The following is a 57,671-nucleotide window of genomic DNA, read 5'->3' on the forward strand; positions in this document are numbered from 1 at the left end:
GTCTTTATGCGTTTTATACGAAACCTAGATTTTCTGCTCAATGATTAAAAATATAGCCCCAAATAAGTTTCAATCAATAAATCTGCTTAAAGCATCAGAGCAGAACGAGAAGTAATATCATAATTTTCATAAATATCTGTTGGCATAGAAGAGCTGAGCGTAACATCTGTTAACTTAGCTAGCGTGCTGTTGCCATTATTTGTAATAGAAAATAGATTAACCGATTCAACGTAGTTCATTTTTTTACGGTTTGGATAATCGTTTTTGTTTCACCACTCATCGATAAAAAGAGAACAATATCATCTTTTTTGGTAAACGTTGGCATCAATTCAATAAGATGTGATTCATACGTATAAAGTTTGGACTTATTCAGTTACAAAAATCGCTTGACAATGTACTCTGCAATCGGCTTTGTTATGCCAACGCCGGCGACATAGAGTGTGGAAGCCCCATGAATTTTTGCGCAATGTCTGTTAATTTATCTAAATCAGTGCCAGTTATCACCGCATCCAAATAAGATCGGTAACGTTCAGCCTGGTGGAGAGATGATGGTCTAACTGATTTGATTGGTGATTCTTGTGGTATCATAAAGAAAAACAAACATTCATAAGGAGAAATAATGGTTACTATTAAACAGATTGCTAAAGAATCCGGAGTCTCGAAGAGTACGGTTTCTCGTTATTTGAATAAAGGATACGTGAGTGAAGCAACGGCAGAAAAAATCGAAAAAATTATCAACAAATATAATTATTCGCCTAATGAGTTTGCTCGTAATCTAAAGAGCCAAAAAAGCAATTTCATCGGAGTGATTTCTCCCCGACTAACTTCGCCATCCATCATGGCAATTTTAAATGGAATTGATGAAGTTGCAAGAAAAAATGGGTTTCAAATGTTGATTTCTAATACCGAATTGGAAATCAAACGTGAGATTGAGAATATCTACAGTTTAGTGCAAAACAAAGTAGCTGGTATTATTTTATTGGCAACGGAAATTACGGAAGAACATATCAAAGTAGCGAATTCAATCGATGTGCCAATCTTGTTTGTCGGGCAATCGAATGAAGCAGTCTATTCCGTAGATCATGATAATTATCAAGCAGGTGTGAATCTTGCGCAAACTTTGCTGGAATATGGGCATAAAGAAGTAGTATATATTGGTGTGCCAGAAAATGATTTATCAGTTGGAATCAATCGAAAACAAGGGGTTGTGACCACTTTTCTTGATAAGGGGATCACACCACAGATTGTTTCTTCAACTTTTTATCCAGAAGATAATTATCAGTTAGGATTAGAATTACTACCTCAAAGTAATGCTAGTTTGGTTATCTGCGCGACAGATAGTATGGCGATGGGGGTAATTAAAGCTGCAAACCAATTGAATATTGCTATTGGTACCGAACTTTCGATTGCTGGATTTGGTGGTTATTCTTTTGGTGAGTATCTCTATCCACCGTTAACGACAGTTGACTTTCACCATCAATTTGTCGGTGAGAAGGCAGCGTACTTGATGACTGAGCTTTTAAAAGGAAATGAGATTGATCGACGAACAATCATTGATACGACAATGATTATCAGAAATAGTATATGTGCTGTCAAAAAATAGTTGACAGCGCATACATTTGCGTGTTACGCTGACCTTGTCAATAGGGGAACGGTTCCACAAGGCTATGAGGTTTTATTTTATTATTTTTTTAAGTAAAAATGGGAACGGTTCCACAAAAAATGAGGAGGAAGAACAAAATGGAAAATCGAGAGATTGCAACAGAAGTAATTAATGCCGTTGGTGGTACAGAAAACATTCGAAGCGTTGCGCATTGCGCGACTCGACTACGATTGATGGTCAACGATGAAAGTAAGATTGATAAAAAAAAGGTAGAAGATATTCCTAAAGTGAAAGGTGCATTTTTTAACTCTGGTCAATATCAGATTATTTTTGGAACGGGGACTGTGAATAAAATTTATGACGAAGTTGTTGGCTTAGGTGCTAACGAGTCTTCCACAACTGAAATGAAATCAGAGGCAGCTAAAAATGCGAATCCTTTTCAACGAATAGTGCGTACGTTTGGGGATGTCTTCGTGCCGATTATTCCAGTCTTAGTTGCAACGGGTCTGTTTATGGGGCTTCGCGGATTGATTACTCAACCACAAATTTTGCAACTGTTTGGTATGACACCTGATGCAATCAATTCGGACTTTCTTTTATACACGCAAGTTTTAACCGATACAGCGTTTGCCTTTCTCCCAGCTTTAGTCGCTTGGTCAACATTTAAAGTTTTTGGAGGTAGTCCAATTATCGGGATTGTTTTAGGATTAATGTTAGTTAATCCTGCTTTACCAAACGCTTATGCAGTAGCTTCCGGCGATGCTACACCAATTATGTTGTTGAATTTTATTCCGATTGTAGGCTATCAGGGAACTGTTTTACCAGCGTTTATTGCCGGTATCTTGGGTTCAAAATTGGAAAAAAGATTGCATAAGTCAGTACCAGATACGTTTGATTTATTAGTTACACCTTTTGTTACATTGTTAGTCATGAGCTTACTATCCTTGATGGTGATTGGACCAATTTTCCACTCTTTTGAAACAGTGGTCTTGAATGGAACAGAATTTGTCTTAGCTTTACCATTTGGTTTAGCTGGTTTGATTATTGGCTTTTTGAATCAGCTAGTCGTCGTAACTGGTGTACATCACATCTTTAATTTCTTAGAAGTTCAGCTTTTGGCAAATACTGGTGTGAACCCGTTTAATGCAATTATTACTTGTTCTATTGCAGCACAAGGTGGCGCCACTTTAGCTGTTGGCTTCAAAACGAAATCGAAAAAATTAAAGGCATTATGTTTTCCATCTGCCTTATCAGCTTTCTTAGGCATAACAGAACCAGCAATCTTCGGGGTAAACTTACGTTATGTAAAACCATTTATCATGGGGTTGATTGGTGGTGCTGTGGGTGGATTTGCAGCTAGTTTGCTACAATTAGCTGGAACTGGAATGGCAATTACAGTTATTCCTGGAACGTTGCTTTATTTAAACGGTCAATTATTACCTTATTTATTTGTAAATATCTTAGCAATCGGTGTAGCTTTTGTCTTGACGTACTTGTTCGGCTACCAAGAAAAAATGGAAGAAGAGCTGGGACAAGCATAGACAATTGGCTTTAGTAAGGAAGTGAAAGTTAGATGTTAGATGGTAAAGGAAAAGACAGTCGTTACCCATTGAGTTTTCATTGTACACCAGAAGAAGGGTTACTAAATGATCCAAATGGATTGATTGAATACCAAGGAGCGTATCATCTCTTTTATCAATGGAATTCCAAAGACTGCACTCATGATTATAAATCCTGGGGACATGTCGTTTCTCAGGACATGGTTCACTGGAAACGTTTGCCGGCAGCGTTGATTCCTAGTGAGTCTTATGACAAAGACGGAATTTATTCTGGATCAGCAATTGAAAAGGATGGCAAATTGTACTTGTTCTATACTGGAAATGTAATTAATCCTGATGAAAGTCGAAGTAGTTTTCAGTGTTGGGCAGTTTCAGAAAACGGTGTCGATTTTAAGAAATTAGGCCCACTTTTTGAACATCCTCAGGGGTATACACGCCATGTGCGTGATCCAAAAGTCTGGTTTGATAAAAAAACACATCAATGGCGTTTAGTGCTTGGAGCACAAACCTTAGCAGAACAAGGCACAATTCTCTGTTACTCGTCCACTGACTTTAAACAATGGCAGTTTGATGGTGAGCTTTTTGATCCAAGTGAAATGGACAAAATCTCTCAGCGAGGCTATATGTGGGAATGTCCCGATCTTTTCCAGGTGGATGGTCAAGATCTCTTGCTTTATTCGCCACAAGGATTAACCCCAGAGAGAGAACAGTATCAAAATATTTATCAAACGGTCTATTTGCCACTGACGAAAGAATGGCAGATTGTATCAGAACATGGATTGACAGAAATGGATTGGGGATTTGAATTTTATGCGCCTCAAACGTTTGAAACGACTGATGGGCGACGCATACTCTATGGTTGGATGGGTGTAATGCCACCTGAAAAGGAACAAGCACAACCAACAGTTGCAGAAAAGTGGGTGCATTGTTTAACGATTCCTCGTGAAGTAAACTTCCATGAGGGGCGACTTTGTCAAAAGCCTGTCCGAGAATTACAGCAGTTGCGTGGAGAACAGTCTTCTTTTGAGTTGATGGAAGACTGGGAATCTCCCTTGGCGGAATTTGGTTCAGAAATATGTCTAATATTTGATTCTCCGGTCAAAGAATTTCAATTTGAAGTCACAACAGGTTTCTCGTTAAAGTTTGATGCTCAGACAGCGAGGCTCGTATTGAGTCGAATAAATTGGGAGGATGGTAAAAAGGAATCTCGATGCTACCATTTAACTGAACCATTGAGAGAAATTCAGCTGATGATTGATGGGTCAGCCGTAGAAATTTTTGTAAACCATGGAGTAGCAGTAGCCTCGGCAAGGTTTTTCGCATCTGCGAAACCACAGCTTAAATATAATGGTAAGAATCAAGGACGGGGCGTACATTTCAGCTTGCGTGATTGTCGTTAAAAGAAAAACCACCATTTTTTTGGTGGTTTTTTGTGTGGATTTGGGACATTCTTTGAAAAGTAGTAAATAATACAAGATAAAAATCCTATGATTCTTATAAATAAGAATCATTTTTATTTAAAAAAAGTAGTCTAAGTACTCGTCAACTTTTTTATAGAGAATAGACATATTTTCAACTCTAGATTTTTTTAGTAAGTTAAAATTCTAGCTCAAGAAAATGGAACAGAGGAAGTTAGATTTGTAAACGTCTACTTAATTAAATAAATGATAAACTTTTGCTAGTAATAGACATGTCCTGAACGTTTTCTTGTTGCCAAATTCTATTCCGTGCTACAATTTCTTTAGTATTTTTTTGATAAAGGGGTCATGGAAGATGTTCGGGAAAAAGAGTAAACAAAAAGAGAAGCAGTTTAACCTACTAAGTGAAAAGAAATTCGATGAAATAGATGAGCTAGAGACACCGGAAGAACGAGAAGAATTTCAGTCGTTCTTTGCTGACGTGTTGAAACAATTTCCAAGTAAAACCTCCACTGCTATCATGAAATCCCTTGATAGTACAAAGGATAAAGCATTACAGTTGACGGCTGCTAGTCGGAGTCGCTTCGATAGCATTTTTGATGAATTTCTAGCAGATGTAGATCAAGAAACTCGTAAAAAATGTCATACAACAGTTCATGTGGCATCCTTAACAGCTGCAATCATTGGTTTATCACCAATTCCGTTTTCCGATGCGTTTTTATTAGTGCCAGTACAGTTGACGATGATGGCACGTTTACACAAAATATTTGGACAGTCTTGGTCGGAAAGTCTGGGTAAAAGTTTGACTAAAGAACTGGTAGTTGTTAGCCTGGGTCGTAGTGCAGTAGGTAATATTTTAAAATTTATTCCAGTAGTTGGAACAATCAGTGGCGGTGCGGTCAACGCCGTGGTTGCCATGGCAATTACGGAATCTCTTGGGTGGGTGACGGTCAAAATGTTGAATGATGGGGAAGATATCTTTGATCAGGTAATGTCGTTTAAGGGTCAATTTGATACGTTGTTCAAGGCAATTCAAGGAGTTAGTAAGAAAAAATAGCTAAAAGTTGACTATCTGATAGGTGGTCAGCTTTTTTTGATCTTTTTATGAAAATAAATTAAATAAACAAGTTTATTAGACTGATTGATAAATGGTCTAAAATATTTTTCGTTGAAGAGCCTATAAGCATAGTCATAGTCTTTTATTTTGACCTTACGGAATAGAAACAAGCTGAAAACAGTGATCTGCTTTCAGCTTGTTTGTTCTTTTTTGTGAGAAGTGTTTTTACATAGTGAAGTTTAGTCTTGAACAATAAAGAACTTTAGCTCAAAAAAATTTAATTTTTTAAGGAGCCTGCCTGTTTCACAAAATCATCCACTTCAAAACGTCGCTTTTGCTCGAGCGCATGGATACAGCGTTCAACCCAATTAAGTTTATCTGCATCATTTGTTAGCCGGTCATAATAGTTACTTACTTCTTGGTTATAGTTTTGGTTAAGTCTGGATAAGTGTTTGTTCCGACAACAAATGATTGAGGTAAACATGGTTTAACTGGCAGTTGTTCTGCTGGATAACCTAAGCACAAGACAAACAATGGCATCACTCGTTCTGGTAGATGAAATAAATCTGCTAATTGATCCATTTCATTTCGAACACCACCGATAATGACACCATCCAAGCCTAAAGTTTGCACTGCAATGAACGCTTTTTGTGTAGCTAAAGCTGCATCAACAACAGCGACTGTAAACAATTCTTTATTTTGGTATACTTTCGGATCAGTAACAGTTAAAAATTTTTCACTTCGATGTAAGTCTGCACAAAAAAGTAGAGTTAAGGGAGCTTTTTTCAGCCATTCTTGTCCACCAGAAATAGTAGCCAATTCCTCTCGTTTCAGGATCAGTCACTTCGATAATTGTATAGGCTTGAAGATAACTTGATGTTGGTGCCATTTGACTGCGTGCAAGTATGGTTTATTTAGTTTTTTCATCAATTGGTTGATCGGTATATTCACGTGTGGAACTGTGTTGCATCAAAAGATTGATTAGGTCCCTTTTCATATTCATTTTGTGAAGAAAATAAAGCAGTTTTTATTGACTTACCGGCCTGTGTGCCTATTTCACTATGGCTGTTATTTTTTACATATACTTTTTAGTATTTAGCAGACAAGTTTTTCTGTTTTATTTGAAATAGATGGACAGCACTTTCGATGATCAGTGCGATCGTTACAAGAAAGCTAAGTGAGAACAAGATGAAGGTAGTGGGCAAGGTAGCAGTTGCCAAAAAAGTTGCCATGGAAATGACAATCATTAGTTTCCAAAACACCCCAGTATGGTAAGCGAGTTCTTTCGCAAAACGAGAAACATCTAGTTGGCTGTCAGTCTGTTGATGAAAAACTGTGAGTCGTTTGCCTAACGAGCGGATACCAAGTACACCACTTAAAAACATCAATAACCAAATAAGCAAGACAATTCCATTAGTAAAAGAAAAGTTAACTCGTCGAAAACTGAGCCAAATAAGTAAAGCAGCTAGATAACTCAAAGACGAAGTGGCTAGCATTTCTAAAAATAGAGTCAAGGAAGACAATTTCTTTGTTGTAAGTTTGCGAATGAGCATGAAAGCAATCAATGATAAAAGAAAAAGGATCATTGTGCCTGTCATACGCGCACCTCTTTTTCAGAATCATTGGTCATTTGCAAAATGATTTTTCCAGTAGCATGACCAGATTGTGAATAAGTAAGGGCTTCTTCTATTTTGCTCAGTGGAACAATTCGATCAATCACCGGTTTAATTATTTCGGCTTCAATCAGTTGTCCTAAGATATCTAACTGTGTACCACTTGGTTTCATGAAAAGAAAAGTATAAGAGGCCTTTGTTTGTTTTTCTAATTTTGTTAGATTACGTGTCACGATTCCGAAAGCAAGTCGTTTCCAAAGAGGGACACCATATTCTTTACCAAATCGATAATTAGGTAACCCAGCAATGCTGACCACTTTTCCGCCAGGTTTGATGATTTTGAAGGCATCTTCTAATGTCGCACCACCACGTGTATCAAATACATAATCGTAGTCTTTTAAAACTTCTGCAAAGTTTGTTGTTTGATAATTAATTGGGTAATCAGCTCCTAATGATTTTACGAGATCAAAATTAGTTACAGAAGTAGTTGTGGCAACATAAGCACCTAAGTATTTTGCAATTTGGATCCCTATCGTTCCAATTCCTCCAGAACCGCCTTGAATCAAGACTTTCTCACCGGGTTGAATCTGCATAATATCATGTAAAGCTTGATAACTTGTTAGTCCAACTAAGGGGATCGAAGCAGCTTCTTCAAAGTTGATATTTTTGGGCTTGAGTGCGATATCTCCTTGATCGACAGAGATGTATTCGGCAAAGGTCCCAATTCGATTCTTTTGAACTCGTCCATAGACCGCATCTCCAACTGAATAGTTTGTTACTTTTTCGCCAACTGCCGTGACGATTCCAGCAAAGTCACTTCCCATAATCATGGGCATATCATAGCTAAGCAACATTTTAAGCCCGCCATCTTTGGTTTTTATATCGATCGGATTGATACTTGCAGCAACGATTTTCACTAATACATCATTCGAACGAATGTTCGGAATAGGAACCTCCTTGATTTTAGGCATCGGTTGTTTGTAAGTATCAATGACAGCCGCTTGCATTGTGTTTTTCATGATTGTTTCCTCCAATTTATACGTGTTTGATTTAATCGTTTAATATTTTGAACGAATCACTTTCACGAGTTTAGTTCATTGGTTTAAAAATGTCAACCAATAATCTCTGAGGAATCGAAAAACGACTTTCCTTCAGTACGAAAGTCGTTTTTGGTTTATCCAACGTAAAAACATGTACAATGTTTCGACTAATTGTATCAAGTTTATCAGACTGTCAGAGAGCGAGAGAACGATGTTTTTCTATTTATTGCATATTGACAAAAACGATTGTTAAAACGGGTATATACATGTATGAATATTCATTTGAATAAAATTTCATGTTATTTTTATGTTGACAAAGTAAAACTTACTTGATAAAGTGTCGTTGTTAAATCGTAAAGATTACGTTTTGCGATGAGCAAATCGAAAAAAAGGAGTGTTCCCATCAATGGCTAAAAAATCAAAAATAGCACACACAAGAAAACAGCAGGAGTTGATTGAGCAGTATGCAGAAATTCGAATTTCCGTTAAAAGCTGTCAACGGCTATGAAGGTTTGGCAATACTAACCAAAAATGCGAATCCTAATCGTTTGAAACGACGCGATCCAATAGATGGCAGTCCTCGAGGCTACGTGCAAAAATTTGGGATATCCCGAATCAGGTTCCGAGAATTAGCGCTTCAAGGTTTGATACCAGGGGTAAAAAAAGCAAGTTGATAAAAAAGAAAGAAAATCTGGAGGAATAAAGAATGGCAGTTCCAGCAAGAAAGACATCAAAAGCAAAAAAGAGATTACGTAGAGCACATTTAAAAATAGCGAAACCTGAAATTTCATTAGATGAAGAAATAGGTGATTATCGTCGCAGTCATCATGTTTCACTTAAAGGGTATTATAAAGGACGCAACGTAACTGGCAAAGAATGAGGGAGGATTAGGATTAAAATGAACATCATTTATCCACCACTAGTTGAACAAAGTTTTCAATTTTATCAGAAAAATAGTAACGAAGACTTCAGTAAAACGGCTCTTTATCGTTCAATGGTTGCTAATAAACTCATTACTGAGAACGGCCATCCAACAGCTGAAGCAATTGAAAGAGGACTTGTACGGGATTTTTATGAGGAAGAGGATCTTTTATTTGAAGAATTTTTAGCAATTTATCCAATTTTTACTGTGTATGAAACAGAACTTTTCCAAAAAATTGATGGGTTTTGGGAGATACCAGTTTCATTGAAAAATGAATTGATGATCCGACTTGATCACGGAAAATTTAGTTATGATGAACAAGTTCAAGTTGAAGCGTTTTTGTCAGAAAGATAAATCAGAAATGAAGGTGAAACGATTGAGACAAACAATTATTTTAGCGTGCGAAGAAACAGCTGAACGAATTTATTTAACAAGTAAAAATAAACGAAATACGCCAGAACGTTTAGTTTTGAAAAAATATTCGCCTAAATTACGTCGACGTGTAATTTTTAAAGAGGTGAAGTAAGCATTTTTGAAGAAGAAAGGTGATTTCGTTGGGGATACCGATAACAATCGTATCTGGCTTTTTAGGAGCTGGAAAAACAACCTTGATCAACCAGGCGTTAAACGCATCCGAGCTGCCAAGAGAAGAAATAATTATTATTGAAAATGAGGTCGGACAAACAGGAATCGACCACGAACTCTTACTGCACACAAAGGAGCGTGTTTTACAATTGAACAACGGCTGCATGTGTTGTAGCTTGAGAGAAGATTTGATAACAACTTTAGCAAGCATTGAAGAAGTGACCAAAGAATGGCAAGTTCCTTTGTCTCAAATTATTATTGAAACAACAGGAATTGCTGATCCTCAGCCAATTATCCAAACGATTTTAACTACGCCTATCCTGCGAAATACTTATTATATTGATAGTCTTTTGACTGTCGTGGATAGGCAAAATTGTTCGATATATCAAAATGAGCCAGTCAGCCTGAAACAAATTGCGCTGGCAGATCGAATTGTTTTTGCGTTAAAAGAAGGAGATACCGTCAGCAATTGCTCAGAAATAGTAGCAACATTGACTGAAATCAATCCATTAGCCGATTTTATTTATTTTTCGGAAACAGCCCCGATTACTGCAACCGACTTTTTTCACTTAGACAAATTTCAGGCAACGGAAGGGTTAAACGAATCTCTGGCAACCCAAACTGAGGTTGAAAGGACAAATGAGCCTCACTCTAGAGATCATCATCACAAAGACCTACATGGTCACTCACACAGGTCAGCCGTTCATCAACATGACGAGCATGGTTTCCAAACCGTCTTACTGACTACAGAATGTGAATTAAATGAAGCTGCATTAATACGCTGGATTGATTGGTTATTATTTGCCAATCAAGAATTGTATCGTTTTAAAGGAATCATTGCACTAGAAAACCGTGAATTAGCAGTTGCTGTCCAAGGTGTCAATCAGCAAGTGAGCTTTCAACTGACTCCGCTAGAAAAAACGACAACGAAAATCGTACTTATTGGAAAAAATTTAGCATCGAAAAAAATAGAAGAAACATTTAATCAATTGTGCATTACTTATAAGCAATAAGAAGGAGAAATCAATGGAGAAAACAGACCTTTCAAGTGCGTATCGACGATTAAAAAGTCCGAATATCAAGACAAGAAAACGAGCATTAAAGATTATCAAAGAATATAAGCAAAATAAAAAGCGAGCTAGTTGAACGAAAAGGAGAAATCAAATGAACAAGTGGAAAATTGGTTTGTTTAGTCTACTATTAGCAAGCGTATTAGGCGCGTGCAGTACGAATAGTCCAACAAGTAAAGAAACCGAAAAAGAAAAACTGTCAGTTATCACAACTTTTTATCCTATGTATGAATTCACGAAGAATATTGTCGGAGATGAAGGCGAGGTCAAGTTGTTGATTCCAGCTGGAACGGAGCCACATGATTATGAACCATCTGCTAAGGAAATCGCAAGTATTCATGATGCAGATGTCTTTGTTTATCATAATGAAAATATGGAAACTTGGGTGCCACAAGCTGAGAAGAGTTGGAAAAAAGGTGCACCTAATGTAATCAAAGGAACCAATGGGATGGTGTTGTTACCTGGAAGTGAGGAAGAACATGATCATGACCACGGGGAAGAAGGACATCATCATGAGTTAGATCCCCATACATGGGTCTCACCTAAGATGGCGATTAAAGAAGTGACATCTATCAAGGAACAATTAGAACAACTTTATCCGAAGAAAAAGAAAACTTTTGAAACAAATGCAGAAACGTATCTAACAAAATTAAAAAAATTAGATGAAGAGTACACAGAAAAATTAAGTACAGCTAAGCAAAAAAACTTTGTGACACAACATGCTGCTTTTGGATACCTGGCTTTAGATTATGGATTGAATCAAGTTCCGATTGCAGGTTTGTCTCCAGATCAAGAGCCTTCACCAAGTCGCCTAGCAGAGCTAAAAGAATATGTTCAAGAAAATGAGATCAAATACATCTATTTTGAAGAAAATGCCGAAGATAAAATTGCAAAAACGTTAGCTGATGAGGCAAAAGTTAAACTCGAAGTATTAAATCCTGTCGAAAGTTTAACAAAAGAGCAGATGGCAAATGGGGAAGATTATCTTTCGGTGATGAAAGATAATCTAACTGCTTTGGAAAAAACAACAAGTGTTGCAGGTAAAGAAATCAAACAAGAAAACGCAGCGAAATCGACTAAGACTGTTGCTAATGGCTACTTTGAAGACGATGCAGTCAAAGACCGAACATTAGCTGATTATGCAGGTGAGTGGCAATCCCTTTATCCTCTGCTAAAAGAAGGCGATTTAGATCAAGTTTTCGACTATAAAGCAAAATTGAATAAAGACAAAACAGCACAGGAATATAAATCTTATTACGCAACTGGTTATAAAACAACTGTCGATAAAATGACAATCACAGATCATACGATTGACTTTGTTGTCGATGGCCAGCATCACCAATATGAATACAACTATGCTGGTTACAAGATTTTAAATTATGAAAAGGGAAATCGTGGCGTACGTTTTCTTTTTGAAACAGCTGATAAGGATGCCGGAGAATTCAAATATGTGCAATTTAGCGATCACAATATTGCACCAGTTAAAGCAGAACATTTTCATGTCTTTTTTGGAGGAGAGAGCCAACAGAAACTTTTCAACGAGTTAACTAACTGGCCCACTTTTTATCCAGCTGATTTGACTTCACAAGAAATTGCACAGGAAATGATTGCACATTAAGACTTATGTATGATAGCAAAAAACGAGGACTTTTGAAGTCCTCGTTTTTAGTTTAGTGTGCGTATAAGAAAGCAGATAGGAGGTGCAAATAATCAACATGACCAATAAACATTCAGACAATCCCCAACATTTTCAAGTCAACTATTGATCGCCATCTTTCAGATGGAACAATAATCAAAAATAATTCCTCCCAAATAATAATTGTATTTTAACAATATAATTGCTTGGAAAACCAGTAAAGTAATATGTAACGAGTGAACAATTTAGTTATAAAAAAATAGCAATCGGTAGTTGGGTTAGTAAAATAATGATATACTGAGAAAAAGAACCTTGAAATCTAAATAAGTGAAGACCAATAGAAGCATCCAAACTGAAGCCTTGCTATGGGTGAATAGTGCGATTACGGAACCTCAAAAATTTTTATCCGAGGTTTTAGAGCTATGCTGTTTTGAATGCTTCCAAAACTAATCAGTGGGAAGAATTTCAACTGGAATTGTTTTAGAGCTATGCTGTTTTGAATGCTTCCAAAACTAACTGTCATCTTAGACCTACCCTTTTAGTGTTTTAGAGCTATGCTGTTTTGAATGCTTCCAAAACTTTGGAAAAATTTAAATGCTTTGGTTGATAGTTTTAGAGCTATGCTGTTTTGAATGCTTCCAAAACAACAGTATCAGATGAGTTTGTTCGAGGAATGTTTTAGAGCTATGCTGTTTTGAATGCTTCCAAAACATCTCGAACGAAAAAGACACTCAATAGAATGTTTTAGAGCTATGCTGTTTTGAATGCTTCCCAATTAAGAATAGCTGTGTTTATCAATAGTAGAATAAGCAAAAGAGGATTTCCAACTGAGCCATTTGAAGGAAACGCGTTTGCAGTAACTAGCCATATTCGTCAGAAAAATAGCAAATAATTTTTTGATAGTGATTCCAAAAAAACCACCAACTAGTTGGTGGTTTTTTTATTGGGTAAATATTTGGGAATAACAAACATGAGAAAATATCGTACTAATAAATTAAGTTGGAAGATAGGGATAATTTATTAGTATAGATATTATTATAACGTATTTAAAACACGTTTATGATTTGTTTTTTTTATAGTTATTATTATCTTTTTTACCTAAATCAGGTTGCCTGAAATTGACTATTGTAAAGTGAACGATAGAGTGTTGGACGTTTCAACAGTTGTTTATGCGTTCCTTTTTCAATGATATCGCCCTTATCCATTACTAAAATTAAATCAGCATTTTCAATGGTAGATAGGCGGTGGGCAATGACGAAACTCGTCCGATTTTGTGTTAACGAGTTCATTGCTTCTTGGATTTGTAATTCTGTTCGAGTATCTACACTTGAAGTCGCTTCATCTAAAATAACCACTGGTGGATTTGCCAAAATGACACGAGCAATGGTCAACAGTTGTTGCTGACCTTGCGATAGGCCTCCGCCATTGTCACTAGTTACGATGGAATCATAGCCATTAGGAAGTGTCAGAATAAAGTGATGACACTGAGCAATTTTAGCTGCTTGGATAATTTCTTCTCGCGTAGCATCCATTTTTCCATATGCGATATTTTCAGCAATCGTACCTTCAAATAACCAAGTATTTTGTAAGACCATTCCAAATAGGGAACGAAGATTTTCTCTTGGAAGATCAGTCGTTGGAATTCCATCGAATTCGATTTGACCGGATTCGATGTCATAAAAGCGCATAAGCAGATTGACGAGTGTTGTTTTACCGGCGCCGGTTGGCCCAACAATGGCGATTTTCTGATTTGCTTTCGCATCAAAATCAACTTTCTTCATCAATGTTTTGTCAGGTGAATAACCGAAGCGAACATCTTTGAATCGGATATTTCCAGCAGGCTGTTGAATGGTTCTTCGACTTGTATCTGCTTGTTCTTCTTCATGATCTAAGATATAGAAGATTCGTTCAATCGAAGCCATAGCAGCTTGAATCGAGTTAATGACATAAGAGGCTGTTGAAATTGGTTCAGAAATTTGATTGATATATTGCAGATAAGCTTGCAAGAACCCAATCGTTATTCCACCACTCAGTACGGTCATTGCACCAAAAATTGCACTAAAAATGAATGCAGATTGGTTAATGAAACGTGACAAAGGATAGATGGCAAAGTTTAAGAATTGCGCACGTTTAAATACAGTGTAGTGCTCCTCAATTGTCTGACTGATAGCAGCCATTTGTTGATTCTCTTGGTTAAAGGATTTTGACACGATGACGCCAGAAAGATATTCTTCCATCTCGTTGTTGATACTACCCAGCTTCACTTGCGCTTTGTCTGCGACTTCTTTATTTATCATTGAAAATTTGTGCGTTACCAGTCCACTAAGAACCAGTAAACCGATCACTAAGATTGACATCTTACTGTCGATATAAATCAACATGATTCCTGCAAAAAGAATAGTTACTATAGATGTGAATAGTTGGTTGACACCAGTCAATAACACTTGAGAAAGCTGATTCAACCCAGTAGTCGTTCGACTAATCAGATCGCCCACCTGATGATTATCAAAAAAAGACATCGGTAATTTTTTGATTTTTTTCGTAATCAGTTTTCGAGTATTCAAAGTAAGTCGTTCGCTCAATGTCGCCATTGCTCGTTCTTGAACGTAAGAAAGTCCACTGCTGATTAGCGAAAACAGGACTAAAAGTAAGACCGTTGGAAGTAATTGCTCTGTAAGTAAACCAAGAGTCACTGACAATGGTTCTTTCAGTTGGATGATTGCAACGATTTTATCAATACCTAATGCCATCAGGAAGGTCATTGCAACCACTAAAATATTTCCAAGCAAACTACAAAACATCAATAGATAAAAATATTTATGTTCAGAACGATGTAATTTCCAAAAGCGATACATCACATGTTTTTTATTCGCCACCATGTTGTTTTGTTTCATCTTATCACTCCTTCATTCCTTGCGAGGCTGCAATTTCTTGATAAATTTTGTTGGTGCCTAACAATTCTTGATGTGTTCCTTCACCAGCTACCTTGCCATTGTCCATGAGGATGATGTGATCAGCATGGGCGATTGTACTCAAACGCTGAGCAATGATTACTAGTGTTTTGTTCGAAAATTCTTTGGTGAGTGCTTTTCGCAAAGCAGCATCTGTTTGATAATCCAAAGCCGAGAAGCTGTCATCAAATACATACATTGAAGCAGGTTTGATTAGTGCTCGTGCAATACAGATCCGTTGTTTCTGTCCGCCAGAATAGTTACTGCCTCCTTGTGCCGTGACTGATTCATATTTATCAGGTAAAGTATCTACAAATGGTTTTAGCTGAGAAATTGTTGCTGCTTGATCAATTTCAGCTGGCGTGGCATCCGCTTTTCCCATTAAAAGATTTGATTTAATTGTTCCTTTGAATAAAAATGCTTTTTGGGGAACATAAGCAACCTGTTCACGAATACTATTTTGTGTTAAAGCGGTTGTTGGGATATCATTCAATCTAATTTCACCACTTGTAGGGTCGTTGATTCGTAAAAGAAGCTTCATCAACGTACTTTTTCCAGAACCAGTTGCGCCAACAATTGCTGTTGTTTTTCCAGCTAGGATGGTCAATGAAATTTTTTCAATCACTGGATTGCTTTCTTCTCCGTAGGCAAAAGAAACATTTTGATAGCTAGCAGCGCTCGCATCTCTGATTTGAAAAGAAGACGATTCTTTGGGGTCAATGATTGACGGTTCAAAATTGATTACTTCTTCTAGTCGTTTCAATGAAGCAACGGAGCGAGGGATGACCACAAAAACCATTGCTGCAAGCATAAGATATGAGAGTGCTAAAAGCGCATATTCAGTAATTGCTGCGATATTCCCGATTTGGGTGGTCTGATTGCCAACTAGGTAGCCACCGACCCAAAGAATGGATGCGTAGACAACGCCCATAATCAAAAAAGCGGTAGGAGTGATGAAAGCGAAAATTTTATTCACTTGAATCATCTGATTTGCATAATTAGTAAAGGATTCATTGGTTTTTGCTTCTTCGTGGTCTTGATTATTGAATGCACGAATCATATTGATCCCAGTAAAAAACTCTCTTAGTTTGGTAGTAATACGGTCCATTTTGGGCTGAATACTTAATGCAATAGGCGTTCCTTTTTTCAGCAAAAATAATAATACAACCGAATAAAAGACGATGGCTACCAGTGGAATCCACAATAAGTTTGGAGCATTGAGATATGTCATGGTCAAAGCAAAAACAGCAATGATTGGAGCAGGTAAGATCAGTTGACAAAACATCACAATCATTTGTTGAACATTGTCCACATCATTTGTCATACGAGTGAGCAAGGTGCTAGAGCCAATTTTATCAATATCAGAAATGCTTAGTTCTTGAAATTTTTGGAAAAACGATTTTCTGATTTGGCGACCAAAACGTCCGCCAAGAATTGCTGATAGATAGCTACCAATCACGGCAGCAATTGTGCCTAAAATCGTAATGACAATCATTTGAACAGCGATGTGCTTGATTGCATCAAGATCATTTTTTAAAATAGCAAGATTGATTAGTTGTGCTACTAACATAGGCACTCCTAAGATTCCGATGATTTGTAGAACAATGAAACTGCTGGTCAGAGCAACGATGCCCTTATTTTGTAACAAAAAATTTTTTAGTACTTTCATAAGTCATGCCTCCTTAGTTTTGACAATAATGGAGTATACAGGTTAAAGTAGCTTTAAGGTCAAGGAGGTTTTTTCAAATGACTAAAACTTTTTCTATTGGTGAAGCTGCAAAATTTTTGAACTTGCCAACATCTACGATTCGCTATTGGGATTCGATTGGTTTGCTAACGAATTCCCGAAACGAAGCCAATGATTATCGGACATTTACATATGATGATTTGTTTGCATTGTACGATGTCAAATTCATTCGAAGTCTAGGTTTATCAATCAAAGACGTTCAGGGAATTTATCGAAAATCAGAAAAAGAAGTTTATGACGTACTGGAGCAGACAGAAAAACGTTTGGCAGAAGAAATTAAAAAATTAAAGGAAGAAATGGCACAAATTGAGCAACGAAAACGACATCTTTCATCAACTGGGTTTGATTTAACTGGAACACACGATTTGAAAATTGATTTTACGAAAATGGTTCGTGCCGATTTAGATGAAAACTTTACCGCACGAAAATATTTAGAAAAAAACTGCAACTCTGGGATTATTTGGCAAGAAAAAAATCAATCGTTAGAATATGTTTTTTGTATCGATGCAACATTTGAAGGTGAAATAGAAGAAGAAATCCTTTGGGAATACAATCCAGCGTTTGATTACCAACCAGTAATCATTGAAATAGATCCTGCCGATAATGATCGAAATAATCTGCAAGAGGCCGTCGCTTTGTTAACAGCCGAAGGTTATGAGATTCAGCAAATTATTGGCGAGTTTCTCGTAAGAAAACAATATGAGCAGACATCTGATAAGGAATATTATTTGTCATGGATTGAAATCAAAAATAAAAACAAACAATAGACGGTCGAGTGAATCTGTCTAAAAGTACGATTTGGAAATTTATCTTGTTCGTTGTAAGATAAAAGAAACCAACAAGTCATGATGAAGAGAAGGGAGAAGATGGTTAAAATAGAAGTAATCACCTTTGATCTTCAGGTCAAGATAAATTCCTTTGTTTCTAATTCAACTATTGATCCTAGATTCATCAATTTAATGTGAACGTTATTGCCGGAATTTGGAATGATAAGAAATAGTCACTAATTTTATAGATGAGGAGTATGTTTATAATGAAAAAGAGAATTTGTTTTGTCTTAGCGGTAGACGGTGGATTGGCCTATTCCACACTTCCTATAGGTTTAAGAAATCAGGAACGCTTAAAAGAGTTTTTCTCCAAAGAATATGAGGTTTCATTGAATTATCTTCGAGACAAAGAGCAGGTAGATTACCTGATCGTACCAAGACAATTGGCGCCATTCATCAATGAAAAAAAGTTGCCGATCATTGAAGTGCCATCCAATCTATTTGTTATCAAAGATTATCAAGGAATCAAAGAAATCATCGACCACTATTTTGAGCAGGAAACCAATTGATGTAGAAATAGGCTGAGGGACAGTCTTTAAAAATAGAAATATGAAGTGAAAAAACGTTTGACAGCGCTTTCTATAAATGATAATTTATTTGTATAGTAAATTGAATAGGGAAAGACAATAGGATTGTGATTATTAAGTTAAGCAAGACCTGACTAGTTTCGGCTGGTTAGGTCTTTTTTTGTGTCATTCTATCTAAGGGTAGTTGGCAATAGAATTACATGTTACTAAAATGAAATTTTTAGTAACAAGAAGCTTAAAGAAAGGAGGAGTTAGATTAGTATGGCAACTTGCCATCACTAAAAAAGAATGTGCTAAAAAGTACGTTGTTGTAGCATTCAATGAAATTTTTTACAAGTGCTTAAAAAAGAAAGGGGATAGAAATGAAAAAATGGTTGAAGGTAGTGGGAATAATTGGATTAATGTTTTCTTTATCAGCTTGTCAAGAAACAAATTCAGCAACAAGCAATGAAAAAGAGGCAAATAAAGAATCAGACCGAGTAGAAATTTATTTAGCGAGACATGGCAAAACCATGCTGAACACGACGGATCGCTCACAAGGCTGGATCGACGCACCGTTGACACCAGCAGGCATCGCTGTTGCAGAGGATTTAGGGAGAGGATTAGCAGATGTAGACTTTGATGCAGTTTACTCTAGTGATAGTGGGCGAGCAGTCGAAACTGCAACATTAGTATTGAAAAATAATGGACAAGAAAAGCTTTTAGATACATTACACACCGATAAACGATTACGTGAATTTAACTTTGGCACCTACGAAGGAATCCCCAATCCTGAAATGTGGAGTGAAATTGCTAAAGAGCAGGACAAAACATTAGAAGAGTGGCAAAATGAAATGGGTGAAGAAGGATTTGTCAAAACCATTCAAGGGTTTGCCGACACCTTGCATGAATTAGATGAAAAGAAACTTGAAGAATTAGGAAAAGAACATGACGTCGCTGCTGATGAAGTGAGTTGGCAAGCGGAGGATTACCAAACCGTCATTGACCGTGTTTCGAGTGCAGTAAACGATATTGTCAAAATAGCAGAAGAAAAAGGTCAAGATAAAATATTAGTTACTTCACACGGCATGACAATTGCTTCATTTGTCGCATCAATCGATGAGTCAGCAGAAGTTCCATCAACTGGGTTAAAAAATGCTAGTATTTGTAAAATTATCTATCAAGATGGCAAATACACAGTAGAATCAGTTAATGATTTATCTTACTTAGAAAAAGGCGCAAAAGATAAATAGACTAAATTTTTAAGTAATTAGCAATTTTTTGAAAGTTCATACACAAAAATTTATAAAAAAATTTTTTATAAGATAACTAATCAATAGAAAAAACCTTGGCTTTTTTAGGATAGCCAAGGTCTTTTCTATTTTACTTTCAATAAAGTATTCATTCTGTTCATGCAAATAATCAGTAAGTTGTCTAAATTACTCTTCGATTAGTTCTTTGAGCGCATTGGGGCGACTAGTTAAAGGTTTTCCAAGTACCTTCTGTAGATCATCAGAGACTACATCTAACTGACCTGTTTCAATATCCATTTGAAATGAGAGAAACATTTCGGCAATAGGTTGAGGAAGACCGCCCTCTACTAAGTTGTCGATAAATCCCGTTTCATCTGCAACAACGGCTTCGATTTCCTTACCACTTGCTTCCTTTAGTGCACTTGCTAATTCTGAATAGGTGATTGGTGTATTCGATAGTTCAAGAATTTCTGGATAGTCATTGTTAAACAAAACTTTTGCAGCAGCCTCAGCATATTCTCTTTTGAGAGCCCAACCAGTTTTTCCATTTTTTGCCACATATACAAATTTTCCAGTTGCTAATGCGCGCTGAATAATCGGCATTTCGTTTTCCAAATACCAATTATTTCTTAAAAAGGTATGTTTGATCTCTGCTTGTTTTATTTCTTTTTCAGTGAAAGAATGATCGGCAGCTAGTAGACTTGTTGATTGATCTGTCTTAGGAAAACTTGTGTAAACAATATATGAAACACCAGCTTTTTTTGCTGCTCTAACAACATTCGCATGTTCTGCTTGTCGATTTCCCGGAGCACCTGACACAAAAAGCAAACGATCGATTCCTTGCAGAGCTTCAACCATGGAATCCTCATCCGCATAATCACCTATTCGAACATTAAATCCCGCCTCTTGCAATTTTGCTCCTTTTTCATTATCTCGAGCTAAAGCATAGATACTTTTTTTATCAACTAGCTTGCTTAGATATTCTAATGCGTAGCCTCCAAATCCACCAGTTGCTCCAGTTACTAAATAGTTCATAATAAACACTCCTTTAAATTTTCGTCTGATAGCTGTACAAATATGATTTACACCTTTATCATAAAGAGTATGTTAAAATAAGTCAAGAAATAAATGTAAAGGAGCTTTAAAAATGAAATACTCCATACAAATGAGTGATGCAGTCCACATTCTTGCTTACATCGAGCTTTTCAAAGATACAAATCAACTTTCTAGCGAAATGATTGCTAGCAGTGTTGAAACAAATGCTGCTAATATCCGAAAAATTATGGCGAGCTTAAAAAAAGCTGGTTTGATACACACAAAAGTAGGTAAGCCAACTCCTGTTCTTGCAAAAGATCCTAGTGAAATAACTTTTTTAGATATTTATAAAAGTATTGAGGGAAATACGAATCTAATCCAAGTCGATCCCAAAACAAATCCTAATTGTGTGGTTGGTGCAAATATCCAAGATGTTCTTCTAAAAGAGTATGATTTTCTCCAAAAAAAAGTGGAAGAACAGATGGAACAAATCACATTGGATACCATTCTTCACGATATCTCTTTATTGGAAGTTCAACGAAGACCAGAAAATAAAAAAATTATAGAAAAATATCTTTAAGCTAGCTAGAATGCAGGAGTACAAAGGAATAGTGAACTTAAATATAAAATCTTTAAAGAAAACTAGAAAGTGCGAAAAAAAGCTGTCAAGGAAAAAATGACCTACTGGGGAACCTTGGTAGCTTTATTTGTATACATAAGATAATTTTATTCCTCCTTTTGTTGATGTTTCTATAACAATGTTAGTTGTAGAAACCACGACGCTCCCATAAGTAAAACAAATAATTATTTAGATCTGCTACTAGCATGTAAATGTTTACATCTAAAAGGATGACTGCATTAAATTTCTACGCATCAAAAAGATGAAAAAACTAGATGAGGTAAATGGTACGAATCAGCACGACAATGATTAGAATTTTGTAGTGGGTACAATAAAGTTCCTGAATAAATTTTTTTTTAAAGGTTTCTTGAAAAATTTGATTAAAATCAGATGATAATTTTCTGTTTTTCGTGATAATTGCATCAAATCTTTTGAAATTCTTGGCATTTAGTCAGAAAATAGCATCAGGAGGCAGTAAAATGTTAGACAAAGAAGTATACAATCAATTATTTAAACCATCTTTTTCAAAAAAAACACAAGTCACGTTTTGGGACGGTTCTACTAAAGAATATGGGGAGACTGAAGGCGAAGTCGCTTTTCACATTGTTTTTAATGAAAAAATTCCAGTGAAAGAACTAATCAACAATGCTTCATTAGCACTAGGTGAAGCGTACATGAACAAAAAAATTGAGATTGAAGGCGACTTACAAGAACTAATTTATGACGTGTATAATCAAGCACATGGTTTTTTTCACAATAATAACTTTAAAAAGTGGATACCAAAAGAAAAACATACAAAAAAACAGTCTGCTCATGATATCCATAGCCATTATGATTTAGGAAATGATTTTTACGAAATGTGGCTAGACCACACCTTAACTTATTCTTGTGCATATTTTGAAACACCAGAGGATACCTTGGAACAAGCACAAATCAATAAAGTCCATCACATCCTCGATAAACTATTTATCAAGCCGGGAGAAACACTCTTAGATATCGGGTGTGGTTGGGGGACTTTAATCTTAACAGCAGCCAAAGAGTATCATGTCAAAGCTAGTGGAATCACTTTGAGTGAGGAACAGTACCATCATATTCAAAAAATCATTAAAGAAGAAAACTTAGAAGAACTAGTTACGGTTGAGTTAAAGGATTATCGAGACTTAACTGAAACTTTTGATCATATAACTAGTGTTGGAATGTTTGAACATGTAGGAGCAGAAAATCTAAAAGAATATTTTGCAGTGATCAATAAACTTTTGGCAAAAAATGGAACAGCACTAATCCATGGCATCAGTCGTCAGCAAGGTGGTGCAAAAAATGCATGGATCAATAAATATATTTTTCCAGGGGGCTATATACCCGGTGTAACAGAATTAGTAGAACATATGACTGAAAATGATTTGCAGATAATTGACCTTGAAAGTCTACGTCGTGATTATCAATTAACTTTGGAACATTGGACGACTAATTTCCACCAAGTTGCTGATAAAGTGATTGAACAAAAAGATGAAGTCTTTTATCGAATGTGGGATCTATATTTACAGGCTTGTGCTGCATCATTTCAAGCTAGCAATATTGATGTTATCCAGTATTTATTAGTTCACCCAAATAACAATATGATTCCAATGCATCGAAATGTTTAAGGAGCGAATATCTCGCTTCTTTTTTTTTTTTTTCGGTAAACAGATGATTAGATAAGAAATAATAAATAACTTTTGATTTTTCACAAGCATATGGTATGACAGATTAATTCGTTCGTACTATTCTGGAGTTGTGAGGGGAGAAATTAATTTTATAATAAGGAAGGAGATTTATCGTGAGTAAAAGTAAAGTTATTATTGTAGGTGCATCACATGGCGGACATCAATCTATTTTAGAGTTATTATCTAGATATGGTGAAGATGTGGAGATTACGTTATTTGAGGCTGGAGACTATATTTCGTTTATGTCGTGTGGCATGGAACTTTATTTAGAGGACCAAGTAACAGACGTAAATGATGTCAGAAACTTCCGACCAGAAAACTTTCCAGAAGAAAATGTCCACATTTTGAATAATCATTTAGTAAAAGCAATCAATGCGGATCAAAAGACAGTGACTGTCACTAATACACTGGAAGATCAAACTACTGATTATGCATATGACAAATTGATTTTAAGTTCTGGTGTTACACCCAATTCTCTTCCAGTTCCAGGTACTGATTTAGAAAATGTTTATTTGATGCGTGGATATAACTGGGCAACGAAAATCAAAGAAAAGCTCAACAACCCTGATGTTAAACAAGTAGCAGTTATTGGTGCCGGATACATCGGTATCGAGGCAGCAGAAGCTTTTTGTAAAGCCGGAAAAGAAGTAATACTTTTAGATATGATTGATCGCCCATTGGGAACTTATCTAGACCAAGAAATGACAGATATTTTAGAAAAACATCTAACAGAAAAAGGAATCCAAGTAATGACTGGCGCAAAAATTGAAGCATTTTTAGGAGATGGGAAAGTTTCAGCTATTCAAGTAAACGGCGAAGAAATTCCAACTGATTTAATCATTCAAGCAGCAGGAGTGAAAGCCAATACTGAATGGTTGGAAGGAACGGTTGACTTAGACAAACGTGGTTGGATCGTAACCAATGAATACTTACAAACAAATCTCCCAGACGTATACGCTGTTGGTGATGCAACACTTGCTTATTCGATTCCAGCACGTACAAAAATGCCGATTGCTTTGGCAACAGTGGCTAGAAGAGAAGCACGTTATGTTGTTCAACATTTATTTGAAAGTATCCCAAATAAACCTTTTGGCGGAGTGGTCGGCTCATCAGCTTTGAGTGTGTTTGATTATCATTTTGCTGCAAGTGGTTTGAATAGTTTTACTGCAGATAAAGCAGGTGTATCGATCGCTTCAGCTTATTTTGAAGATACATTACGACCTAAATATGTACCAGAAAAATTCGGAAATACAAGCGTTTCTGTTCAATTGTTCTTCGATCCAATGACCCATCAAATTTTGGGTGGAGCTGTGTTATCAACCTATGATATTACTGCTCAAGGAAATGTGTTAGCTTTGGCAATTCAACAAAAATTGACCCTAGAAGATTTAGCTGAGGCAGACCTTTTCTTCCAACCAGGATTTGACCGCCAATGGAGCTTAGTGAATTTGGCAGCCCAACATGCATTAGCTGAAAAAGAATTTATTGAATAATTTTCGTATATTTATACGATGATTTCTAGCTAATTAAAAATAAAAAACACCTTCCAGATGTTTGTTTAACTTTTGGAAGGTGTTTTTTTCGTTTCAGAAGGAATTAGGTGATGAAATGAATGAAAGAATTTTAAATAGATAAATCGGTGTGTACGAATGACAATGACAAAAAAGCAGAAGCATTCATATTCAAAATAGAGATGCTTTGTCACTTCAATTGATTTGGATAACTTTAACACCAGTGTTTCGAATGTCGGTCAAAACTTTTTCAGAGCAAAAGCGATCCGTAATCAGATAGTCAAAGGCAGAAACATCCGCAATTTTAAATTTTGATGTTAAACCAATTTTTCGATGATCAGCAACAAGAATTTTACACTTGAAAGTTTGCCGAATCATCATTTCGTTAATGGTAGACTCATTCAAAATTTTTGTTGTTACACCGTTGTCAAGGCTTACTCCGCTACATCCAATAATGCAAACATCAGCATTCATAGAAGAAATTGTATTTAAAGCGATGTCACCAACTAAAGCTTCCTTTGGAAAACGCATCTCGCCTCCAGTTAAAATGTAATTACAGTTTTCTTTATGGTAAGAATAGTTGATTTTTACATTATTTGTCACAACTGTTAGATGATTTGCATGAACAAATTCAATCGTTTTTAAAGCAGTTGAACTTGAATTTATAAAGACAGTGTCATAATCATTAATATATTTACTTGCCTCGCGAGCGATTGCTTGTTTCAATCGTTCTGGTCCAGATTGATCGAAATCAGTGTTGTTCTCATAATTATAAGAACAAGAACCATACGTTCGAATAATCTCATTTTTTTCCTCTAGTAAGTTTAGATCTCTGCGAATCGTGCTGATTGAAACCTTTAAGTTCTCAGACAACTCAAGAGCAGTCATTTGCTCTTGTTGTTGAAGTAAGTCCAAAATATTTTTTTGTCGTTCCTCAATATTTGCCAGTGAGTTTTTCATCTTTAACCTCCTATATAATTTTCTTTTTAAATTAAATGATTTTTTATCTCCGAAGAATCATATAAAGTTCTTTAACTGCATCTATCATACTAAAAAAATCATTAAAACTGTCAATAACGTCATATAAATTTCAAACAATCATATAAAAGGGTTCTCAGATTCTTTTTGACACATTATGATTTAAATGTAATTAAGAAAGGAGCAATGAAAATGACTAAACAGATCACCGATGTGACAAAAGAAAGCTGGATTCTAGAGACATTCCCAGAATGGGGCACTTATTTAAATGAAGAAATTGAAAGAGAAGAAGTAAAACAAGGAACGTTTGCAATGTGGTGGCTAGGCTGTACAGGTATTTGGCTAAAGAGTGATGCAGGTACCAATATCTTATGTGATTTATGGTGCGGGACGGGGAAACGCAGTCATGGAAACAGTAAGATGAAAAAAGGCCATCAAATGATGCGAATGAGTGGTGTGCAAAAAATGCAGCCCAACTTACGGACACAACCATTCGTAATCGATCCATTTGAAATCAAAAATGTAAACGCTTTAGTTGTTACGCATATCCATTCCGATCATTTGGATATCAATACAGCGGCAGCAGTCCATCAAAACTGTCCCACAGCAAAATTTATTGGACCTAAGGAAGTAGTGCATACTTGGTTGAAGTGGGGAATTCCAAAAGAAAAAACGATGATTGTTAAGCCTGGGGATGAAGTGAAAATCAATGATATCACGATTGTTGCGTTAGAGGCTTTCGATCGTACGGCATTAGTTACCTGTGAAGATCCAGAAGTAACATTAAAAGGAACGATGCCACAAGACATGGATGAGATCGCTGTGAATTATTTATTTGAAACATCAGGAGGTAATCTTTATCACGCAGGAGATTCACATTATTCAAATTTATTCGCCAAGCATGGGAATGAACATGAAATTGATGTTTGCCTGGGAGCATATGGAGAAAATCCTCGTGGTATCACTGATAAAGTAACCTCTGTTGATATGTTACGAATGGCAGAGTCTTTAAATGCGAAAGTAGTTATTCCAGTTCACTATGATATCTGGGCAAACTTTATGGCTGATCCAAAAGAAATTACTGAGATTTGGAAATTTAAAAAAGATCGTTTGAAATATGCGTTCAAACCTTACATCTGGCAAGTTGGAGGTAAGTTTACTTATCCAACAAATAAGGATGATTTGGAATTTAATTTTTACCGCGGCTTTGACGATGTATTTACTGTAGAAAACGATACACCATTTCCATCATTCCTATAGAAAAGAGGTAAAACAGCATGCTGAACTATTTTTTCGATAATGACTTGGTAAAATATTCCGATAAAAAAATCACTGATTGGAAAGAAGCAATTAATGAAAGCTGCCAACTATTATTAGATAAACAACTAATTGATCAAACCTATATTGATGAAATCATTCATTGTGTCGAAGAATATGGTCCTTACATCGTCATTGTTCCACAAGTTGCTATGCCACATTCTTCTGAAAAAAGTCGAGGCGTGTTTGGTACAGCTATCTCATTTACAAAGATGCAGGATCCCATTCAGTTTGAAAGTGACGGTGAAGAGAAATCAGCAATTTTATTTTTTACTTTAGCAGCTAAAAACCCAAAAGAACACGTGGAAAACATTCAACGTTTATCTGAGTTATTGATGACAGATGGTTTGATTGACCGGTTAGCAGCAACTCATTCGCTTGAGGAATATCAAATGGTGATGCAAGAGTACAAGTTATAGGAGGAAAAGTGATGGCGGACTTTTTATTAAATATTTGGACATATTTTGCAACAAACATCTTAACTCAGCCAGCATATCTCATTGGTTTTATTGTTCTGCTGGGCTATCTTTTATTAAAACGACCATTATATGAGTGCCTTGCGGGTTTCCTTAAAGCTACGGTTGGTTACTTCATTTTGACGGTTGGTTCTGGAGGATTAGTCAACAACTTTCGACCAATTTTAGTTGGTTTAAAAGAGCGATTTAACTTGGATGCAATGGTTACCGATCCATATTTTGGTCAAAATGCAGTAGATGCAGGGTTAATGGAAACTTTTGGTCGAACGTTTGGCGATGTGATGATCTTGTTATTGATTGCTTTTGTCATGAATATTTTACTTGTACGTTTTCAAAAATATACGAAGTTGCGCTCAGTCTTTACCACTGGAAATGTCCAGATTCAACAGTCTGCAACAGCATTCTGGATTTTGCTGTTCTGTTTTCCAGATTTAGGCAGAATCCAAGTCTTGATTTTTATGGGCCTGATTCTAGGGTGTTACTGGGCCGTTGCCTCTAATTTAACAGTTGGAATTACGCAAGAATTGACAGAAGGTGCTGGTTTTGCCGTGGCGCATCAACAAATGTTTGGGATTTTTATCTTTGCCAAGTTAGCTGAATGGATGAAAAAGCATGATAAGAGAAAAAATAAATCCAAAAAAGTTGATAAAAAAATAGAAGATATGGAATTACCAGGATTCTTGTCAATTTTCAATGAAAACATGGTAGCAACTTCTTTATTAATGCTTTTCTTCTTTGGCATTATCTTATTGGTCTTAGGGCAAGATTATTTAATCCAAGCTGAGTTTATGCAAGAGGGTCAAAGCTTCTTATTCTATATTATGACAACATCACTAAACTTCGCAGTTTATCTTGCTATTTTACAATTAGGTGTCCGGACATTCGTTGATGAGCTGACACAATCCTTCCAAGGAATTTCAAATACAATTTTACCGGGAGCAGTACCGGGAATTGATGTCGCTGCTACGTTTGGTTTTGGTTCACCAAATGCTGTAACGATTGGCTTTTTATTCGGCGCTTTAGGTCAATTCTTGATGATTGCTTTACTCATTTTGTTTAAGTCACCAACCATTGTGATTGCAGGATTTATCCCACTGTTCTTTGACAATGCAGTAATCGCTGTTTTTGCTAACAATCGTGGAGGGTTTAAAGCCGCTTGTCTTTTCCCATTCATTTCTGGAATTATTCAAGTTGGTGGATCTGCCATTTTTGCCACATGGATTGGTATGTCCAAATTTGGTGGGTATATTGGAATGTTTGACTGGGCTACAGCATGGCCGCTCTTTACAATTATCATGAAGGTTTTAGGATATGTTGGAATTGCCATAGTTGTGATTGGTTTGTTGATTATTCCGCAATTGCAATACCGTAAAAATCCAGATGGGTACTTTATGATTGTCGATGATTACGAACAATATGCAGAAAAATATCAAGAACAAAACTAAGTAAATAAGGAAAACAAAGTGAACATTTAGGAGGAAATCAAAATGAGAATTTTAGTATCTTGCGCAAATGGATCAGGAACAAGTTTGATGATGATGAGAAGTGTGGAAAAGGCGATGAAAGAATTAAGTATACCGATCACTAAAATTCATCATTGTTCCATTTCAGAAGGAAAAAGTTCTGCGACACAATATGATGTAGTTTTTACACCAGTAAACTTTTTGACTATGTTTGCTCAAGCGCAGAAGAAGGGGATCACCGTTATTGGAATCAAAAATGTCATGTCAGCCAAAGAAATCAGTGAAAAATTTGCTGAGTCAGAACTCTATCAAAAAACTAAATAAAGGAGCACAACAAAATGAGTAGACCAACATTACAAATTGCTTTAGATCACAATCATTTGGAACATGCGTTAGCAGACGTTATCAAAGTTGGAAAAATCGTCGATATTATTGAAATTGGAACAATTTTATGCTTGCAAGAGGGATGGAAAGCGATTAGTTGCATCCGTAGTATGTTTCCAGAAAAAACAATCGTGGCTGATACAAAATGTGCGGATGCAGGTGGAACCGTGGCTAGAAATGTTGCGAAAGCTGGTGCTGATTTCATGACTGTTATCTGTTGCGCCACAATTCCTACTATGGAGGCTGCCCAAAAAGAAGTTAAAGAACTACAAGTAGAGCTATATGGTGACTGGACTTATCAACAAGCAACCGAGTGGCGACAAATTGGTATTAAACAAGTAATTTATCATCAAAGTCGAGATGCATTATTTTCTGGTGAAACTTGGAGTGAAAAAGATTTGTCAAAAGTCAAAACATTGATTGAAATGGGATTTGATGTATCTGTTACGGGAGGCTTAACCATTAGTACACTTCAATTATTTTCCGGAATCGATGTCTCTAATTTTATTGCTGGGAGAGGAATTTCTGATACAACTGATCCAGTTAAGGCTGCAAATGACTTCAAAAAAGAAATCATTCGTATTTGGGGGGAATAGTCATGGCTCAAATCGGCATCTATGAAAAAGCTCTACCTAAAAATATCTCTTGGAAAGAACGTTTTGAATTGGCAAAGGAAATGGGATTTTCCTTTATTGAAATGTCTATTGATGAAACAGATGCGCGTTTAGCTCGTCTGGATTGGCCTACTGAAATGATTGCTAAACTACGTGAAGAGATGTTGGAGACAGACATCCGAATCCATTCGATTTGCCTAAGTGGTCATCGAAGATTTCCTTTTGGCTCTGCAAGCATAGCAAATCAAAAAAAAGCAAAAGCAATCATGCAAAAAGCAATCAAGCTGGCTCACAACTTAAATGTCAAGATTATCCAAGTAGCAGGATATGATGTTTACTATGAAAAAAAATCAATGTTCTCACGAGAAGCTTTCATTGATGGCCTGAAAGAAAGTATCAAAATGGCTTCGGAATATGGTGTCCTTCTTTCCATTGAGATTATGGATGATCCATTTATGAATTCAATGACTAAATTTTTGGAAATAAAACAACAAATTCACTCGCCTTATTTACAAGTATATCCTGATTTAGGCAATCTTTCCGCGTGGCCGGAGAACAATCCGAGTGTTGAGTTGGAGCGAGGAATTGACTACATTACCGCTATTCATTTAAAAGATACGTACCCATTAACTCAAGATTTCCCGGGACAATTTCGTGATGTACCATTTGGTCAAGGGTGTGTTGACTTCTTAGGTTTATTAAAGACGCTTAAACGATTAGAGTATGATGGGACCTTTTTGATTGAAATGTGGAGTGAAACAAACCCTGATTTTAAGAAAGAAATTGAAGCAGCAAAAAGCTATCTTTATCCAAAGTTAAAGGAGGCAGGTTATGTTATCGCATGAGCTGATCATCAAAGAAATGAAACAACGTGTGTATGAAGCTAATCTAAAACTGCCTCAATACGGATTAGTGAAATTAACATGGGGTAATGTGAGTGAAATTAATCGCGCACTTGGTGTAATCGTGATCAAACCAAGCGGGGTAAATTATGAAGAAATGACAGTAAATCAAATGGTTGTTACAGACTTGGCTGGAAATTTGTTAGAGGAGGATAGCATGAAACCATCTTCCGACTTGCCAACACATATAGTTTTGTACGAAGCTTTTGAACAAGTTAATGCGATCGTTCATACACACTCGACGAACGCTGTGATGTGGGCACAAGCTGGTCGAGACTTACCCGCTTATGGAACGACGCATGCAGATGCTTTTTACGGAACAATTCCTTGCACGCGCCAATTGACGAAAGCAGAAGTCAAAGAAGCCTATGAAAAAAATACAGGCTGTGTCATTATTGAGGCCTTCCAAGAAAGAAAGTTACAAGCAACTGAAATTCCTGGTGTATTCGTTTATGGACATGGTCCATTTACTTGGGGAGAGACACCTGCGAAAGCTGTAGAAAATAGTTTGATTTTAGATGAGATTTGTTTGATGGCGAAAGAAAATGAAAAAATCAATCCAGAAATTCAGGAAATCCCACACTATTTGTTGGATAAACATTATTATCGTAAACACGGTATCCATGCCTATTACGGACAAAAATAGCAAAAGCGATCAATCAATTGATTGATCGCTTTTATGATTTCTTTTAGTTGTAGGAAGTCTTATTTATCTTGTGTGTATGCCCACGAAATATGCCGCAAAAGAATAGCCAAAAATATAGGTTGCAACAATACTATCTAAGTTATTCCATTTATAACATATATGGTTGTCATCAATCAAAAAATTGTTGTATTGCTACACAAAAAAGGAAAGGGTAACAAAAACATGCTACTATTTTTATGTAGTCAGAGTCGTTATTCAAAAATAGAGGAGGAATCTTAATGAAAAAAGGAGTCAAGGCAGGGCTAGCAACTTTCACGATTGTGGTATTTGGAATTGTAAGCGGTAATCAAACAGTGGCGGCGAGCGCGAATGATGCTGGAGCGAAATACGATGATAAACTCGTTACAATCCAGAGTGTCTTAGATCCTTGGTGGGTCGTTGATTATGACATAGAAACTTCAGAAATATCGACAGATTTGAGCCAAAAAATTGATAGTCAAAAATGGCTCATGTCCTATAATGAACAAGAAGATGCTTATTCTATTTCTTCGCACTATGTTCCTGCTGTATTCGATGAAGATGAACCATGGAGATATCCTAAATATTTAATCGCATCTTCTGTGAAAGATGCTCAAGGTAATGAGGTTATCAATACAGAAATAGAGTATCCTAATGAACGAAGCTTCTGGCGATTAGTTGAAGATGATGTACATAAGGATAAGGAAGTTTATTACTTAGAAAGCCTTTATAATGGTAAAGTAATGGACGCGCCAAAGTTACATTTGGGAAAAAATCATCAGTTGATTACATTCCCAAAAAATGGTGGAGATAATCAAAAATGGCACATTCAAGTTGAGAAAGCTGTCAATCAAAATTAAGTTGAAATTTTATTACACAAAAAAATATACTTGAATAACGAACGATGATTTGTAAAAAAGCAGAGTGCTGTTTCATGAATCCCTAGACTTTTGCTTTAGGTTATTCATTCATGAAACAACACTCTTTTTAGTAACGAATAGTGGATAAAAACAGTTCAAAATTTTGCGCGTCAGCTATCTTTTGCTGTAGTTTTTGATTTTCAACTAGATCAGATAAATATTCAAAAAAAACTTGGAGTTGCTCTTTATCTTCTTCAGCAACTGCCAGCAGAAAAATAATTTTGACTGTTGCAGTTTGACGCCAGACAATCGGTTCTTTCGAGATATAAACAAAAATTTTTGTTTGCTGGATCGACGCATCGATTGCATGAGGAATGGCAATCAAATTCGTGATATTCGTGGGTGCAATTTGCTCTCGTTCAATCACTTTTACAATAAAATCTTCAGATACAATTTCTTGTTCTTGTAAAATCGTTCCGATTGACTGGATTAATTCGTCCCGTGTAATTTGTTGATTGTTGACGACAAATAAACTTGGATCAAACAGGCTTAAAAAATGGCGTTTTTCTTCTTCCTCCGCTAAAAGTTTTTCAATTTTCTCCATTCCTTGTTTGATATCTAAAAAATCGATCTGGATAACAGGAATTTGTTTATTTTTAAGTGGAACTGTTGAGATGAGAAAATCAACAGTTGTTAGTTTTTTTGTTTGATAAGCTGCGTAAGAAATAGTATCAACGATTTCTAACTGATCAGCAAAACGCTTCTTTAACATCGCTTCAATCAGTCGACTAGTCGAGACACCTTGACCACAGACAACCAAAATTCGTTTTTTATCTGTTGTGTGTGCTTTTTTTCGTTCGATAGCTGCTGCAATGTGCAAAGCTAGGTAACCAATGTCATCTTCTGTGAACTCAAAAGTGCTTAGCCATTTACTATTGTTTGTTGCCAAAACTGCTAGCTCAAACGCATACGAAAAATTCTTTTTGATCTCCGATAATAGGGGATTTTTTTTATTTTTCATAATCTCCTTTAATGTCAGATAACTAGAAAAATGGGTAAAGAGATCCTTTCGTAAAATGTCATCTTGTTGCAGATCTTCACCAATCATTTCGTTAATTTCCATCAACATCTGGTCAATGAATTGATAGATTTTAGTTGTTTGACTACTAGAATGTTGTGGCTGTTGTAAATCTAAAAACAGATGATTCTGTAGCCAAATTTCGTCTTGAAGATCAAATCTGACTTGATTCTTTTTTTCAATAGCTGCTAAAAGTTTTCTGATTGAAGATTGAATCTTTTCATCGATGACAAAAAAACTGGAAACGGATTCAAGATGATGCTGATTTTTGACTCGAAGAATAGCAATTGCTAAGTGAATAACAAAGTTTTTTCGATGATAGTCAGAAATTTTATACAGATCAGGTGGAAAAAAATCTGTTACTAATTGAGATAGTTCGACTAAGTTGATTTCGTGAAACAGTTCGTATTCATCTCGTGAAAATTGTGAGATATAGCTCTCAAAGTTTTTTTCAATCAATTGATCTGAGATTACTTGACGAATAGCTGATTCTTCCCCCATGATTTTGTACCCAATATTAACTTTTGAAGTGATTTTGACGTCGTAAGAAGCAAGTAATAAACGAAGCTGGCGAATATAACCTAAGATCGTCGTTCGTCCGACATATAATTGATTGCACAGTTCGTCTAGTGATTTTTCTTGCTCTGAGAATAAGAATAAAAACAATAATTGCCTGATTCGGTCTTCAGAAGTTTCTAATTGGTGGGATGGTGTAGTTGATTGTGAATGTAGCTCAGTAAATAGTTCTTGAACATTTTCTTTGTGTAACATTTCGTATCCCACGCCTCTTTTGAGCACGATTGTTGTATCATATTTTGATAGAAAATCATTTAGTTCTTTCACATCATTTCTGATTGTTCGCTTAGAAACCGAAAAATCAGAAGCTAGTTGTTCACTTGAACAATTTTTTTCGCTATAGAGTCGCTGAAACAACTGATTCAACCTCTTGTACGCAAACATACTTATCTCCCCCTTAATTGTTATCATATATAGGAATGATCTGAATTACAATTGGCAGATTTAGGTAAGAAATCAAAAAGATAGAAAATGCTTACAATATCAAGGTACTATGATTAGTTCAAAGCTGGTCGAATGATTTCCGTTTAATAAAGGAAATCCTTGAACTAAAAAATTCATCTTTTTCCAGTTTGAAAGGGAAATAGAAGTGGTATCGAATGTATGCGATTTCATTTATAGTATGGATAGCAAGGAGGTAATCGAGTGAAAGAAATCAAACAGCACTATTTATGTGAAAAGCATCTGACATTCCAATCAAAAGTTGCTAACTGGGAAGAAGCAGTAAAGTTAGCCGCAGAACCTTTATTACAAGAGCGGATCATTGAAGAAAAGTATATTCAGGCAATGATCAAAAACGTTCGAGAAATGGGCTCGTACATGGTATTAGTACCACGAGTTGCAATGCCTCATGCTCGACCAGAAGCGGGCGCTTTAGGAACAGGATTTAGTATTTTGAAATTAGCTGAGCCAATTTCTTTTGGCGATGCAAAAGAGGTGTATCTCATTATTTGTTTAGCAACGGATAATAATGAAGCGCATCTAGCAATGCTTCAAAAAATCTCCGCACTAATTGATGAAGAAGAAAAAGTTGACGCATTATTAGAGACATCGACAAAAGCAGCATTTATAAAATTAGCAGAAAAGTTTATCAAAGAAGAGGAGGAATTTTAATGATTAAAATTATTACAGTGTGTGGGAATGGAATTGGTAGTAGTAATTTATTGGCGATGAAAATCAATCAGATTGCCAAAAAGAATGGGTTTGAAGTTGATGCGAAATCCAGTGATTTTAATGCAGCGTTAGGTGAAGAGCCTGATCTTTTTGTAACAGTCGATGAATTTGCCAAACAGTTTCCTGCAAACAAAAAAGTTGCTGTCGTTAGAAGTTACGCAGACAAGAAAAAAATTTCAGAAGATATTTTACCAGTATTAGAAGAACTAAGTAACAGATAATCAATTATCTTATATGGCCGTATAAGAGGATTAAATAGATCAATAAAACAGGAGGATTCATAATGGAATTTTTGGAATTTCTCAAGGATATGTTTAGTGAACCAGCAATTTTGATGGGATTAGTTGCTTTGGTTGGCTTGGTTGCAATGAAAGCACCCGGACACAAAATTTTAACTGGAACATTGGGTCCAATTCTTGGTTACTTAATGTTAGCGGCAGGTGCAGACGTTATTAGTGGAAATTTAGATCCACTTTCTCAAATGATTGAAAAAGGATTTCACATTACAGGAGTAGTACCAAATAATGAAGCTGTAACTTCTGTTGCACAAAAAATTCTTGGTGTTGAAACAATGTCGATTTTAATTGTTGGACTGATTGTTAATTTATTAGTCGCACGCTTTACTCGTTATAAATATGTCTTTTTAACTGGTCATCATTCATTCTTTATGGCGTGTTTATTATCGGCAGTATTAGGTGCAGTTGGCTTTTCTGGAACTTCTTTGATTTTAGTCGGCGGCTTTTTCTTAGGTGCATGGAGCGCGATCTCTCCAGCAATTGGTCAAAAATATACCCTTCGCGTCACTGATGGCGATGAAATCGCTATGGGACACTTTGGCTCGATTGGTTATTATTTATCAGCGTTTATTGGTAGCATCGTTGGGAAAGGCTCAAAGTCGACAGAAGATATTCAAGTGCCAGAAAAATTTGGATTCTTGCGAAACACGACAATTTCCACGGCATTAACGATGGTAATCTTTTATTTGATTTCTGCAATTGCAGCAGGACCTGAATTTGTTTCAACTTTATCAGATGGAAAATCACCGTACTTGTTCGCGATTCTTTGTGGATTGAAGTTTGCAGTAGGCGTTACAATTGTTTATTCTGGTGTTCGCATGATTCTTGCTGATTTATTACCTGCGTTTCAAGGGATTGCTGATAAGGTCATTCCAAATGCTGTGCCAGCTGTTGACTGTGCCGTATTTTTCCCATATGCACAAACAGCAGTTATCATTGGCTTTATTTCAAGTTTTGTTGGTGGTTTGATTGGCATGTTCATTCTCGGTGCTTTTGGTGGTGTGTTGATTATTCCAGGATTAGTTCCACACTTTTTCTGTGGTGCGACTGCAGGTGTTTATGGTAATGCTACTGGGGGAAGACGTGGCGCAGTGGTTGGTTCCTTCGTCAACGGCTTATTCTTAGCCTTTTTACCAGCCTTATTACTACCAGTTTTAGGACAGTTAGGGTTTTCAAATGCAACCTTTGGTGATTTTGACTTTGGTTGGATTGGTATTTTATTAGGAAAAGTTGGTGGTCAATTTGGACAAACGGGGATTTATGTCATCATTGTGGCAGTTCTAGTCGCTTTGATTGCCCCAAGTATTATTCGACCATCCAAAACAGCAATTAATAATGAAGAAATGGAGCTTGATTAAAATGAATTTTAACCTTGATATTTATTCAGATGGTGCAGTGATTGAAGAGATGTTGAAAATGAAAACTGCTGGAATCGTTTCGGGATTTACAACTAATCCTAGTTTGATGAAGCAGGCAGGAATCACGAATTATGTCGCTTTTGCAAAAGAAGTATTGGAAAAAGTTGAAGGATTACCTATCAGTTTTGAAGTTTTTGCCGATGATTTTGCGACGATGGAAAAGGAAGCTTTGAAACTCGCCGCATTGGGTGATAATGTTTATGTCAAAATCCCAGTCATGAATACGAAAGGCGAAGCATCGACCGAATTAATTCAACGATTATCAGAAAAAGGGTTGAAACTTAACATCACGGCTATCATGACTTTAGAACAAGTAGAAACTACAGTTGATGCACTAGCAAAGGGAACTGAAAACATCGTATCGGTTTTTGCTGGACGCGTTGCTGATACCGGGATTGATCCATTGCCATTGATGGAAAACTCGTTGAAAATTTGTCGCCGTAAAGAAGGAACCAAATTACTTTGGGCAAGTTCCAGAGAAGTTTACAATATCGTGCAAGCGGAACAGTTAGGTGTTGATATTATTACAGTTACACCTGCAATTCTCTCTAAATTGTCGATGTACCACATGGATCTGAATGAACTTTCACTGGAAACAGTCAAAATGTTCAATCGAGATATCCAAACGTTAGGATTTACTATTTTAGATGAAGAATAACTCAATCAACTAAAAGAGAAGCTTGAGCAATCGTTTGATTGTTCCAAGCTTCTCTTTTTATTACGTTTGTTGGACTAGTTAGCAGTTACTAGTTTATTTTTTACTTTCTCAGGTAAGTCTTTTTGATCAATTGCGTTGGGACCTTCGATGATTCGTTTTTTACTCATTTTTACTTTGACATATGAATTTGGACTTAATGGTTCTGCATTGTCATTAGAAATCTGAATATCACGTTTTTCAGTTGAGCCGTCTTCCTTAACAAAAGTGAGGTCGTAATCGTAAGAATACCAAGGACTATTGTCACCAATCCCGCTTTCACTTTTATGTTTCACTTTAGTTGGGACTTCGTTTGGCACGTGTGCATAGGCGATTTCGCCAACGTAAGTATCCTGATAATACTGATACCCTTTAAATCCACCAAAAGCCAATAATGCTAAAAAAACTAAACCAATCACTTTTTTCATCTTATCACCTTTTCTACTAGAAATATGTCCTAGTATAGCAAGGTTGCTCCAAGTTTGGGCTAACAGGGTACTAACAGTTTTGCAAGAAGAGTGAGTAATGCAATCAAGATTAGCTATCCATTTAATTGCGAATTATAGAAAGTTAGTAACAACACCAATGATTTCCTTTGAATGATTGTAGATATCAATAGGTTCTTTTAGTTCATATACAGTATGATTTTCATCATTTAATTCAATTTTCATGCTATTGGTGTTGAAGTATACGCGTAAAATCCACTTTCTAATATTATTATCAAGTAAGATATTGAAGTAACTTCTATTGTCACGATAGAAGAGTCGGTCCAAAGGAATAGTATCTTTTAAGACAACTTTACAAATTGTATATGATTCTAGTTCTTCAGGTGTGGTTATAATATCATTATCCGAACTGTCTGTTGTATCAGAATCTGATGGATTATCCCTTTCCTCAACGGATACAGAAGTTTTAAGAGCGGCACTTAATTTATCATTTACTCTTTCAGAGATCAATTGATTCAATCCTTTTTTAATTATCGGTTTAAACTTTTCAATTGTTTGTTTGGTTTTCATCCCATCATATATTTCACCGAGAAGATACTTAACAAAGTCTTCAGTAGGATCATTGAGTTCCGAAGTAAGATAATTTTTTAGAGAACTTAAGTATTTAAGTTCGGCAGCAGAACTAGTAATTTTATCTACATCAAAGTTGTCTTTATGGAATTTTGCTAGCTCAGGAATTTGATTATCCTTAATATTTGTTATATCGATAGTTAAAAAGGGTGAGAGGTCCATTTTGTTAGGCTCATCTAAATCGGTAAAGAATTTATATTCTTCACCATTTGTTAGAATACCAAATTTTGACATGGTTGTACCAAAGTATCTAAATAGTTGTGAATCATGCTTTGTCAAAGGTTCGTTAATTGATTTTGCTTCTATAAGAATTGTGGGTATACCGTCAAGTACTATGGCATAGTCAACTTTTTCTCCTTTTTTTATGCCAACATCCGCTGTAAATTCAGGAACAAATTCTGTAGGATTAAAGATGTCATAACCTAATGCTGAAAAAAAAGGCATGATAAGAGAAGTTTTAGTTGCTTCTTCTGTACCAATATCATCTTTTAATTCAATGACTCTTTTTCCTAATTGTTTTAAAGTATCTTGGAATTTTTCCGACTCCATTTTAATCCTCCTCAGGTGTTTACTACAAGTCAAAAAGGTATATAGTAAACACACAAATTTTATAATTAAAGAATGATGGTTAAAATAGGCTTTCCCCACAAAGTCTTACACATAATTCCTTATTATCTGTAATAAAACTAATGTACAAATCAAAAAAAGAATAGTGACATATTATCATGATATTTTCAATATCTTGTATGTTTTTTAAATTAAACAACTTCGTAAACGTTCTACTATTATTATTCTATCATGGATTAAAAAAAAGAGATAAAAAAAATAAACAAGAAAACAAACGAGTAACTCTGACAGTACAAAAAAAGCAGACCAATAAATAGTCCACACTTAAAGTCATAAAATAGTTCTTCTCTTACATTTTTATTATACCGCAAAAAAAATTGTAATTGTAGCCTTGTTTTTGACCTGAAGTGGCTGTAAACTGCTATTCCGTAGATAAATCATTTACGACACAGTTTTAGCAATTTATAAAATAGGCAAAGGGCGTGTTTTCTTGAAGGATGTAAAGAAGAAAGAACAACAGCATTTAACGTCAGTTTATCGAGAGTTGAAAGCAGAACAAAAGCGATTACTGCAGTTGATTCAACAAAAAGATCAGCATGGGCGACAACACATTGAAGAAATGACTGGTGATATTCGCTTAAATATGGATAATATCACGGATAATTTAGACACCTTTGCCAATATTGAAGCTTTGAATCGGCAAATCGATCAGTACAATATTCAACTGGATTCTGCTAGAAAAAATTTGAAAAAGGTTGAACGATTATTAGCCTCACCTTATTTTGGTAAAATTTCTGTGGACTTTTTAGAAGAAGAGCCAGAAGAAGATTTCTATATTGGGATCAATGGTTTTACCACTGAAAAAGGATTCGATTTGATCTACGACTGGCGTTCGCCGATTGCTGAACTATTTTATAACAATGAATTAGGGAATTCTCATTATCAAGTGGATGAACGAGAAATTGAAGTAGCAATTCAAAATCGTCGACAATTAATCACGAAGGAAGGTCAACTAATCAATTATTTTGATACTAAGACCACCATTCAAGATGATGTGTTGCTCGATGTGCTGGCACAAAATACTTCAAGCACGATGCGAGATATTACGGCGACAATCCAACAAGAGCAAAATCGGATTATTCGCGAGCAAGAAGCAAAAAATGTGCTAGTAAATGGGGTAGCTGGCAGTGGGAAAACTTCGACAATCATGCAAAGAATCGCGTATCTCCTTTATCAAAATCAGCAGGAATATTCTGCAAAAGATCTGTTGATTTTCTCACCTAACCAAGCGTTTGGTCATTATATTGCAGATGTTTTGCCTAGTTTAGGGGAAGAAAATCCGCCGACTTTAACTATTTTACAATTAGCAAGAGACTTTTCAGAAATTGAAGTAGAAGATGAGACAACTTATTTTCAACGAATCAGTCGGCAAGAGATAACCAAAAAAGAGCGCATTTTGCGAAGCCAAGAATTTATCACATTTATTTTAGAAAATACTCGTTCACTACAGATTACCTTCAATGAAATCAACCAGAAGAAACAAGTTTTCTTTACATCTGAACAAATTACTGAATTGTTTAACGCAACACCAACAAATTATGGCTTACGTGAACGAATTGCAGGTACCAAGGAAAAAATGCTTCAGCAGTGGGAACATCATTTGCTGCAACAAAGCCAAAGTGCAAAATTGCGAAATCAGTTACTGGAACTGACAGAAAAACAACAACAAAAATATTTTGGTAAGTTATTAACTGAACACTCAGAAGCAGCGTTAGCAAAATATGCCGAAATCTTGTTAAGAAAAAAATATCGGAAAGTAACAGAGCAAATCAACGAGTTGGATTGGATAGACAGTACAAACTTGATTGTACAACTGTATCAAGCATTTACTGGGGAAAAATATTTGCTACCAGAAATTTGGACACTTGATGAAGCCATCATCCAATTGTTTATTCACCATACTTTAGTTGAAAAGTTTGAATTATTGGATTACAAAGTCATCTTGATTGACGAAATTCAAGATTACACACCTGCTCAACTTCAATTAATTCGTCATTTTTGGCCACATGCTGATTTGACAATGGTGGGAGACGAAAATCAAAGTATTTTTAATAGTCAGATTTCTTTTTCTGAAATCACTGAGATGATAGGGGAAGACATTGTTTATTATCAATTGACAACGAGTTATCGTTCAAGTGGTGCAATCACCAAATTATTTGCGTCATTACTGGAAAATCCGGAAAACATGCAAATTACTCCTATCCGTCCAGACGGTGAAGCTATTCATTGGTTTTGTTACGATCAGACGTCAGCATTCAATCGGTTAGTCGGACAGTTTGATCCGGAAAAAAATTATACAATCTTGACAAAAACATTAGCAGAAGCAGAAGATGTACGGATATTACTTTCTGATCATATGTCTCAAAAAATACAAATTTTACCAATTGAATTGGCAAAAGGATTAGAGTTTGACAATGTTATCTTATTCAATGTTTCGGCCAAAAATTATCAGACGGAACAAGATCAACGACTGCTTTATACAGCGATTTCTCGTGGAACGCAAGCGTTGTGGATGACGTATGAAGAAGAATTGACAAATTTTTTAACCAAACAGTTGAAGCAAAATTGAATTGATTAAGTAAAGGAAGCTGTTTAAACACAGTACTCCTATTTCTACTGAACCGTATTCAAGAAATAAATAGACAAGATTTTTATTTATTTCTTGAACCATTTTAGAACAGTCAAAACAAAGTAAAACTCCTACCTAAATTTTACCGGGTAGGAGTTTTTTTGCGTTAAAAAACCGTTGTGACATGTTTATTTTTAAATTCTAATGGAGTCAGATTTTCAAATTGCTTAAATATTTGAATAAAGTGACTTTGACTAGAAAAAGTGAGCAACGTTGCAATTTCTTTATAACTTTTATCCGTAAAAAGTAATAGGTGTTTAGCCTCAGCTACTTTTTTTTGATTAATATAGGTATGAACTGTCTGTCCAAGTGCTTTTTTAAATTCGGCAGTGATATGTGTTGGATGTTTTTGAACAGATTCTGCTAAATCTTTTAAGGTAATCCGCTCATAAATATGTGTATCAATATAGTTCAACAGGTCTTTTACCAAATAATTGGTTTCTGAATAGGGAAAATCGTGGATGAGTTCCATAAACAAAAAAGATGTTTCCTTGATATGCGACATACATTCTGCTATTGTATGGATTTTTTGGAGCTTTTGGAGTAATGAATCCGATAAACTATACGCTTGATTAACTGGGACACCTTCATTCACACTAACTCTTGTCAAAATAGTGATCAATCCAGAATATTTATATTTTAAATTTTCGACTTTATTGTGAGAAAGCTTTGAGTTATATGTGTAGTTTACCTTTTTAAATAACCATTCGATTTTTTCTGGTTCATTTCGACGAACTGCTTCAACATATCTTTTCTCAAATTCAAAAGAATCAAGGAATGGATCCTCGAATCTTCGATTGTATAAATTATCCGCCAATATCGTTTCAGTATGTGCAGTAACTCTTCGATTTCGATAGATCCATTTATGTTGTTTCTTTGAAAGAACCTGCCCATTTAAGAGGGAGTAGAGGAGTTCAACAAATTCAACAAAAGTTGGTTGTGTTTCTTTTGAGTAATGAACGCCAGCTAAGTAATCATGATCGTGGAAAGTAAAAGTATCACTCTTTGTCCCTAAAATGCCACAAGGACCCACTAAAACTTGGTAATTCTTATCAGATAAATCACAGGTAAAAGTAGAAAAGAAGTAGTCTTGATTTTCATAAAAGAAAACGGTATTTTTTGGCGGAAGTTTTAAATAGTCTTGGTTCAGGTAATCAATGGTCCAATCAGAATTTTGTGGAATAATAATGTGCCCTTCGTCATTGATAACAAACAAAGGAATGAGATATTTATGGTAAAGACGTTTTAAAATTAATGAGAGGGCTTCAAATTCCATTAGATACTCCTTTTTTGATATAAAGTCATTTATTTTAGTATATCTTAGTATGAAATCTTTATATAATCAACCTGAAATTTAAAACGGTTACAGGAGGGCGAGATGGAAGAGCAAAAGTTAAAAGAACTATTTGATTCATTATCGATTGCCGACAAAGTTTCTCAAACCATTCAGTTAAATGGGGATCTCTTTGTTGAAAGTGGTGTAATGAATACCGGTCCAGTGAAAGATCTGGGATTTAAAAACGAGCCGAACTTTTATGAAATTGGTTCAATTTATAACGTAAACGATTATCAAAAACTATATCAGATTCAAAAAGATGTGTTAACAAATAGCTCTCATAAAATTCCATTATTATTTATGTCAGATATCATTTATGGTTTTCGAACGATTTTTCCCATTCCATTAGCACAAGCAGGGTCCTACGATTTTGATTTGATTCAGCAAGCAGCTGAAATTTCTGCTAAAGAAAGTTACTTGAATGGAATACATGTTGTTTTTTCTCCAATGTTGGACTTAGTTCGTGACCCACGGTGGGGACGCGTAATGGAATCTCCAGGCGAAGACGTTTATACAAGTAAACGATTCGCAAAAAGTGTGGTGAATGGTTATCAAGGTGAAAAAGAAATGTACTTAAAAGAAAACCATGTTGCAGCTTGCATCAAACATTTTGCTGCTTATGGAGCTCCAGAAAGTGGGCGTGAGTATAACCAAGTTGAATTATCCAATCAAAAATTATTCAATGAATATTTACAGCCTTATCAAGCAGCAATCGACGCAAATTGTGAATTAGTTATGACAGCATTTCATTTATTGAACGGTGTTCCAGCAACTGGAAATCAATGGTTGAACCAGAAAATTCTAAGAGAACGATTTGGTTTTAATGGCGTATTGGTATCAGACTATGCAGCAATTGCAGAATTGGAAACCCATGGTTTTGCAAAAGATTCAAAAGATGCAGCCAAAAAAGCGTTGCTTGCTGGTGTTGATTTAGATATGATGACAGCTACTTATGCCAATGGATTACCTGAATTGATCAAGGAGTCCGAATTCGCCAAACAGTTAGATGAAGCAGTTTGGCGTATCTTAGTCTTGAAGAATAAATTAGGCTTGTTTGAAGAACCTTTCCGATGATTGACGCAGGTGAACACGGGTGAAATTTTAACACATGAAGCGAAAGCTGTTGCTACAAAATTAGTTGAAAAAAGTTGTGTGCTATTAAAAAATGAATCTTTGCTTCCGTTGAAACCAAAATCCAATCAAAAAATCGCTGTCGTAGGTCCCTATGCTGAAAGCCATTTTACATTAGGTTTTTGGGCATCCGTCAGTGGAAAATCTTCAGATGTTTTTACACTGAAAGCTGGACTATTAGAGCAATTTGACGAAAGACAACTTTTTTTCACAAGAGGATTCAATCTTTATGAGAACTATGAACAATTTGGCCCAATGAAGGCTGGCTTTGAGCAATTGAATGGTCCAATCGAAGATGAAAGCTTTCTGTTGCAACAAGCGATTGAACAAGCAAAAGCAACAGATGTGATTATCTTAACGATTGGCGAACAATTTTTGGAAAGTGGGGAAGGTGCTTCAAAAACAAATCTTCAGTTACCAGAAAAGCAAATTCGATTAATCAAGAAATTAGCTGAATTAAATAAACCAATTATTGGTTTGCTGTACACAGGTCGTCCCTTAGTGTTAACTGAAGTAGAGGAGTATTTTGACAGTTTGTTAGTCGTCTGGTTTCCAGGTGTGATGGGCGGAAAAGGAATCACGAATCTTTTGACAGGAAGAGCGAATCCATCCGCTCGATTGTCAATGTCTTTTCCAAAAAACGAAGGTCAAATTCCAGTGTATTATGCCCAAACAGCTACTGGTCGACCAGTAGCTAGCAGCACACACAGTGAACGTTTTGTATCCAAGTATATCGATGCACCAAATGAACCGTTGTTTTCATTTGGCGCAGGATTAAGTTATGCGACATTTGCTGGTCACTGGCAAGCAGCAAAGGAAAAGAAAGAAATGATTTATTGTTCTTATGAACTAAAAAATAAGAGTGAGCATGATGGATGGATCACCCCGCAAATTTATTTGCTTAATTTTTCAGCGGAAATCGTCCAACCGATCAAACGCTTGGTTGCTAGCCAGCATGTCTTCTTAAAAGCAAATGAACAGAAAGTGTTGACAGTTGAAATTCCGAAAACAGCGTTCACTTATTTTGATAACCAAGGAGACTTACATTTCGATGCTGGAGAGTATGTTCTTCAATTAGATATCTTAGGAAAACAAGAAAATCTACCAATAAAAATCAGCTAAAGGAGATTCGTTATGGAAAAATTAGAAGCATTTTTAGGAAATAAATTATTGCCACTGACTCAGAAATTGCAACAAAACAAAGTATTAGGTGCATTGATGGAAGGATTCATTCGGACAAGTCCATTAACCTTGGGAATCGCATTACTGACCATCATCGGCAATTTCCCAATTCCTGGATGGATCGATTATTTGACGAAAATCGGGATTTATCAGCACGTAGAAGCAATCACCAATGGCGTGACTGGTGTTTTTTCTTTATATGTTGTTTATAGCTTAGCGTTTTCTTATGCCAAACAATTACAAACAAATGAACGAAATGCAGCTCTGATTTCTTTGGCTAGTTTTATCATGTTGATGCCACAACAAATCATGACAACAGTTACCCAAAATGGAGAGGCAACAGAACAAGCAATCGGTGCTTTACGATTAGACTATCTTGGTGGACAAGGGTTGTTTATTGGAATGCTAGTCGCATTATTGGTTACTCGATTTTATGCTTATTTGTCAAAGAAAAATTTGATGATCAAATTACCAGAAAGTGTTCCACCGATGGTCACGCAGTCACTTGCGCCAGTTTTTGTGGTTACGATCATCTTTACGCTGGTTTTTTGTATCCGTGTAGGATTTGGTTATACCGTATCTGGCAGCATCTTTCAATTCTTTATTGATGTAATCAATGCGCCTTTGAATTCACTAGTTGCCAGTCCAGTCTCAATTATTATCATCATGGAATTATTGGCTGTATTGTGGTTTTTTGGTATTCATAATGCCGTATTGCAAGGACCTCTTGGCGCAATCAGCATGACTATGATTGTGGGGAATATGACTGCCTTCCAAAGTGGAGAAAAATTGCCTTACTTGTTACCATCAGTGATTTATATGGGAATGTACGCAGCTGGTTTTATGGGATTTGTTACATTTTTCATGATTCGTTGTCAATCGGCAAAAATGAAGCAACTTGGAAAACTATCATTTATTCCATCCATCTTTAATATCACAGAACCATTGATGTTTGGTATGCCCATCATTTTGAATCCAATTTTCTTTATACCACAAGTTTTCACACAATTAATTGCAGGGTTTGTTACGTGGGGATTAACAAGTACGATTTTACCGATTTCACTTAATCCAACAATGTCTCTTTTACCATGGACTACACCAACCTTTATTAAAATGCCGTTTGCTGGTGGGGTAAATTATACAATTTTGATGTTGATTTGCTTAGGGATTGGGATCGTGATGTGGTATCCATTTATTAAAATCGCGGATAAAAAAGAATATGAGTTGGAGCTTGCTTTAGAAAAAAATAATGTATCAACTGAAAAGAAAGATGAAATTCAAGCTTAGACGAGGATGATAATGAGGAAAAAAATGAAAACATTAAGTATTGATATTGGTGGAACTTTTGTGAAGTCAGCCTTGGTATATGGAAACCAGCTGTCTGATAAACAAAGTGTACCTACACCAGAAAGCTTGTCAGAATTAACGCATTTATTTCAAAAATTAATTGACGAATATCAGCAAAAAGCGACCTTTGAAAAGATTGCTTTAGCTGTACCCGGTTCTATCACAGACTCTGGTGTCGTTGAATTTGGTGGTGCAGTACCCTATTTGGATCAAGTAAATTTAGTAGAACATATGAACGCCTTTTTTTCAGGTGAAGTGGTGATTGAAAATGATGCGAAAGCCGCTACTCTTGGAGAACTGAATAAAGGGAAATTACAAAATACCAAGAATGCTGCAGCACTTATTTTAGGGACAGGTGTCGGATTGGGTCTGGTAATTGATGGAAAACTATACAGAGGAACGCACCATCAGTCAGGCGAAATCAGTTTTTTGATTCGTGATCGTACCATTTTAGGTACGGATTCTTTTGTTGGTAAAGGGCTTTCAGCCGTAGCACTGATTGAACAACTCGCAAAAGTCCTTGAACTTCCTAAAGACGGGAAATTAGTATTTGAACAGCTGAAACAGACAACGAATGAAGAGGCAAAAAAACTATTTGCGACCTATTGTTACGAAGTAGCTATTCTTTGCTTCAACTTACAAACGATTTTAGACATTGAAAAAATCATAATTGGTGGAGGAATCAGCCGACAAAAAATATTGATTGACGGAATTCAACATCGCTATAATCAATTATTTGAACTTTCACCAATAATCGAACAAACATTACGAAAAATACCAATTGAATCGGCAAAATTTAAAGCAGATGCTAATTTGATTGGTGCAGCGGAGGGAACGAAGGAATGAAAGAAAATTTTTTGTGGGGCGCATCCACGAGTGCATACCAAGTGGAGGGTGCCTGGAATGAGGATGGAAAAGGACCTTCTGTTCAAGATAATAAGGTGATTCCTGAAGGGACAACTGATTTCAAAGTAGCCATTGATCACTATCATCGCTTTAAAGAAGATGTGCAACTTTTCAAAGAACTTGGCTTGAAAGCATATCGTTTTTCCATTTCATGGAGTCGAGTGATGCCAAATGGTCAAGTAAATGAAGAGGGGATTGCCTTTTACGAGTCATTGATTGATGAATTGATTCACCAAGATATCGAACCAGTCGTAACAGTGTTTCACTTTGATTTACCTGTTTATATGGCAGAAAAAGGTGGCTGGGAAAACCGCGAAACGATTGACGAATTCGCAAACTATTGCCAATTGTTATTTGAACGCTTTGGGAAAAAGGTTCCTTATTGGCAAACAATCAATGAACAAAATGTGATGGCGCTTGCAGGATCTGTCATTGGAACAAGTACCAAATCAATGAAAGAAAAATTTCAAGAAAATCATCATATGTTAGTTGCCCAAGCCTTAGTAACAAAACACTTTCATGAACAAGGTCACCAAGGAAAAATTGGACCAGCACCAAACATCGCTAGTGTATACCCCGCAACTGATAAACCAGAAGATCAGTTAGCCGCTTTGTACATGAGTGCGCTACGCAATTGGTTGTTTTTAGATGTTGCTGTCTACGGAATCTATAATCATAATGCCTGGCATTTATTAGAAAGCATTGGTGCAGCTCCTACTGTAACAGAAGAAGACAAAGCAATCTTAGCTGCTGGTACCTGTGATTATATTGCATTCAATTATTACAATACAATGACGGTTTCAGCTTATTATGAAAAGGAAAATAAAATCGATCAACAATCAGGTTTTGGCATTCCTGGTTTCTTCCAAGCTGTTTCAAATGAGCATCTACCTCTAACAGAATTTGGTTGGCCAATTGATCCAGCAGGTTTTCGTTTTACATTAAATGAGATTTATTCACGTTATCGCTTGCCACTCTTGATTACCGAAAACGGCATTGGTGCGAAGGACACATTAACGACTACTGGAGAAGTTCATGACAATTATCGAATTGATTATTTGAAAGATCATATTGAGCAGTTGGAATTAGCCGTACAAGATGGTGTGGAGATTCTCGGCTACTGTCCTTGGAGTGCGATTGATTTGATCAGTACCCACGAAGGAATCGAGAAGCGTTATGGTTTTATTTATGTGAATCGAACGGAAGAGGATTTGTTGGATCTAGCCCGCTATAAAAAAGATAGTTTTTATTGGTATCAAAAAGTGATTGAAAATAACGGACTATAAATAATTAGTGAGAGGTGTCACTATGTATACGCAAAAAATAACTTTTGATCCTCATGCTGATACGGGATTAACGCTTTATTTAAATGATCAGTTAGTTTCAATGGATCGAATTGAAAAACGGCCTTTTATTCTAGTGATCCCAGGTGGAGGTTATAGTTTTTGTAGCGAAAGAGAAGCAGAACCAATTGCTTTAGCTTTCGTTGCCAAAGGATACCATGCTGGTGTTTTACGCTATCACGTGGGTGAACAACGAGATTTTGAGCAGTCGTTACAAGATGGTGAACGTGCCCTAATTGAAATCAAAAAAATCGATCCGTGCTTTAAAGTCGCACATGACCAAATTGCGGTGATAGGTTTTTCTGCTGGTGGTCATTTAGCAGCAGCAATGTCGACCTTATTAGAGGAGAAACCTGCTTTGTGTATTTTAGGTTATCCTGCTATTTTAGCTTCCTTTGCAGAAGTGATGAAAATCGAAGCGCCTTCGTTAGATGCTTGTGTTACGCCAGAAACACCACCAACATTTTTATTTTCGACATTTGAAGACAATGTGGTGCCAATTGAGAATTCTTTACTCTATTTAGCTGCATTAGAAGCAAATGATGTTCCCTTTGAAAGTCATATTTTTCAAAAAGGATTACATGGTTTGTCGTTAGCGACGAAATGGTTTGGTGCGTCACCTGAAATGATTGATGAGCGGTTTGCTCGATGGTTTGAGTTAGCTTACGAATGGCTTGAATTGAATTGGTCACAACCTAAGTCTTTGGCACAGGGGGAAGAAGAGGAATCACTTAAACCTTTGTTCGAGCAATCATTACAGCATTTAATGAAAGAAAAGCGAATACAAGAACTACTTATCAAAGAATTTCCGAAACTTTCCGAAAAGAGTTATTACAAAATCATTCGTAAGTTTACATTGAATCAACTGCATCGGCTAGCACCTGAGATTTTTTCATCAACGAAACTGACACTTGTTCAAGAAAAAATCGAGAAAAATTTTTAGAAAGCGAGAAGAAAGCAATGAAATGTTTGATTGTACCAGAAAGTTACAAGGCTTCGACTAATCTTAGCCAAACGCGTCCGCAACAGTTGGAAAAAATAATTGGATTTCGGAACCAGTGCGCAGCTTTTCAAATTTTATTACATGACGGCAAAAAAAATCAGTTTAGCTTAGACCATCAATTCGCTATTCCAGATGAGATCGAGATTCCCACGTATCGTGTATCTATTGAAACAACTTTACCTTATGAGGCACAGTTTGTAGATTATTATATGGGAAAAGATGAGATTGCTTACGCAGACAAATTACTTGAAGAACGCGCGCATACATTTAGTGGTGATCGTTATGCACCTATTTATGTCGAAATTCCGTTAAGTAAAGACCTATTAAGTGGTTCTTATTCCATTGATTTTTCAATTTACCGGTCATTTATCAATCAAGAGGAACAACTGATCTTACAAAAATCAGTTGAACTAATGGTTTCAGACTTTGTCTTTCCTGATTGTCCGCAAGAAGAGTTCAAATTAGATCTGTGGCAACAACCATCTAATTTAGCACGCACTTTTCAAGTACCTTTATGGGGGGAAGCGCACTTTGAATTAATTGATAAAATGGCAAAACTTTTATCTGAGATTGGACAAAAATCCGTAACGGTTATTGCTGGAGAGATTCCTTGGAAAGGTTGGTTTAATTATATTGTCAAAGATTACCCGGCTAATCTTTACGAATACTCTATGATTCCAATTCGGAAAGATCAAACGGGAAAGCTACTTTGTGATTTTTCAATTTTGGATCGCTATCTTGCTTGTTTTGCAAATTATGGCATTAATCAAGAAATTAATCTTTTTGGATTACTAGGCGTTTGGTCTCCACCTTATTTTCCGATCAATAAACAATTTGAGCACACTGAAAAATTAGTTCTTCGTTATTTTGACGAAAGCACAAAGCGAATTGCATTTATTGAGCAAAAAGGTGATTTCACTGCCTATTTGGAACAATTAGTCACCCATTTGAAAGAACTTGGCGTTTGGGAAAAAACTTATTTCAATGCTGATGAGCCAAAAAAACATGAGATCCATCAATTTATGACAGCATTACAGGAACTAAAAGCGATTGAGTCCACAATTAAAACAAAAGTTGCTTTTGACAAAGAAGAGGTCTTACACAGTTTGTTACCAGTAATTGACTATCCTGTGACATCTTTTTATTGTACCTGTCAAAATTACCAAGAACTAACAAAAAAATTTCCGGGAAAAACACAATATTATGTTTGCAACTATCCGTCAAAACCGAATACTTTTTTGCACAGTCCACTATTAGAAACAAGAGTACAAGGTGTTCTTGCTTACTTTTTCAAGACAGATGGACTTTTACGATGGGCATTGAATTGTTGGCCAACTAACGCACGTACTGATATTCGTTACAACACTGCAGCTTTACCTATTGGCGATAACTGTTTGATCTATCCTGGAACCAATGGTCATTTGCTACTTTCTTTACGCTACAAACAATTAAAACGTGGCATTGAAGATTTCTGGTTGTTAAAAGCGACGGAAAAACAGGATAAGAACGCAGTCAAGAACATTTTAGAAGGATTCTTAGAAATCGACTCGACAAAATGGATGCTGGATAGTCATCAAGCCAATGAACAAGCATTTCAATTATCGGAGAAACAATATCAGCACTTGAGATCGTCATTGATCCAGCAATTAACCCAAATAAGCCAAGGGAGCAGTGTACAATGAAGAAAAAATTTCAAGTAGTTACATTAATTAGTGCGTTGATTTTATCAGGTATCTCTTTTTCTTCAGCAGATGCGGTAACCAATGAAGATATGGCAAGTAGTTCCAGTGAACGAATTGAAACAACAACCGATACACAACAGACAAGTGAAACAAGTACCAGTACAACACTTGATTCACAGACCGATGAAACAAGCACTAATACTTCAAATACCAGTGACTCAACGAAAACTGAGTCCACCAAGGAAACCGAGTCAACTAACACAACAACGGATACATCTGTTGATCCCAATCAAACGAAAGTTGCTGATCCCGATGAACAGGCAATTCTTGATGCAATTGGCAAAGGAGATAATTTTAACTCACGCTTATATTTGAATTATTTTGGTGGAAAATTGGATACATTGTTTGCTACGACTAGTGGAGATGGATTCAATTTTGGCTTTTTGATGTTATATAGTGGGCAACTTCGCTTAGCGAAAACACAATTTGAAGTGGATTCATTAGTAATCAAACAATTGATGTCTACCTACTTGCTGTATGATATTGCTTTTGCAAAGGACAGTCACTTTATGTCTTTATTAGCAAATAATGATGGTACATCACCTTCTGAATACACAGGTTTTTATCCGAATACACGGCCATTAGAAGGAACTGCGCTGAATAATCAGACAGGGAAATCAATGAACTTAAAAGCATATTACGTCAATCAGAATTCTGACAAAACAGTGATGATCCATGGTGGTTTTCGTGGGAATTGGGACAACGGTGTGGTGACACCAGAATACGATAATTTTTATCAGGCAGGGTACAATTTATTATTTGTTGATTCACGTACTACTGGTGGAAGTGACGGAGATTTCGTTACGTATGGACAATACGAGTCAGATGATGTGTTGTACTGGATCAATCGTGAAGTTCAAACAAAACCGAATCAAGGTATTTTATTGTATGGTGGATCAATGGGGGCAGCAACAATGATGTCTGTTTTGGCGAAACCCATACCAAAAAATGTAAAGGGCATCATTGAAAACTGTGGCTTCCAATCCATTGATGAACAGTTACGTTATACGTATACGAACTTAGTTGCTCCAGCACTAAAAGACTTAGCATCAATTGTTGATTTAGACATTGTTGCAGATCAGGCACATGAAGATCTTTATATGCAGCTGCTAAAAGAAAACTACTTTGATCAAGAACTACATTTAAATACGACTGAAAATCTTCCGATTTTAGGAATGAGCCAAACGAATATACCTAAGTTACTGATTCATGGAACGGAAGATAACGTCGTACCCGTTTCAAATGCACAAAATCTTTATGATGTGTCAAAAGGGTACAAAGATTTGGTCTTAATCAATGGAGCAGGACATGGTGAGGCACAAAAAGTGGATCCGACGACCTATAATCAGCATGTGAGCGACTTTTTAGCTGTAGTTTTTGATGACCAAGTAAAAGTACGTTATGTAGACGAAAAAAACCAAAGTCTGTTATCAGATAAAGAGCTCATACTTTCTGGTTCTTATGGAGAGTCGTATCAAACAGAAGCAAAAACATTTGATCACTATGAATTATTTTCTGTTGAAGGTCTTGAGCAAGGAACATTTAATGAAACTATTCCAGTTGTGACCTATAAATATAAAAAAGTCTCCTCATCAACAATTGACTCTTCTACAAACGCTGATACTTCAGAAACAACAACAGATCCATCTTCTTCACAGCCAATAGTTACATCAGATACAAAAAATACAAAAGATATAAAAGGCACAGGATCTGAAACAAAGAAAGATTCGCAAGCATCAGCAACAAAAGCTAGACCAAAAAGTTATCCCAAAACTGGCGAAAAGAAATCAATAGTATCGCCAATTTTGGGAGGCTTGGTAGTCGTAATGGTCGGAGTCATCAGTTTTTGGCAGAAAAGGAGATCGTAGATGAAGTGGTTGAAACGAATTTTATTAGGGACTTTAATACTCGTAGGGATGGTTTTTCTCGGAGGTTGGCTAACCGTTCAATTAACACCTAGTCCAGTTAGCCATTTCGTTCGTAAACAATTTGATACAAGCCAGCAAGCACAAGTTTATCCACGACCAGATTTTTATACGCATGACGCACAAGAAGTATCAATTGAGAAGGATATAAACTATCAATCAACGGGAAAAAATAATCTCATGGATGTCTATATTCCTAAAAACCAATCTGAAAAAATGCCTATTGTATTCTGGGTTCATGGAGGTGCCTATGTTGGTGGAGACAAAAAGGATTGTGAAGATTACTTAACAATGTTAAGTGCAGAAACAAAAACGGTCATAGTCAATCTGAACTACGAACTTGCTCCAGAAGCAAAATATCCAACACCTGTTAGACAATTAAACGAAGCAATAGCAACAATCAAAGAACGTACGATTGCTAATATCGACTGGGAACAGGTTTTATTAGGTGGTGACTCAGCGGGCGCACAAATTGCTAGTGAATATTTAATTCATTTATCTAATTCACATTTGAAAGACATTAATCAATTGCAACCTGTACTAAAAAGTACGCAAGTGAAGAAATTCATTTCGCTTTCTGGCTTGCTTGAGCCAGATAAATTTGCAGATGTCGATGATCCCATCTCAAGTTTCTTATTTAAACAAAGTGGTTGGGCATACTTTGACCAAAAAGATTTTGTGAATGACACAGATATCAAAGAGTTAACATTAGCAAATCATGCCAATGAGCTATCACAGGCTTTTTTCTTTACGGATGGGAATGAGAATACATTTACGGAACAAATGAAAACTACTGTAAAATCTTTAGAAAAAGCAGAATTATCTGTTACAGAAATTTCGTATAAAAAACCAGCTTTAGGACATGAATATCAATTTGATTTTAGTAAACCAGAAGCAGAAAAAAACTTTGATGCACTGGTTCGTTTTGTAAATGATCAAAGTTAACAAAGAGAGACTGAAACATACCTTTGTTTCAGTCTTTTTGCTCATCATCATGAAAATTAAAGTTTCCTGTTGACTAGATGCATGGTATGTCTTTGCTGCTGTTGAAACCATCAAAATGGTCTGTTATGATTAATTCAACATTTAAAGGAGGGCTTTGTTTGACAGACTTATGTTTACTTTCGGTAGTCGTATAGTTAATAAAAAAAGTAGCTATAGAGAGGTTATTACAAAGTATGCAAATTAGAACAATAAACAAAAAAGATTTTTTAAAAGTTGATAAAATGATTCGTGAAGCTTTCGAACATACAGAACGTGGATATGGTAACGAAGCTGAATTAGTTGATAAAATACGTGCTAGTGACACCTACGATCCTGCATTAGAAATGGTTGCTGTTGATGATGAGAACTTTATAGTAGGTCACGGATTATTAAGTGAAGTGGAGATTGTCGATTCTGATGGAGTTGCATATGTAGGATTAGTTTTGGCTCCTCTTGATGTGGAAGTTAGTCATCAAGGGGAAGGAATAGGAACGAATATCTTGATGGAGCTAGAAAAGATAGCAAAAGAACTTCATTATCGATTTATCAGCATCCTTGGTCATCCAGAATACTATCCAAGACTTGGCTATGTACCAGCAAGCAAGTACAGTGTTAAGGCGCCTTTTGATGTCCCTGATGAAATGTTTATGATAAAACCATTATATGATAATGCATTAGATTCAATTAGCGGCACAATAAAATATTCTGATACTTTTAATGAATAAAAAAAGAAGCTGATATCAGCTTCTTTTTTGCGTTGTTACTTTCTTTTTCAAAATGAATAGAGAAAAAATATATAGTAGAACAGTGTGTGGCTCAAGCATCGATAAAAAGCATTTACATTTCCCTCACGATCCAGAAAGAGTAAAATGGTTCATGGAAGGACTTTGATTTTTAGTCAAGAAGTGTACAAAATGGTCAATTGATGGAGGAAAACAAGATGAATATCAAAGAAGCAGCCCAATTAACGGGACTATCCCATGATACCATTCGTTATTATGAACGAATTGGCATTATTATGCCGGTACCAAGACAAGAAAACGGTCTAAGAAATTTTTCAGAGAGAAGTATTAACCAGTTGAAGTTTGCAAAGAAAATGCGTCATGCGGGAATGGGTGTGGAAAGTTTACGCGAATATGTAGCAATGATTTATGAAAACGATGATTTGACCATCCCAGCTCGCAAAACATTATTATTAGAGCAAGCTGACTTGATGCAAGAAAAAATAACCAAAATGCAAGCAGCACATGATTATCTGCTATTCAAAGTCGAAAACTATGAAGACCACATGCGCAAGTCTGAACAAAAATTACAATAAAATAGCTAAAAAATCCCACTTTACCATGTAGGCGAGTGGGATGAGTAAATAGAGGGTTAGTTGTTGATTCGCGTCCGATTTGTCATACTGACATTTCCTAGATAGCGGTATAAAGGTAAGATATCTGTCTTCTTGGGAAACTCGAATTTATGTAATGCGTGTACTTCGTTGTTTGAACGTTGATTAATATTTTTAAGATAAGTAATTGTGATCTCGCTGTCGTCTAATCCGGTTCCCGCAGTTTCCATATCGACTTCAACAATTGAATCGAGATGAATCGAGTGGAAGGCGGTTTTCTTACCAGTTGCTCCTTGTTTGTCTACGAAAATCACTCGATGATTTGTAAAAATCAACGCATCCCTGACCAATTGATAGCCCATCGTGATTTCTTCGTTGTCGAAAAGATATTCTCCATATTCTTGAGTCAATTGTTCTGGTGTTTTTTCCGAGTAATTTCCTAAAGCTCCTTGTACAAGATTATTAAATAATGCCATAATGTTGCCTCCTAGGTTGTATTTTTTGTTTCCACAATGAGCATGGTCAACTAGTTAGCTAATCATACCTTATTTTATCGTACCATGTCAGGCATATTTTTGGTTCTAAAGTTGTTCTTTATTATTAAAAACTGAATCAAATGGCTAAGTGGTGCTATAATAAACTTACGATAATTGAAATGAGGTCTGTGAAGTAATGAATGAAACATTTTTGGAAGTAATGAAGCATGAAGGAGTAGTGACAATAATTTCTTCGAGCAAAGAAACTCCAGGATTTCATGCAGTGAATACTTGGAACAGCTATGTTCAAATCAGTGACGATGAATTATATATCCCTGCGGCTGGGATGCACAGTGTCCAACAGGATATCGAAAAAAATAATCATGTAACGCTAACGGTTGGAAGCAAAGAAGTCATCGGTACGGTGGGACATGGCGCAGGATTCCACTTACATGGAACAGCCAATTTTATCACAGAAGGACCAATTTTTGATGAAATGAAGGAAAAGTTTCCTTTTTTAAGCCGTGTATTGCAAATAACTGTTACTGATATTGAGCAAAAAATCTAACAAAAAGGGACCAGCTCTCAATGGGCAGTCCTTTTTTGTTAGATTTAACCAAGTATTCAAAACAGCATAGCTCTAAAACGTCTTCCGAGTTCATTCCTGCCTTTCTTTTGTTTTGGAAGCATTCAAAACAGCATAGCTCTAAAACCTCGGATCAAAATTTTTGAGGTTCCGTAATCGCACTATTTGCCCATAGCGAGGCTCCAGTTTGAATGCTTCTTTATACTTAATTTAGTAATCTGTTGGTTATTTGAATGTCAACGAACAGTTTTCTTTAGTATAACATAAACTGACTTTCTGTTATAACCAGTTTTTTAGTTGCTGAATGAGTCGAAGCTACAAAAAATATTTTTTAATGATCCAACAAATCAAGATCGTAATCAAATCCGTTTTCGTCACTTAGTTTTTTATAAAATTCACCACTTTTTTTGATTGTTCGTTTTTGCGTAGGTAAATCTAAGGAAACTAATCCGTAACGATTTTTGTAAGAATTGATCCATGACCAACAGTCAATG

51 protein-coding genes, 3 pseudogenes and 1 CRISPR repeat array (1 of these 55 running past the window's edge) are annotated in these 57,671 nt (G+C 36.0%); of the genes and pseudogenes, 41 read left to right on the plus strand and 13 right to left on the minus strand.

The window, feature by feature from the left end:
• Positions 1-619 precede the first annotated feature (619 nt).
• The 4 genes and pseudogenes from DOK81_RS06765 to DOK81_RS06780 all read left to right on the plus strand — a co-directional run bounded on the left by DOK81_RS06765 (position 620) and on the right by DOK81_RS06780 (position 5,637).
• The gene (locus DOK81_RS06765) at positions 620-1,603 is read left to right on the plus strand and encodes a LacI family DNA-binding transcriptional regulator (RefSeq protein WP_206909535.1); all 984 of its coding nucleotides are present in this window, start codon (positions 620-622) and stop codon (positions 1,601-1,603) included.
• Positions 1,604-1,740: 137 nt separating this feature from the next.
• Positions 1,741-3,117, plus strand: a pseudogene (locus DOK81_RS06770) (sucrose-specific PTS transporter subunit IIBC); the annotation flags it as partial.
• A gap of 59 nt (positions 3,118-3,176) precedes the next feature.
• Complete coding sequence (locus DOK81_RS06775; RefSeq protein ID WP_206909538.1) at positions 3,177-4,562, plus strand: sucrose-6-phosphate hydrolase; 1,386 nt, start codon at positions 3,177-3,179, stop codon at positions 4,560-4,562.
• 373 nt (positions 4,563-4,935) lie between these two features.
• Positions 4,936-5,637 (plus strand): YcjF family protein, encoded by a 702-nt coding sequence (locus DOK81_RS06780; protein WP_206909540.1) that lies wholly within the window; start codon positions 4,936-4,938, stop codon positions 5,635-5,637.
• 411 nt (positions 5,638-6,048) lie between these two features.
• Here the strand turns inward: DOK81_RS06780 and DOK81_RS12295 are convergent, their stop codons facing one another.
• The 3 genes from DOK81_RS12295 to DOK81_RS06795 all read right to left on the minus strand — a co-directional run bounded on the left by DOK81_RS12295 (position 6,049) and on the right by DOK81_RS06795 (position 8,257).
• Positions 6,049-6,456, minus strand: coding sequence for a nitroreductase family protein (locus tag DOK81_RS12295; RefSeq protein WP_242589940.1), 408 nt, complete (start codon positions 6,454-6,456; stop codon positions 6,049-6,051).
• 269 nt (positions 6,457-6,725) lie between these two features.
• Entirely contained in the window at positions 6,726-7,235 is a 510-nt protein-coding gene (locus tag DOK81_RS06790; protein ID WP_206909541.1) for a hypothetical protein, read from the minus strand.
• Positions 7,232-8,257, minus strand: coding sequence for an NADP-dependent oxidoreductase (locus DOK81_RS06795; RefSeq protein ID WP_206909648.1), 1,026 nt, complete (start codon positions 8,255-8,257; stop codon positions 7,232-7,234). The genes DOK81_RS06790 and DOK81_RS06795 overlap by 4 nt, the downstream gene beginning before the upstream one ends.
• Before the next feature lie 439 nt (positions 8,258-8,696).
• On the opposite strand from DOK81_RS06795, the pseudogene rpsN reads away from it, so the two are divergent.
• The 7 genes and pseudogenes from rpsN to DOK81_RS06830 all read left to right on the plus strand — a co-directional run bounded on the left by rpsN (position 8,697) and on the right by DOK81_RS06830 (position 12,485).
• Positions 8,697-8,964: pseudogene (gene rpsN / locus DOK81_RS06800) on the plus strand (30S ribosomal protein S14).
• Between the two features lie 32 nt (positions 8,965-8,996).
• Complete coding sequence (gene rpmF, locus DOK81_RS06805) at positions 8,997-9,170, plus strand: 50S ribosomal protein L32 (RefSeq protein ID WP_206909542.1); 174 nt, start codon at positions 8,997-8,999, stop codon at positions 9,168-9,170.
• An 18-nt stretch (positions 9,171-9,188) separates the two neighbouring features.
• The gene (locus DOK81_RS06810) at positions 9,189-9,566 is read left to right on the plus strand and encodes a hypothetical protein (RefSeq protein ID WP_206909543.1); all 378 of its coding nucleotides are present in this window, start codon (positions 9,189-9,191) and stop codon (positions 9,564-9,566) included.
• 7 nt (positions 9,567-9,573) lie between these two features.
• Positions 9,574-9,738: a 50S ribosomal protein L33 gene (rpmG, locus tag DOK81_RS06815; protein WP_277988516.1), complete on the plus strand. Its 165-nt coding sequence runs from the start codon at positions 9,574-9,576 to the stop codon at positions 9,736-9,738.
• Positions 9,739-9,766: 28 nt separating this feature from the next.
• Positions 9,767-10,810, plus strand: a complete 1,044-nt coding sequence (locus DOK81_RS06820) for a GTP-binding protein (RefSeq protein WP_206909545.1) — start codon at positions 9,767-9,769, stop codon at positions 10,808-10,810.
• 13 nt (positions 10,811-10,823) lie between these two features.
• On the plus strand, positions 10,824-10,943 hold the full coding sequence (locus DOK81_RS06825) for a putative metal homeostasis protein (protein WP_206909546.1): 120 nt from the start codon (positions 10,824-10,826) through the stop codon (positions 10,941-10,943).
• Between the two features lie 18 nt (positions 10,944-10,961).
• Positions 10,962-12,485, plus strand: a complete 1,524-nt coding sequence (locus DOK81_RS06830; protein ID WP_206909548.1) for a zinc ABC transporter substrate-binding protein AdcA — start codon at positions 10,962-10,964, stop codon at positions 12,483-12,485.
• A 429-nt stretch (positions 12,486-12,914) separates the two neighbouring features.
• Positions 12,915-13,280: direct repeats of the CRISPR family, unit length 36 nt; unit sequence GTTTTAGAGCTATGCTGTTTTGAATGCTTCCAAAAC.
• A 326-nt stretch (positions 13,281-13,606) separates the two neighbouring features.
• On the opposite strand, the gene DOK81_RS06835 is transcribed toward DOK81_RS06830, so the two are convergent.
• Entirely contained in the window at positions 13,607-15,397 is a 1,791-nt protein-coding gene (locus tag DOK81_RS06835; protein WP_206909550.1) for an ABC transporter ATP-binding protein, read from the minus strand.
• Positions 15,398-15,401: 4 nt separating this feature from the next.
• Complete coding sequence (locus tag DOK81_RS06840; protein WP_206909553.1) at positions 15,402-17,123, minus strand: ABC transporter ATP-binding protein; 1,722 nt, start codon at positions 17,121-17,123, stop codon at positions 15,402-15,404.
• A gap of 77 nt (positions 17,124-17,200) precedes the next feature.
• Between DOK81_RS06840 and DOK81_RS06845 the strand changes: the two genes are divergently transcribed.
• The 3 genes from DOK81_RS06845 to DOK81_RS06855 all read left to right on the plus strand — a co-directional run bounded on the left by DOK81_RS06845 (position 17,201) and on the right by DOK81_RS06855 (position 19,787).
• Complete coding sequence (locus tag DOK81_RS06845) at positions 17,201-17,968, plus strand: MerR family transcriptional regulator (protein WP_206909555.1); 768 nt, start codon at positions 17,201-17,203, stop codon at positions 17,966-17,968.
• A gap of 266 nt (positions 17,969-18,234) precedes the next feature.
• Positions 18,235-18,537 (plus strand): hypothetical protein, encoded by a 303-nt coding sequence (locus DOK81_RS06850; protein WP_206909557.1) that lies wholly within the window; start codon positions 18,235-18,237, stop codon positions 18,535-18,537.
• A 380-nt stretch (positions 18,538-18,917) separates the two neighbouring features.
• Positions 18,918-19,787, plus strand: a complete 870-nt coding sequence (locus DOK81_RS06855) for a histidine phosphatase family protein (RefSeq protein WP_206909558.1) — start codon at positions 18,918-18,920, stop codon at positions 19,785-19,787.
• Between the two features lie 186 nt (positions 19,788-19,973).
• Here DOK81_RS06855 and DOK81_RS06860 read toward each other — a convergent pair whose 3' ends face one another.
• Positions 19,974-20,822 (minus strand): SDR family oxidoreductase, encoded by an 849-nt coding sequence (locus DOK81_RS06860; RefSeq protein ID WP_206909559.1) that lies wholly within the window; start codon positions 20,820-20,822, stop codon positions 19,974-19,976.
• Positions 20,823-20,934: 112 nt separating this feature from the next.
• On the opposite strand from DOK81_RS06860, the gene DOK81_RS06865 reads away from it, so the two are divergent.
• From DOK81_RS06865 to DOK81_RS06875, 3 genes are all read left to right on the plus strand, one after another.
• A complete protein-coding gene (locus DOK81_RS06865) occupies positions 20,935-21,402 on the plus strand; it encodes an Rrf2 family transcriptional regulator (protein ID WP_206909560.1) in 468 nt (155 codons plus the stop codon).
• Positions 21,403-21,920: 518 nt separating this feature from the next.
• A complete protein-coding gene (locus tag DOK81_RS06870; RefSeq protein ID WP_206909561.1) occupies positions 21,921-23,084 on the plus strand; it encodes a cyclopropane-fatty-acyl-phospholipid synthase family protein in 1,164 nt (387 codons plus the stop codon).
• A 173-nt stretch (positions 23,085-23,257) separates the two neighbouring features.
• On the plus strand, positions 23,258-24,637 hold the full coding sequence (locus DOK81_RS06875; RefSeq protein ID WP_206909562.1) for an FAD-dependent oxidoreductase: 1,380 nt from the start codon (positions 23,258-23,260) through the stop codon (positions 24,635-24,637).
• Between the two features lie 213 nt (positions 24,638-24,850).
• On the opposite strand, the gene DOK81_RS06880 is transcribed toward DOK81_RS06875, so the two are convergent.
• A complete protein-coding gene (locus DOK81_RS06880) occupies positions 24,851-25,615 on the minus strand; it encodes a DeoR/GlpR family DNA-binding transcription regulator (RefSeq protein ID WP_206909563.1) in 765 nt (254 codons plus the stop codon).
• Positions 25,616-25,825: 210 nt separating this feature from the next.
• On the opposite strand from DOK81_RS06880, the gene ulaG reads away from it, so the two are divergent.
• From ulaG to DOK81_RS06920, 8 genes are all read left to right on the plus strand, one after another.
• On the plus strand, positions 25,826-26,893 hold the full coding sequence (ulaG, locus tag DOK81_RS06885; RefSeq protein WP_206909565.1) for an L-ascorbate 6-phosphate lactonase: 1,068 nt from the start codon (positions 25,826-25,828) through the stop codon (positions 26,891-26,893).
• Positions 26,894-26,910: 17 nt separating this feature from the next.
• Positions 26,911-27,369 carry a PTS sugar transporter subunit IIA gene (locus DOK81_RS06890; RefSeq protein WP_206909567.1) on the plus strand — a complete coding sequence of 153 codons (459 nt, stop codon included), beginning with the start codon at positions 26,911-26,913 and terminating at the stop codon, positions 27,367-27,369.
• Between the two features lie 11 nt (positions 27,370-27,380).
• Positions 27,381-28,871 (plus strand): PTS ascorbate transporter subunit IIC, encoded by a 1,491-nt coding sequence (locus tag DOK81_RS06895; protein ID WP_206909569.1) that lies wholly within the window; start codon positions 27,381-27,383, stop codon positions 28,869-28,871.
• A gap of 42 nt (positions 28,872-28,913) precedes the next feature.
• Positions 28,914-29,213 (plus strand): PTS sugar transporter subunit IIB, encoded by a 300-nt coding sequence (locus DOK81_RS06900; protein WP_206909571.1) that lies wholly within the window; start codon positions 28,914-28,916, stop codon positions 29,211-29,213.
• Positions 29,214-29,227: 14 nt separating this feature from the next.
• A complete protein-coding gene (locus tag DOK81_RS06905; RefSeq protein ID WP_206909573.1) occupies positions 29,228-29,869 on the plus strand; it encodes a 3-keto-L-gulonate-6-phosphate decarboxylase UlaD in 642 nt (213 codons plus the stop codon).
• A gap of 2 nt (positions 29,870-29,871) precedes the next feature.
• Positions 29,872-30,732: an L-ribulose-5-phosphate 3-epimerase gene (locus DOK81_RS06910; protein WP_206909575.1), complete on the plus strand. Its 861-nt coding sequence runs from the start codon at positions 29,872-29,874 to the stop codon at positions 30,730-30,732.
• Positions 30,719-31,435, plus strand: a complete 717-nt coding sequence (araD, locus tag DOK81_RS06915; protein ID WP_206909577.1) for an L-ribulose-5-phosphate 4-epimerase AraD — start codon at positions 30,719-30,721, stop codon at positions 31,433-31,435. Before DOK81_RS06910 ends, araD begins: the two co-directional genes overlap by 14 nt.
• 278 nt (positions 31,436-31,713) lie before the next feature.
• Entirely contained in the window at positions 31,714-32,313 is a 600-nt protein-coding gene (locus DOK81_RS06920; RefSeq protein WP_206909579.1) for a hypothetical protein, read from the plus strand.
• Between the two features lie 127 nt (positions 32,314-32,440).
• On the opposite strand, the gene DOK81_RS06925 is transcribed toward DOK81_RS06920, so the two are convergent.
• The gene (locus DOK81_RS06925) at positions 32,441-34,351 is read right to left on the minus strand and encodes a BglG family transcription antiterminator (RefSeq protein WP_206909581.1); all 1,911 of its coding nucleotides are present in this window, start codon (positions 34,349-34,351) and stop codon (positions 32,441-32,443) included.
• A 261-nt stretch (positions 34,352-34,612) separates the two neighbouring features.
• Here DOK81_RS06925 and DOK81_RS06930 point away from each other — a divergent pair, with 261 nt between their 5' ends.
• The 4 genes from DOK81_RS06930 to DOK81_RS06945 all read left to right on the plus strand — a co-directional run bounded on the left by DOK81_RS06930 (position 34,613) and on the right by DOK81_RS06945 (position 37,512).
• Complete coding sequence (locus DOK81_RS06930) at positions 34,613-35,080, plus strand: PTS sugar transporter subunit IIA (protein WP_206909583.1); 468 nt, start codon at positions 34,613-34,615, stop codon at positions 35,078-35,080.
• The gene (locus tag DOK81_RS06935) at positions 35,080-35,361 is read left to right on the plus strand and encodes a PTS sugar transporter subunit IIB (protein WP_206909584.1); all 282 of its coding nucleotides are present in this window, start codon (positions 35,080-35,082) and stop codon (positions 35,359-35,361) included. The genes DOK81_RS06930 and DOK81_RS06935 overlap by 1 nt, the downstream gene beginning before the upstream one ends.
• A gap of 62 nt (positions 35,362-35,423) precedes the next feature.
• Complete coding sequence (locus DOK81_RS06940; protein ID WP_067481908.1) at positions 35,424-36,794, plus strand: PTS ascorbate transporter subunit IIC; 1,371 nt, start codon at positions 35,424-35,426, stop codon at positions 36,792-36,794.
• Between the two features lies 1 nt (position 36,795).
• On the plus strand, positions 36,796-37,512 hold the full coding sequence (locus DOK81_RS06945) for a transaldolase (protein ID WP_206909586.1): 717 nt from the start codon (positions 36,796-36,798) through the stop codon (positions 37,510-37,512).
• Between the two features lie 74 nt (positions 37,513-37,586).
• Here the strand turns inward: DOK81_RS06945 and DOK81_RS06950 are convergent, their stop codons facing one another.
• Both DOK81_RS06950 and DOK81_RS06955 read right to left on the minus strand, forming a co-directional pair.
• Positions 37,587-37,976 carry a YxeA family protein gene (locus DOK81_RS06950; protein ID WP_206909587.1) on the minus strand — a complete coding sequence of 130 codons (390 nt, stop codon included), beginning with the start codon at positions 37,974-37,976 and terminating at the stop codon, positions 37,587-37,589.
• Between the two features lie 132 nt (positions 37,977-38,108).
• On the minus strand, positions 38,109-39,173 hold the full coding sequence (locus tag DOK81_RS06955) for a type I restriction endonuclease (RefSeq protein WP_206909590.1): 1,065 nt from the start codon (positions 39,171-39,173) through the stop codon (positions 38,109-38,111).
• Between the two features lie 508 nt (positions 39,174-39,681).
• Here DOK81_RS06955 and DOK81_RS06960 point away from each other — a divergent pair.
• Entirely contained in the window at positions 39,682-41,820 is a 2,139-nt protein-coding gene (locus DOK81_RS06960; RefSeq protein ID WP_206909592.1) for a UvrD-helicase domain-containing protein, read from the plus strand.
• A 166-nt stretch (positions 41,821-41,986) separates the two neighbouring features.
• Here the strand turns inward: DOK81_RS06960 and DOK81_RS06965 are convergent, their stop codons facing one another.
• The gene (locus DOK81_RS06965) at positions 41,987-43,156 is read right to left on the minus strand and encodes an AraC family transcriptional regulator (RefSeq protein WP_206909595.1); all 1,170 of its coding nucleotides are present in this window, start codon (positions 43,154-43,156) and stop codon (positions 41,987-41,989) included.
• Positions 43,157-43,258: 102 nt separating this feature from the next.
• Here DOK81_RS06965 and DOK81_RS06970 point away from each other — a divergent pair.
• The 10 genes and pseudogenes from DOK81_RS06970 to DOK81_RS07015 all read left to right on the plus strand — a co-directional run bounded on the left by DOK81_RS06970 (position 43,259) and on the right by DOK81_RS07015 (position 56,097).
• Positions 43,259-45,469 (plus strand): annotated as a pseudogene (locus DOK81_RS06970) (glycoside hydrolase family 3 N-terminal domain-containing protein).
• A 12-nt stretch (positions 45,470-45,481) separates the two neighbouring features.
• On the plus strand, positions 45,482-46,816 hold the full coding sequence (locus DOK81_RS06975) for a PTS transporter subunit EIIC (RefSeq protein ID WP_206909597.1): 1,335 nt from the start codon (positions 45,482-45,484) through the stop codon (positions 46,814-46,816).
• A gap of 24 nt (positions 46,817-46,840) precedes the next feature.
• Positions 46,841-47,722 carry an ROK family protein gene (locus tag DOK81_RS06980; protein ID WP_206909599.1) on the plus strand — a complete coding sequence of 294 codons (882 nt, stop codon included), beginning with the start codon at positions 46,841-46,843 and terminating at the stop codon, positions 47,720-47,722.
• Entirely contained in the window at positions 47,719-49,068 is a 1,350-nt protein-coding gene (locus tag DOK81_RS06985; protein ID WP_206909601.1) for a glycoside hydrolase family 1 protein, read from the plus strand. The genes DOK81_RS06980 and DOK81_RS06985 overlap by 4 nt, the downstream gene beginning before the upstream one ends.
• Positions 49,069-49,090: 22 nt before the next feature.
• Complete coding sequence (locus DOK81_RS06990; protein WP_206909603.1) at positions 49,091-50,068, plus strand: alpha/beta hydrolase; 978 nt, start codon at positions 49,091-49,093, stop codon at positions 50,066-50,068.
• Positions 50,069-50,085: 17 nt separating this feature from the next.
• The gene (locus tag DOK81_RS06995) at positions 50,086-51,810 is read left to right on the plus strand and encodes a DUF4091 domain-containing protein (protein ID WP_206909605.1); all 1,725 of its coding nucleotides are present in this window, start codon (positions 50,086-50,088) and stop codon (positions 51,808-51,810) included.
• Positions 51,807-53,738: an alpha/beta fold hydrolase gene (locus DOK81_RS12300; protein WP_242589941.1), complete on the plus strand. Its 1,932-nt coding sequence runs from the start codon at positions 51,807-51,809 to the stop codon at positions 53,736-53,738. Before DOK81_RS06995 ends, DOK81_RS12300 begins: the two co-directional genes overlap by 4 nt.
• Complete coding sequence (locus tag DOK81_RS07005) at positions 53,739-54,740, plus strand: alpha/beta hydrolase (protein ID WP_206909607.1); 1,002 nt, start codon at positions 53,739-53,741, stop codon at positions 54,738-54,740.
• 233 nt (positions 54,741-54,973) lie between these two features.
• Complete coding sequence (locus DOK81_RS07010; protein WP_206909609.1) at positions 54,974-55,504, plus strand: N-acetyltransferase; 531 nt, start codon at positions 54,974-54,976, stop codon at positions 55,502-55,504.
• A gap of 215 nt (positions 55,505-55,719) precedes the next feature.
• Positions 55,720-56,097 carry a MerR family transcriptional regulator gene (locus DOK81_RS07015; RefSeq protein WP_206909611.1) on the plus strand — a complete coding sequence of 126 codons (378 nt, stop codon included), beginning with the start codon at positions 55,720-55,722 and terminating at the stop codon, positions 56,095-56,097.
• Between the two features lie 56 nt (positions 56,098-56,153).
• Here DOK81_RS07015 and DOK81_RS07020 read toward each other — a convergent pair whose 3' ends face one another.
• On the minus strand, positions 56,154-56,591 hold the full coding sequence (locus tag DOK81_RS07020) for a PH domain-containing protein (RefSeq protein WP_206909612.1): 438 nt from the start codon (positions 56,589-56,591) through the stop codon (positions 56,154-56,156).
• A 196-nt stretch (positions 56,592-56,787) separates the two neighbouring features.
• On the opposite strand from DOK81_RS07020, the gene DOK81_RS07025 reads away from it, so the two are divergent.
• A complete protein-coding gene (locus DOK81_RS07025; RefSeq protein ID WP_206909613.1) occupies positions 56,788-57,159 on the plus strand; it encodes a pyridoxamine 5'-phosphate oxidase family protein in 372 nt (123 codons plus the stop codon).
• Positions 57,160-57,508: 349 nt separating this feature from the next.
• On the opposite strand, the gene DOK81_RS07030 is transcribed toward DOK81_RS07025, so the two are convergent.
• Positions 57,509-57,671, minus strand: the 3' end of a protein-coding gene (locus tag DOK81_RS07030) for a glycoside hydrolase family 1 protein (RefSeq protein ID WP_206909614.1). The gene runs 1,262 nt beyond the window's last position; only the last 163 of its 1,425 coding nucleotides appear in the window; the start codon falls outside the window, past its right edge — the gene reads right to left on this strand; it ends in the stop codon at positions 57,509-57,511.

This window comes from Enterococcus sp. DIV0660C (assembly GCF_017316125.1).
Classification (GTDB): domain Bacteria; phylum Bacillota; class Bacilli; order Lactobacillales; family Enterococcaceae; genus Enterococcus_B.

Coding starts and splice junctions, on each gene's coding strand:
- DOK81_RS07005 (WP_206909607.1), top strand. CDS start 53,739: ATGAAGTGGTTGAAACGAATTTTATTAGGGACTTTAATACTCGTAGGG.
- DOK81_RS12300 (WP_242589941.1), top strand. CDS start 51,807: ATGAAGAAAAAATTTCAAGTAGTTACATTAATTAGTGCGTTGATTTTA.
- DOK81_RS06975 (WP_206909597.1), top strand. CDS start 45,482: ATGGAAAAATTAGAAGCATTTTTAGGAAATAAATTATTGCCACTGACT.
- araD (WP_206909577.1), top strand. CDS start 30,719: ATGTTATCGCATGAGCTGATCATCAAAGAAATGAAACAACGTGTGTAT.
- DOK81_RS06835 (WP_206909550.1), bottom strand. CDS start 15,397: ATGAAACAAAACAACATGGTGGCGAATAAAAAACATGTGATGTATCGC.
- DOK81_RS06845 (WP_206909555.1), top strand. CDS start 17,201: ATGACTAAAACTTTTTCTATTGGTGAAGCTGCAAAATTTTTGAACTTG.
- DOK81_RS06980 (WP_206909599.1), top strand. CDS start 46,841: ATGAAAACATTAAGTATTGATATTGGTGGAACTTTTGTGAAGTCAGCC.
- DOK81_RS06855 (WP_206909558.1), top strand. CDS start 18,918: ATGAAAAAATGGTTGAAGGTAGTGGGAATAATTGGATTAATGTTTTCT.
- DOK81_RS06880 (WP_206909563.1), bottom strand. CDS start 25,615: ATGAAAAACTCACTGGCAAATATTGAGGAACGACAAAAAAATATTTTG.
- DOK81_RS06840 (WP_206909553.1), bottom strand. CDS start 17,123: ATGAAAGTACTAAAAAATTTTTTGTTACAAAATAAGGGCATCGTTGCT.
- DOK81_RS06890 (WP_206909567.1), top strand. CDS start 26,911: ATGCTGAACTATTTTTTCGATAATGACTTGGTAAAATATTCCGATAAA.
- DOK81_RS06910 (WP_206909575.1), top strand. CDS start 29,872: ATGGCTCAAATCGGCATCTATGAAAAAGCTCTACCTAAAAATATCTCT.
- DOK81_RS06985 (WP_206909601.1), top strand. CDS start 47,719: ATGAAAGAAAATTTTTTGTGGGGCGCATCCACGAGTGCATACCAAGTG.
- DOK81_RS06765 (WP_206909535.1), top strand. CDS start 620: ATGGTTACTATTAAACAGATTGCTAAAGAATCCGGAGTCTCGAAGAGT.
- DOK81_RS06935 (WP_206909584.1), top strand. CDS start 35,080: ATGATTAAAATTATTACAGTGTGTGGGAATGGAATTGGTAGTAGTAAT.
- DOK81_RS06830 (WP_206909548.1), top strand. CDS start 10,962: ATGAACAAGTGGAAAATTGGTTTGTTTAGTCTACTATTAGCAAGCGTA.
- DOK81_RS06925 (WP_206909581.1), bottom strand. CDS start 34,351: ATGTTTGCGTACAAGAGGTTGAATCAGTTGTTTCAGCGACTCTATAGC.
- DOK81_RS06995 (WP_206909605.1), top strand. CDS start 50,086: ATGAAATGTTTGATTGTACCAGAAAGTTACAAGGCTTCGACTAATCTT.
- DOK81_RS06870 (WP_206909561.1), top strand. CDS start 21,921: ATGTTAGACAAAGAAGTATACAATCAATTATTTAAACCATCTTTTTCA.
- DOK81_RS06900 (WP_206909571.1), top strand. CDS start 28,914: ATGAGAATTTTAGTATCTTGCGCAAATGGATCAGGAACAAGTTTGATG.
- DOK81_RS06950 (WP_206909587.1), bottom strand. CDS start 37,976: ATGAAAAAAGTGATTGGTTTAGTTTTTTTAGCATTATTGGCTTTTGGT.
- DOK81_RS07015 (WP_206909611.1), top strand. CDS start 55,720: ATGAATATCAAAGAAGCAGCCCAATTAACGGGACTATCCCATGATACC.
- DOK81_RS07010 (WP_206909609.1), top strand. CDS start 54,974: ATGCAAATTAGAACAATAAACAAAAAAGATTTTTTAAAAGTTGATAAA.
- DOK81_RS06860 (WP_206909559.1), bottom strand. CDS start 20,822: ATGAACTATTTAGTAACTGGAGCAACTGGTGGATTTGGAGGCTACGCA.
- DOK81_RS06905 (WP_206909573.1), top strand. CDS start 29,228: ATGAGTAGACCAACATTACAAATTGCTTTAGATCACAATCATTTGGAA.
- DOK81_RS06775 (WP_206909538.1), top strand. CDS start 3,177: ATGTTAGATGGTAAAGGAAAAGACAGTCGTTACCCATTGAGTTTTCAT.
- DOK81_RS07025 (WP_206909613.1), top strand. CDS start 56,788: ATGAATGAAACATTTTTGGAAGTAATGAAGCATGAAGGAGTAGTGACA.
- DOK81_RS06790 (WP_206909541.1), bottom strand. CDS start 7,235: ATGACAGGCACAATGATCCTTTTTCTTTTATCATTGATTGCTTTCATG.
- DOK81_RS06965 (WP_206909595.1), bottom strand. CDS start 43,156: ATGGAATTTGAAGCCCTCTCATTAATTTTAAAACGTCTTTACCATAAA.
- rpmG (WP_277988516.1), top strand. CDS start 9,574: ATGAAGGTGAAACGATTGAGACAAACAATTATTTTAGCGTGCGAAGAA.
- DOK81_RS06795 (WP_206909648.1), bottom strand. CDS start 8,257: ATGCAAGCGGCTGTCATTGATACTTACAAACAACCGATGCCTAAAATC.
- DOK81_RS06990 (WP_206909603.1), top strand. CDS start 49,091: ATGTATACGCAAAAAATAACTTTTGATCCTCATGCTGATACGGGATTA.
- DOK81_RS06810 (WP_206909543.1), top strand. CDS start 9,189: ATGAACATCATTTATCCACCACTAGTTGAACAAAGTTTTCAATTTTAT.
- DOK81_RS06780 (WP_206909540.1), top strand. CDS start 4,936: ATGTTCGGGAAAAAGAGTAAACAAAAAGAGAAGCAGTTTAACCTACTA.
- DOK81_RS06920 (WP_206909579.1), top strand. CDS start 31,714: ATGAAAAAAGGAGTCAAGGCAGGGCTAGCAACTTTCACGATTGTGGTA.
- DOK81_RS06865 (WP_206909560.1), top strand. CDS start 20,935: ATGAAATACTCCATACAAATGAGTGATGCAGTCCACATTCTTGCTTAC.
- DOK81_RS07020 (WP_206909612.1), bottom strand. CDS start 56,591: ATGGCATTATTTAATAATCTTGTACAAGGAGCTTTAGGAAATTACTCG.
- DOK81_RS06895 (WP_206909569.1), top strand. CDS start 27,381: ATGGCGGACTTTTTATTAAATATTTGGACATATTTTGCAACAAACATC.
- DOK81_RS06945 (WP_206909586.1), top strand. CDS start 36,796: ATGAATTTTAACCTTGATATTTATTCAGATGGTGCAGTGATTGAAGAG.
- DOK81_RS06955 (WP_206909590.1), bottom strand. CDS start 39,173: ATGGAGTCGGAAAAATTCCAAGATACTTTAAAACAATTAGGAAAAAGA.
- DOK81_RS06940 (WP_067481908.1), top strand. CDS start 35,424: ATGGAATTTTTGGAATTTCTCAAGGATATGTTTAGTGAACCAGCAATT.
- rpmF (WP_206909542.1), top strand. CDS start 8,997: ATGGCAGTTCCAGCAAGAAAGACATCAAAAGCAAAAAAGAGATTACGT.
- DOK81_RS06825 (WP_206909546.1), top strand. CDS start 10,824: ATGGAGAAAACAGACCTTTCAAGTGCGTATCGACGATTAAAAAGTCCG.
- ulaG (WP_206909565.1), top strand. CDS start 25,826: ATGACTAAACAGATCACCGATGTGACAAAAGAAAGCTGGATTCTAGAG.
- DOK81_RS06850 (WP_206909557.1), top strand. CDS start 18,235: ATGAAAAAGAGAATTTGTTTTGTCTTAGCGGTAGACGGTGGATTGGCC.